The organism is Streptomyces sp. NPDC001634 (genome assembly GCF_040298185.1).
Taxonomy (GTDB): Bacteria; Actinomycetota; Actinomycetes; order Streptomycetales; family Streptomycetaceae; genus Streptomyces.
The window spans coordinates 188171-245841 of the sequence record NZ_JBEOZU010000001.1 but is presented as its reverse complement, the minus strand read 5'-3'; the positions used below and the strand labels follow the sequence as shown (position 1 = coordinate 245841).

The following is a 57671-nucleotide window of genomic DNA, read 5'->3' as shown; positions in this document are numbered from 1 at the left end:
CGGTCCGCAGGCGCCGCCGTCTCTGGTCCGCGATGGCGCTGCTCGGACTGCTGATCGGCGCGGCGGTGGCGGTCCTGATGCCGCCGGCGCCGGCCGCGGTGACCAAGGTGCTGGTCGCGCATCAGGAGGACCAGCCGAACGACACCGGAACGCTGATCCGTACCGACGTCCAGCTGCTGGGGACCACGCGGATCGCCGACCAGGCCCTGCGGTCCCTCAAGTCCCCGGAAAAAGCGGAAGACTTCATGAAGGACTACCGGGGCACGGGACTGTCGAACAACGTGCTCCAGATCGATGTGACAGGTGCCACCGACGCGGAAGCGGTGGCCCGGGCCAAGGCACTGGCCGATGCGTTCGTCGCGGACCATGCGAAGCGGATACGGGACATCGCGGACGCCGAGGCCAAGGGCCTGATCGCCCAGCGTGATCGCATGCAGAACGAGCTCGCCGACGTCAACAAGGAGATCGGCGGCCGATCGCCGGACAGCAACCCGAAAGCGTCGGCGAGCACCGAGTCGCTCTTCGCCCGCCGGGCCGAACTCACTTCGCGGATCGCCGACTTCGCCCAGCGCGCCGAGGAGGCGCGCATCGGCACGCCCCAGCTCATCGCCGGCACGCAGATCGTGGACGCCCCGCGCGCGGTGCGGCACTCCCTGCCCAAGGCCGCCGTCACCAACGCCGTGATCGGACTCGTCCTAGGGCTCTTCCTCGGGCTCGCGCTGGCCGCGGTCGGCGTGGTGGTGGCGGACCGCCCCGTGCTGCGCCGGGACATCGCGGCGAACCTCGGCGCCTCGGTCATCACAGAGCTGCCCCGCCGGTCGGGGAGGCCGTGGCAGCGCCGACGAACCCGGGTGAAACGCGAACGGCTCACCACGACGCTGGCCCGCACCGTGCGCGGCTCCGCGGAGCCGCTGTCGCTGCTGGAACTGGGCTGCGCGCGCAGCACGAGCGGGATCGCCCTGAGCCTCGCCCGGGCACTGGCGGAGGAGGGGCCAGTGGTCGTCATCGATGGCCTGCCCGGCCCGCAGCTCGCCAAGCGCCGCCCGAAGCCGGGAGACCCGACCGTGGTCAGCGGCGAGCGTGCCGAGACCGTGTCGCCTCAGGGACGCCGGATCGGCGTCGGCACGGTGGCGCCCGGCACGGCATGGACCGACCTCCGGTATCTCGGTACCCAGACAGTGCTCGTCGTGCGTGCCGGGCACGGCAGCGCCGCATGGCTGCACACCGTGGCGCGGCAGCTCGCGGACCAGCGCATACCCGTGATCGGTGTGGTGCTGATCGACCCCGATCCGCGTGACCGGACCGACGGCACGCTGTGGGACGGGCTGCACACCGCGCTGCGCGGCCGCAGCGAGATACCGGCCCGGCAGAACGGGATGAGCGGGCGGCGGACGGAACGGCTGCCGGTGTGGGCCGCACAGGGTCCGGACAACGACCAGGAGGTGCGGTAGGACATGTGTGGCATCGCAGGTACTTACCGATGGCCGGACGGAAAGGTCGTGACCGACCGGCTCACCGACACCCTCGCCCACCGCGGCCCGGACGGGGCGGGCCGCTACGGCCACCCCGTCGGTGGCGGCGAAGTGCAGCTCGGGCACCGTCGGCTGGCCATCATCGACCTGTCCGAGACCGGCGCCCAGCCCATGGTCTCGGACGGCCTCGCCCTGACGTACAACGGCGAGCTGTACAACGCGCCCGAGCTGCGGGCCGAGCTGGCAGCCGCCGGGGTACGCTTCCGGGGTACCTCCGACACCGAGGTGCTCCTTGAGGCCTGGCGGCGCTGGGGCACGGACTGCCTGCCCCGGCTGCGCGGCATGTTCGCGTTCGGCATCTTCGACGAGCGCACCGGTGAACTGGTGCTCGCCCGCGACCAGTTGGGCATCAAGCCGCTGTTCCTGCTCCGGCGCGGCGAGGGCCTGGTGTTCGCCTCCGAACTCAAGGCGCTCGCCGCCGCGACCGGCGGATCGCTGGAGGTGGACCATGCGGCGCTGGTGGCCTCGCTCCTTTACTACTGGGTGCCGGACTCGCGCTGCGCGTTCCGCGAGGCGGAGAAGCTGCCGCCGGGCAGCTGGCTGCGGATCCGGCCCGACGGCCGGGTGGAGCACGGCAGTTACTGGAACCTGAAGGACGTCGCCGCCGAGGGTCGGGAGCGAGCCCGCAGCGGTGAACAGCCGGACCTGGCCGCCATCGTCGAGGAGTCGACCCGGCGCCACCTGCTCTCCGACGTACCCGTGGCGACCTTCCTCTCCGGCGGCCTCGACTCCAGCTACCTGACCGCCCTTGCGGCCCGCCACCAACCCGGGATCTCCGCCTACACGATCGGATTCCGCGCCGAGGACGCCAAGTTCGAGGCGATGCCGGACGACCTGCGCTATGCCCGGCAGGTCGCCGAGCGGTTCGGCGTCGACCTGCACGAGATCGAGATCGCCCCGAACGTGCTCGACCTGCTGCCGCAGATGACGTACCACCTGGACGAGCCGATCGGCGACCCCGCCGCGATCAACACGTACCTGATCTGCTCGGCCGCCCGGGAGGCCGGGGTCAAGGTGATGCTCTCGGGGATGGGGGCCGACGAGCTGTTCGCCGGGTACCGCAAGCACCTGGCCAACCTGATCGCGCTGCGCTACCAGCGCGTCCCGCGGCCACTGCGCCGCGGGGTGTCCGGGGTCGTGGACCGGCTGCCGGTCGCCACGTCCCGCCGGGGGTACCGGTCGGTGCGCTTCGCGAAGAGGTTCCTCTCCTTCGCCGATCTGCCGGAGGAGACCGCGTTCCGGCGCAGCTACACCATGTACGACCAGGACGAGCTGCTCGCCCTGCTCGGTCCGGACCTGGCCGGGACGGCCGAGGACGTGCTGAGCGAACATGCGGACGTCTACCAGGACAACGACCTCGACGACTTCGTCAACCGCATGTGCCTGACCGACGCCCGGATGTTCCTGCCGGGCCTGAACCTCACGTACACGGACCGCTCCAGCATGGCCGCGTCGACCGAGGTACGGGTGCCGTATGTGGACGTCGAGGTGGTCAAGGCGGCGTTCGCCGTGCCCGGCAATCGCAAGATCGCCGGACGACAGGGCAAGGCCGTCCTCAAGGAGGCGGCCACCTCGGTCCTGCCCCGGGAGATCGTCTACCGACCCAAGGGCCTGTTCAGCGCCCCGCTGCGCGCCTGGATGAGCCGGGACCTGGCACCGCTGGTGCGCGAGGTGGTCAACGACGGCGAGCTGGTGCGCTCCGGGTTCCTGCGCCGCGACGCGCTGGCGCGGATGGTCGCCGAGGACGCCGCGGGGCAGCAGGACTTCTCCAAGCATCTGTGGCATGTGCTGACCCTCGAGTACTGGTACCGCGACGCGACCTCCGGGTCCGGCCAGGGCGCTCGCTCGGCGGCGTAGAAAACGGCTTAGAAATAGGGGACTTCGGGTGAAACAGGTTGTGCAGAACTACAAGAGCGGCGAGCTGGCGGTGCTCGACGTTCCGGTGCCGGGGTGCAAGCCGGGCGGTGTGCTCGTCCGCAGTGCCTTCTCGCTGATCTCCACCGGGACCGAGCTCATGAAGGTGTCCGAGGCCGGCATGTCGATGCTGGGCAAGGCCCGCTCACGGCCGGACCAGGTGGCCAAGGTCATGCAGAGCGTGGCCACCAACGGGCTGCCCGCCACCTACCGCAAGGTGATGGGCAAGCTGGACTCCTACACACCCCTTGGCTACTCGCTGTGCGGGGTGGTCGAGCAGGTCGGCACCGGAATCGACGATGTGAAGGTCGGCGACCTCGTGGCCTGCGCCGGCAACGAGCACGCGCTGCACGCGGAGCTCAACTGGGTGCCGAAGAACCTCTACGCCCCGGTGCCGGACGGCCTCGCCCCGCAGCACGCGGCCTTCGGCACCGTCGGGTCGATCGCGATGCAGGGCGTCCGCCAGGGCGAGCCGCAGCTCGGCGAGGTGGCCCTTGTCATCGGCCTCGGCCTGATCGGGCAGCTGGTCGTGCAGCTCCTCGTCGCCTCGGGCGTCCGCGTCGTCGGGGCCGACCCCGACCCGACGCGCTGCGAGCTCGCCGAGCGCCTGGGCGCCGCGGCCTGCGGCGATCCCGCGTCCGCGGGCGTGGAAAACGCCGTCGCCGAACTCACCGACGGGCACGGCGTGGACCAGGTGTACCTGGCCGCCGGAGGCGGCAGCAACCAGCCCGTCGAGCTGGCCGCCCGGCTCTGCCGGGACCGCGGCCGCGTCGTCGACATCGGCAAGTGCCGCCTGGACCTGCCGTGGAACGCGTACTACGAGAAGGAGCTCGACGTCCGCTTCTCGCGCTCGTACGGCCCAGGGCGCTACGACCCGGAGTACGAGCTGGAAGGCCGGGACTACCCGATCGGCTATGTGCGCTGGACCGAGCGCCGCAACCTGGCGTGCTTCCTCGACCTCGTCGCCCGCGGCGGCGTCGACGTGGAGTCTCTGGTCTCCCACATCGCCGACTTCGATGACGCGGTCGAGACGTACCAGCGCCTGAAGGACGGCGACCTGAAGGCCGTGGCCGTGCTGTTCCGGTACCCCGAGCACACGGGGGACGCGGAGGAAGCGAAGGCTCCGGCGGTGGCCGTGCCCACGGTGGCTGTGTCCACTAAAAGCATGAAGCCGAGTCCGGCCCGGGCCGCCAAGACGCCGGTGCGCCTCGCGTTCGTCGGCGCGGGAAACTACGCGACGTCGATGCTGCTGCCGCACCTGGCTCAGCGCGAGGGCGTCGAGCTGTCGACCGTCGTCACCACGACGGCGCTGTCCGCGGCCAACGCGCAGCGGAAGTTCGGCTTCGCCGAGGCGACCACCGATCTCGACGCGGTGCTCGGCGACAAGTCCATCGACGCGGTGTTCGTGGTCACCCGGCACAGCTCGCACGCCGAACTGACCCGCAAGGCACTGCTGGCGGGCAAGACGGTGTTCGTGGAGAAGCCGTTGGCGCTCACCGAGGACGAGCTGGCCGGCGTACTCGCAACGGTGGAGGAGTCCGGCAACGACCGGCTCCAGGTGGGCTTCAACCGCCGGTTCGCGCCGCTGCTGCAGGAGGCCAGGAAGCGGTTCGGCGCCCGGACCGGTCCGGCGAGCCTGCGTTACCTGGTCAACGCGGGCCGGCTGCAGCACGGCAGCTGGTATCTCCAACAGGGCACCGAGGGCTCGCGGTTCGCCGGCGAGGGCGGACACTTCATCGACACCGCGAGCTGGCTGCTGGAGGCCGACCCGGTCTCGGTGTACGCGGTCGCCGCGTCCGGCAACGAGGACCTGCAGGTCGTGCTGCGCTACCCGGACGGGTCCACCGCCACCATCAGCTACGTCACCACCGGCGCGCCCGGCTTCCCCAAGGAGACGCTGGACCTGGTCGCGGACGGCAAGGTGCTGCGGCTCGACGACTTCGTCCGCGCCTCGGTCTACGGCCGCAAGAAGTGGGTCAGTTCGCGGCTGCCCAAGGCCCGGGACAAGGGCCAGAACGCCGAGTTGGCCGCGTTCATCAAGGCCGTGCGGACCGGCGGGCCGATGCCGGTGCCGCTGGAGTCGCTGGTCGCCACCACGGCGGCCACCCTCGCCGTGCAGGCCGGTCTGGCCGGCGGTGCGCCGGTGACGTTGGAGCGGGCGCGATGACCATGAGCGCGGGCTGGTACCTGCGGCGGCTGTCCCGGATGGGACCGCAGGAGGTCGCGGGCCGGGTGGGCGACGCGGTGCGCAGGCGGCGCTGGCGGTCGGCGCGGCCGGACTGCCCGAGCGTGACCGGCGCCCGGTTCACCGCGGTCCTGCCCGCCGGGACGATCGCCTCAGTACCTCCGGACGCCGCGAAACGGCTCATCGCCGAGGCGGACCGGCTGATGTACGGGCACGCCGAGTTCTTCGGGGTGGTCCGCGACGACCTGGACGACCCGGACTGGTGGTGCGACCCGAAGACCGGGCGCCGGGCTCCGTGGGGCTACGCCTTCGACGTGCCGTACCGGAGCGAGGACGCGGTCGGGGACATCAAGCAGATCTGGGAGCTGTCCCGGCACCAGTACCTCACCGTGCTTGCCGCCGCCTACGCGATCACCGGGGACGAGCGGTACGCCGAGCGCGTGGCCGAGCATCTGCGGTCGTGGTGGGCGGCCAACCCACCGCTGCGCGGCGTGCACTGGATCAGCGGCATCGAGCTGGGCATCCGGCTGCTGTCCTGGGTGTGGATCCGCCGGCTGCTCGACGACTGGCCGGGCGCGGCCGACCTGTTCGAGGGCAACCAGGTGGCGCTGAACCAGATCTGGCACCACCAGCGCTGGCTGGCCGCCTTCCCCAGCCGGGGGTCTTCGGCGAACAACCACGTCATCGCCGAGGCCGCCGGGCAGTTCGCCGCGGCCTGCGCGTTCAACTGGTTCCCCTCCTCGGTGCGTTGGCGAGCCGATGCGCTGCGGTCGCTGGAGCGGCACCTGCGCAGCAACACCTTCACCTCCGGCCTCAACCGCGAGCTGGCCACCGAGTATCACGGACTTGTGCTGGAACTCGGCCTGGCCGCGGTGGCCGAGGCGGATGCTGCCGACGTGCCGGTCCCCGCGTCGATCCGGCTGGTGCTGCTGCGGATGACCGACACGCTCGCGGCCGTCGTGGACAACCGGCTGCGGCCGCCGCGCCAGGGGGACGCGGACGACGGGCACGGTCTGGTCGTGGACGGAGCGGGCACCGACCGCTGGGCCTCGCTGCTGGCCACCGGCGACGCCGTGTTCGGCCGACTCGACTGGTGGCCGGCGGTGACCGGCACCGATGTGCGCACCCCGCTGCTGGCCGCGCTCATCCAGCCGTACGCGAAAAGTGGAACCAGACCGGCCGTGTCCCGCCCGGCAGACCGACCGGCCCACTTCGCCGACGCGGGCATGACCATCCTGCGAGGCCCGGAGGAGATCTGGTGCCGCTGCGACGGCGGCCCGCACGGCTTCCTGTCCATCGCCGCGCACGCCCACGCGGACGCGCTGTCCGTCGAGGTCCGGCACGACGGGGTCGACGTGCTCGCCGACCCGGGGACGTACTGCTACCACGGGCAGCCCGAGTGGCGGCAGTACTTCCGGTCGACCCTCGGCCACAACACCCTGCAGTTGGACGGCAGTGACCAGTCAGTCTCCGGCGGCCCGTTCCTGTGGACCCGGCATGCCGAGACCCGCGTCCTGGCCGCCGACACATCCGGCGAGGGCGTGGCCCGCTGGTGTGCCGAGCACGACGGCTACCAGGGCTCCGTGCACCGCCGCCGCGTGGAATTGACGGCCGCGAGACAGGAGTTGCGGGTGGTCGACGAGGTGCGCGGCCCGCGGCGGGCCGTGCAGTTGGCGTTCCACCTCGGCCCGGCGATCGCCGCGGACCTGGTGGGGAACCGGGCACAGCTCACCTGGATCCGGGACGGCGAGGGGCGTTCCGCGGTGCTCGACCTGCCCGGGCAGCTGTCCTGGCGGGCGCATCGCGGCGAGACAGACCCGCCGCTGGGCTGGTACTCCGCCGGATTCGGGCGCAAGGAACCCACCACAACGCTGGTCGGCAACGGCTTCGCCGACGGCGCGGAGGGGTTCACCACCGTGCTCAGGTTCCGCGGCTAGGGGGGCGCGTGGGGATCAAGAGGCGGCACTGGGCGTTGGCGGCGGCACCTCTGGCGCTGGCCCTGCTGGCGACCGGCTGTGAGAGCGTGTCGGGCGCCGGGGCGGAGCCGAAGGCCGCGGGCACCACGTCCGCCACGTCCGCGCACCCATCCGTGGCCCGGGTGTGCGCCAAGCCCGCGGCCGGGCCGGCGAAGGCACCGGCGGGTGCGGTGACGGTCGACCCCGCGAAGGTCGGTGACCTGGCGGCGAAGACCAAGAGCAGCCCCCCGAACACCACGTTCTGGCTTCGACCCGGCATGCACAGGCTCGACCCGGACCGCTACGCCCAGGTCATCCCCAAGGAAGGGGACCGCTACCTCGGTGCGCCGGGCGCGGCGCTCGACGGCCGGAAGAAGAACCAGTACGCGTTCGCCGGTACCGCCCGCAACGTCACCATCCGCTACCTGACCGTGCAGGATTTCGTGGCGCCGCCGGACGAGGGCGTGGTCAACCACGACTCGGCCGACGGATGGGTGATCGAGCACGCGACGATCCAGAACAACTCCGGCGCCGGGCTGATGGCAGGTGCCCGCCAGCAGGTCCGCGCCAACTGCCTCCGCGACAACGGCCAGTACGGCATGAACGCCTACAAGGCCAGCGGCCGTATCAGCGGCCTGGTGGTCGAGGGCAACGAGATCGTGGGCAACAACACCGGCGACTGGGAGCGGAAGCGGAAGGGCTGCGGCTGCACCGGAGGCATCAAGTTCTGGGACGTCAACGGCGCCGACGTGCGCGGCAACTGGGTGCACGACAACCGCGGAACCGGGTTGTGGGCGGACACCAACAACAACGACTTCGTCATAGAGAACAACGTGATCGAGGCCAACGACGGTGCCGCGCTGATCTACGAGATCAGCTACAACGCGATCATCCGGAACAACACGATCCGGCGGAACAACTGGGTCGAGGGCCGCAAGGCAGCCGAGAGCGGCGACAGCTTCCCGTTCGCGACCATCTACGTGTCCGAGTCCGGCGGCGAACCACGGATCCGAGCGCGCACCGACAAGATCGAGATCTACGGGAACGTGCTGCAGAACAACTGGTCCGGGATCACCCTGTGGGAGAACGCCGACCGGTTCTGCAACAGCCCGGCCAACACCTCGTCCGGTGACTGCACTTTGCTGGTGGGGAACACCCACCGCTGCGCGAAGCCGGCGATCGCCAAGGCACCGCTCTACTCCGACTGCCGGTGGAAGACCCAGCGGGTGGACATCCACGACAACCGCTTCGTGCTCGACAAGTCCGTCCTCAAGTGCACGGAGAAGTGCGACCGAATGGCGCTCCTCGCCAACTACGGGACCTATCCGGACTGGTCGCCGTACAAGGGCGAACAGGTGGCTGACGCGATCACCACCAACCAGCACAACCGCTGGCACGACAACGTCTACATCGGACCATGGAAGTTCGTGGCCCAGGACACGAGCCGGGTGCTCGACTTCGGGCAGTGGCAGACCACGCCGTACCAGCAGGACGCGGGCAGCACCCTCGACCTCCGGGCCGGTGGGTGAGATGGGCGTGAACCTGACGCGCGGCGGGCTGTCGGGCCGACCGGACACTGCGGGAACGCGGCCCGGCGCCGAACCGCACCCTGCCGGCACACCGAGGCTCGTAGGGATCGTCTGGGGGCTGCTGGTCCTCAACACGCTGGGCTCCGCCGGGGCAAAGACCATCGTCCCGCTGCCTCGCTCCCTCATCCAGATGGTCACCATGGGCGCGCTGGTCAGTGCGTTCGCGCTGGCGCTCACGATCAATCTCCGACTGCGCATCCGAGCCAGCGCCTACGTGTTCCTGCTCACCCTGCTGCTGGTGACGAGCGTGATCTCCAGCGCGAACCTGGAGTCCGGGTTCGGCGCGCTGTTCCGCTGCTTCCGGCTGACGCTCTTCGTCTGCACGCTGTGGCTGCTCAGCCGCTGGTGGGACGGCAGCCTGACGTTCGTTCGCTACCACATCCGGGCGTACTTCGCGGTGCTCGGATCGGTGGCCGTCGGCCTGGTCGTCTCACCGGGTGCGGCCCTGCCCGACCTCTACGGTGGACGCCTGGTCGGCGCGTTGTGGCCGCTCACCCCGCCGCAGATCGGACAGTACGCCGCGGTGATCATCGGGCTCACCGTGCTGCTCCTACAGGGGCGCCGGACCGACAGGGCGAGCGCGGCGGTGGTCATCGTGCCGTCACTCGTGCTGCTCGCGCTGACCCATACCCGGACGGCCACGCTCGGCCTGCTCCTCGGGCTGGCGTTGGCGATCTGCTCACTCATCCTGACCAGCGCCGCCGCCCGCCGATTCTTCACCTGGACGGTGGTGTGCGTCGTGGTGGCCGCGGTGGGGTTCGCCTCCGCACTGCAGTCGTGGTTCCTGCGCGGGCAGAGCCAGGAGAACTTCTCCAGTCTCACCGGTCGGGCCAAGGTCTGGGACGCCCTGCTGTCCGCGCCTCGATCGACCTCGGAGCAGCTGTTCGGCGTGGGCCTGGGCGACAAGTCGTTCGGCGGGCTGCCGATCGACAACAGCTGGCTGGCCGTCTACAACGAGCAGGGTCTGATCGGCGTCACCCTCGTCGCGGCGATCATCATCGTGCTGGGCGGCGTCGCGTTGCTGCGGCCACCGTCGCTGCAGCGGGCCTGCGCGATCTTCCTGATCAGCTACTGCGCGATCGCGTCGTACACCGAGGCCGGTCTTGGCGACGCCTCGCCGTATCTGCTGCATCTGGCCCTGGCCGCCTCGCTGTTGGCGACATCGGCCGAGGCCGCTCCGCTCTCGACGCCCGACGTCCCTCGACGGCACATGCCGCGCTGGGCCCGTAGATCGGAGGTGATCTGAGCATGCACGTCCTCGTGGTGCACAACCGCTACGCCTCGGCGCAGCCGAGCGGGGAGAACAAGGTCGTCGACCAGGAGGTGGAGCTGCTGCGCGCGGCCGGCCACCGGGTCGAGTTGTTCGAGCGGCGTAGCGACTCCATCGCCGACCGGTCCCTGCTGGGCAAGGTCGCGGTACCGCTGCTTGTGCCGTGGAACCCGGCGGTCCGTACGGAGCTCGCCGCCCGGCTGCGCACCGAGCGGCCGGACGTGGTGCACGTCCACAACGTCTTCCCGCTCCTGTCACCGGCGGTGCTGGCCGCCTGTGCCGACGCCGGCGTGCCCGCCGTCGCCACGCTGCACAACTACACCCAGGTCTGCCCGCCCGGCACGCTGCAGCGGAATGGCCGGCCGTGCACCGAGTGCGTCGGCTCCGCACCACTGCCCGCCGTCCGGCACGGCTGCTACCGCAGTTCCCGCCTTGCGACGGTGCCGCTCGCGGTCAGCCTGTCGGTCAACCGGCGGCGGTGGTGGTCCGGCGTGGAGCGGTTCTTCTGCATCTCCGCGGCGCAGCGCGACGTCCTGGTGCGGTCCGGCATGCCGGCCGAACGGCTGGCGGTGAAGCACAACTTCGTGCCGGAGCCGGGCACTCGCCGTGCGGGTGACGGCGAGCATGTGCTCTATCTCGGCCGGCTCGCGGAGGCCAAGGGCGTGCGGCTGCTCATGGCCGCGTGGGACGAGATCGCAGCGAGTGGCGGTGTGGGCGTGCCGCTCGTGATCGCCGGCACGGGGCCGCTGGAGCGGGACGTGACCGCCTGGGCGGCGGGCCGGGACGACGTGCGGTACGTCGGCCTGTACGACCCGGCGCAGTGCCGGCATGCCGTTGCGCGGTCGGTCGCCGTGGTGGCTCCCTCGACGTGGCTGGAGGCGTTCGGCCTGGTCGTCGTGGAGGCGATGGCGGCGGGGGTCCCGGTCGTCGCCGCCGGTCACGGCGCCTTCGTCGAACTCGTCGAGGACGGCGTCACCGGGCTGCTGCACCGGCCGGGCGAGCCCGCCTCGCTCGCGTCCTGCCTGCGCCGGATCACGGCCGAGCCGGCCCGCAACCGGGAGATGGGCCAGGCGGCCCGGCGCCGTTACGAGCAGGGTTTCAGCCCGGCCGTCGGCCTCGAGCGCCTGGTGGAGGGGTACCGCACCGCGATCGCGGGTCGGACGGAATCAATGGGGGACCGAATCAATGGGGGGCAGTAAATGACAAGTTGCCGACTCTGCGGCTCGGCGACGCTGGCGAGCGTCGTCGATCTGGGGGCGACACCACCCTGCGAGAGCTTTCTCGCCGCGGACCAACTGGACCAGCCGGAGCCCGCGTACCCGCTGCACCTGCGGGTCTGCACCGACTGCTGGCTGGCGCAGATCCCGCCGCTGATCACGCCGGAGGAGACGTTCAAGGAGTACGCGTACTTCTCCTCGTACTCGACCTCCTGGGTGGAGCACGCGCGTACCTTCGTCGCCGACGCCGTGGAGCGTCTTGCTCTCAGCCCCGACGCCTTCGTGGTCGAGGTCGCGAGCAACGACGGGTACCTGCTGAAGCATGTGGTGGACCGGGGGATCCGCTGCCTCGGCATCGAGCCGTCGGTGAATGTCGGCGCCGCGGCGCGCGACGCGGGTGTGCCCACGCTCACGGAGTTCCTGAGCCCGGAGACCGGCGCCGCCGTCCGCGAAGAGCACGGCCCGGCGGACCTGGTCGTGGCCAACAACGTGTACGCACACATCCCCGACGTGGTCGGGTTCACCCAGGGGCTGCGCGCCCTGGTCGCCGATGACGGCTGGGTCTCCATCGAGGTGCAGCACCTGCTGACCCTGATCGAGGAGAACCAGTACGACACGATCTACCACGAGCACTTCCAGTACTACACGGTCGCGTCCGCGATCCGGGCCCTTGCGAGCGGCGGACTCGCGCTCGTGGACGTCGAGTTGCTGCCCACGCACGGCGGCTCCATCCGGCTGTGGGCCCGTCCCGTCGAGGTGGCCGGTGAGCCGTCCCAGCGGGTGGCGGACGTGCTGGCCCGCGAGAAGGCCGCAGGGCTCCAAGAGCTTTCCGGGTACGCCGAGTTCGCGGCCCGGGTGGCCAAGGTGCGCCGGGACTTGCTGAAATTCCTCATCGAGGCGGCCGAGCAGGGGAAGACGGTCGTCGGCTACGGCGCCCCCGGCAAGGGCAACACCCTGCTCAACCACTGCGGCATCCGCCCCGACCTGCTCGCGTACACGGTCGACCGCAACCCGTACAAGCACGGCAGGTTCACCCCGGGCACCCGCATCCCGATCCTGCCGCCCGAGCAGATAGCCGCCGACAAGCCGGACTACATCCTCGTCCTCCCGTGGAACCTGCGGGCCGAGCTGGTCGAGCAGCTGTCCTACGTGCACGACTGGGGCGGCCGCCTCGTCTTTCCCATCCCGGAACTGAGCATTGTCGAGGTCAAGCGATGAAGGTCGTCCTGTTCTGCGGCGGTTACGGGATGCGGATGCGCAGCGGCGCCGCAGACGACGTGCCCAAGCCGATGGCGATGGTCGGCCCGCGCCCGCTGATCTGGCACGTCATGCGCTACTACGCGCACTTCGGGCACAAGGAGTTCATCCTGTGCCTCGGCTACGGGGCTCACCACATCAAGAACTTCTTCCTCAACTACGAGGAGACGACGTCCAACGACTTCGTGCTGCGGGGCGGGCGGACCGAGCTGCTGTCCACCGACATAGCCGACTGGACGATCACGTTCGCGCAGACCGGCATGGAGTCACCGATCGGGGAGCGGCTGCGCCGGGTGCGGCACCACCTGGACGGCGACGAGATGTTCCTCGCCAACTACGCCGACGTGCTCACCGACGCCCCGCTGCCGGAGATGATCGAGAACTTCGCCCGGCGCGACGCCGGTGCGTCGATGATGGTGGTGCCGCCGCAGTCCTCGTTCCACTGCGTGGACCTGGGCGAGGACGGCCTGGTGGGGGGCATCACCGCGGTGAGCGAACTGCCGCTGTGGGAGAACGGCGGCTACTTCGTGCTCCGCCAGGAGGTCTTCGACCACATACCGGAGAACGGGGACCTGGTCGCCGACGGATGCGCCCAACTGGCCAAGCGCGGACGGCTGGTGGCGCATCAGCACCGCGGCTTCTGGAAGCCGACCGACACCGTGAAGGAGCGGGCCGCGCTCGACGAGGCCTACGCCAGGGGCGACCGTCCGTGGGCCGTGTGGGAGCGGGACACGGCTGGAGCGAGAGCATGATCCGCCTCGGGGCCGGACCCCTGGACCGGATCGTCGCGGTGGGCGCGCACTGCGACGACATCGCCATCGGCGCCGGCGGCACGCTGCTGACGCTGTGCCTCGCGCGACCGGGTATCCGCGTCGACGCGCTGGTGCTCTCCGGCGGCGGCACCGACCGGGAGCAGGAGGAGAAGGCCGCGCTCGCCGCCTTCTGCCCGGGCGCCGACCTGCGGCTGACCGTGCTCAAGCTGCCGGACGGGCGGATGCCGGCGCACTGGGAGGAGGCCAAGGCCGCGGTCGAGGAGCTGCGCGAGCAGACCGAGCCGGACCTGATCCTCGCCCCGCGTACCGATGACGCGCACCAGGATCACCGCGGCCTGGCGCAGCTGCTGCCCACCGCGTTCCGCGACCACCTCGTGCTCGGCTACGAGATCGTCAAATGGGACGGCGATCTCGGCCGTCCGTCGGCGTACCAGCCGCTGTCGCCGGAGGTCGCCGAACAGAAGGTGCAACTGCTGCAGGAGCACTACCCCTCGCAGCGGCACCGGCCCTGGTACGACCGGGAGGCCTTCCTCGGCCTTGCCCGGATCCGCGGCATCGAATGCCACGCCCGCTACGCCGAGGCGTTCGCCGTCACCAAACTCATGCTCAACCTGGGGAACTGAACTATGCGCGTACTGCTGACCGGACACCAGGGCTACCTGGGCACCGTGATGGCCCCGGTCCTCAAGGCCGCCGGGCACGAGGTCGTCGGCCTCGACGCCGGCCTGTTCGCCGACTGCGTGCTGGGCGAGCCGCCCGCCGACCCGTCCGGGCACCGGGTGGACCTGCGCGACGTCACGGCCGAGCACGTGGCCGGTGTGGACGCCGTGATCCACCTGGCCGCCCTGTCCAACGACCCGCTGGGATCGCTGGCGCCGGACCTCACCTACGACATCAACCACCACGCGTCCGTACTGCTGGCCCGGCTGGCCCGCGACGCCGGAGTGCGGCGCTTCCTGTACGCGTCCACCTGCTCGGTCTACGGCGCCGCAGGCGGTGACGACCTGGTGACCGAGGACGCCCCGCTGCGCCCGGTGACGCCGTACGCGGAGTCCAAGGTGCGGGTGGAGGACGACCTGCACGCGCTGGCCGACGACGACTTCACCCCGGTGTTCATGCGCAACGCCACCGCCTTCGGCTACTCACCCCGGCTGCGCGCCGACATCGTGCTGAACAACCTGGTGGGCCACGCGCTCCTGTCCGGCGAGGTGCTGGTGCTCTCCGACGGCACCCCCTGGCGCCCGCTGGTGCACGCCGCCGACATCGCACGGGCCTTCGCGGCCGCGCTGGTCGCGCCGCGGGAAGCGGTGCACGACCGGGCGTTCAACATCGGCAGCGAGATCAACAACGTCACGGTCGCCGAGATCGCCGAGCAGGTCGCCGAGGCGGTGTCCGGGGCGAAGGTGGTGATCACCGGGGAGACCGGTGCCGATCCGCGCTCGTACCGGGTGGACTTCTCCCGGTTCCGCGCCGCGATACCCGGCTTCGACTGCGAGTGGACGGTGAAGCAGGGCGCGCTCGAACTCGCCGACGCCTACCGGAAGTACGGGCTGACCCGGGAGGACTTCGAGCGACGCTTCACCCGCCTTGCCGTGCTGCGCGCGGCGTCCGACGCCGGCACGGTCGACGACACCCTGCGGTGGCGCCGATGACCGCGGCCGATCTCGGCGAAGAGATGTACGCGCTGGTGGAGCGGCTGTACCCGCTCTGCCGGAGCATCACCGGCGACGGGGTGCGCGCCACCCTGGAGATCGTCGGCGAGTACATCCCGCTGCAGGTGCACGAGGTGCCGACCGGGACGCAGGTGCTCGACTGGACGGTGCCGCAGGAGTGGAACATCCGGGACGCGTACATCGCCGACACCGCCGGCAACCGGGTCGTCGACTTCGCCGCGTCCAGCCTGCACGTACTCGGCTACAGCGTGCCGGTGTCGGCGACCATGCCGCTGGCCGAGCTGCGTGGACACCTGCACACCCTGCCGGACCACCCGTCCTGGGTGCCGTACCGCACCAGCTACTACAAGCCGGAATGGGGGTTCTGCCTGGCCCAGGAGACCTTGGACGCGCTGCCGGACGGCGACTACGAGGTGCGCATCGACTCCACCCTCGCGGACGGCCACCTCACCTACGCCGAGCACGTGGTCCCCGGGCAGGTCCCCGACGAGGTGATCGTCTCCTGCCACGTCTGCCACCCGTCGCTGGCCAACGACAACCTGGCCGGTATCGCGGTGGCGACGTTCCTGGCCCGGGCGCTGGCACAGCAGACGCCGTACTACACCTACCGGTTCCTGTTCGCGCCCGGCACCATCGGGGCGATCACCTGGCTGGCCCGGAACGCGGAGCGGGTGAATGGGGTACCCCCTGCTCTGGGGGCCCCTCCCGGCCGAAGGCTGGGGGAGGAGCCGAGAGCTGGGGGAAGGGTCAAGCACGGCCTCGTGCTGGCGTGCGCAGGGGACCCGGGCCAGTTGACGTACAAGCAGAGCAGGCGCGGCGACGCGGAGATCGACCGGGTGATGCGGCACGTGCTGGCCGCATCCGAACGCCCGCACCGCGTCACCGAGTTCACTCCGTACGGATACGACGAGCGGCAGTTCTGCTCACCCGGCTTCAATCTGGGCGTGGGCTCGCTCACTCGGAACCCGTACGCCGGCTACCCCGAGTACCACACCTCGGCGGACAACCTGGACTTCGTCTCCCCTCAGGCGATGGCGGACACGCTCGCCGTCTGCCGCGAGGCGTTCGCCGTCCTCGACCGCAACCGGCGGTACCTCAACCTCAGCCCCTACGGCGAACCGCAGTTGGGCCGACGTGGGTTGTACGACGCGCTCGGCGGCCGCAGCGACACCAAGCAGGCCCAGATGGCCATGCTCTGGGTGCTCAACCTCTCCGACGGCGAGCACAGTCTGCTGGACGTCGCCGAGCGGTCCGGGCTGCCGTTCGACACCGTCGCCGCCGCGGCCGACGCTCTGCACGGCGCCGGGCTGATCAAAGCATGACGCCGATGACCACCCAGGGGAAGAAGACGACGACACCTGCCGGATCCGCCAAGCGGGCCCTCGTCGGCCGGCTGTCCTGGGGACTGGCCGACCAGGCGGCCTCCAGCATCAGCAACTTCGCTGTGGGGATCTACGTGGCCCGCTCCCTGGGGGTGACCGCGTTCGGCGTGTTCAGCCTGGCCTGGGTGACCTACGGCGTGGTGCTCAACGTCTCCCGCGGCCTTGCCACCGACCCGCTCGTGGTGCGCTTCAGTGGCGTGCCGGACGCGTCCTGGCGCGGGGCGGTGGCCCGGTCCACCGGTACCGCGCTCGGCGTCGGTGCCGCCCTCGGCGCGGTGTCTCTGGTGGCCGGGCTCGGCCTCGGCGGTCGCGTGGGGCCCGCGTTCGCCGCCCTCGGCGTCATGCTGCCGGGGCTGCTGCTGCAGGACGCCTGGCGGTTCTCGTTCTTCGCCGCCGGCGCAGGGCGGAAGGCGTTCGTCAACGACGTCGTGTGGGGCATTGCGCTCGTCCCGGCCATGGTGGCGGCCGCCCGCGTGGGCAGCGTGGCCGCTTTCGTGCTCGCCTGGGGCGCGTCCGCCACGGTGGCCGCTGCGTACGGCTACCTCCAGTCCGGAATCCGGCCCCGGATGACGCAGGCGCGCGGGTGGCTGCGCGAACAGCGCGATCTCGGCTACCGCTACCTGGTCGAGAACGTCAGCCTGAGCGGCGCGAGCCAGCTGCGGGCGTACGGGCTCGGCGCGATCGTCGGGCTCGGCGCGGTGGGTGCGGTGCGGGGCGCCGAGCTCCTGCTCGGCCCGTTCCTCGCCGTGCTGATGGGTCTTTCGCTGGTCACCGTCCCGGAGGCTGCACGCGTGCTGCGGCAGGCCCCGCACCGCCTCGGCAGGTTCTGCCTCCTCCTCGGTGGCGGGCAGGCCGGTGGCGCGCTGCTGTGGGGCGCGGCGCTGCTGCTGATGCCGGACCGGCTCGGCGAACTCGTCCTCGGCGACGTCTGGCACTCCTCCGCACAGCTCATCGTGCCGATCACCCTCGGTGTTGCGGGTGCAGGGCTCGGCACCGGCGCGGCGGCCGGGCTGCGCGCGCTCGGCGCGGCCCGGCGCAGCCTGCGCTGCCAGCTGTTCGCCTCCGCCTGTTACGTCGGCGGCGGGCTCGGCGGGGCGGCCGTCGCCGGCACGGTCGGCTCGGCCTGGGGCGTCGCCGCCGCGACCGTCAGCGGATCGGCCGTGTGGTGGCTGCAGCTGCGGTCCGCCCTGCGCGAGCACCACCCCAACTCCGTTCCCGAAGTGAGGACTTCATGACCGCGCAACCCAGGCTGAGTATCGGCCTGCCCGTCTACAACGGCGAGGAGTACCTGGCCGAGTCGCTCGACGCCCTGCTCGGCCAGACCTACGAGGACTTCGAGCTGGTCATCTCCGACAACGCCTCGACCGACGGGACCCAGGACATCTGCCGCAAGTACGCCGCGCAGGACTCGCGCATCCGGTACTTCCGCCTGCCCCGGAACATCGGCGCCACGCCGAACCACAACCGTGTGTTCGCCGAGTCCCGCGGCGAGCTGTTCAAATGGGCCTCGCACGACGACCTTTACGGCCGCGACCTGCTGCGGCGCTGCGTGGAGGCGCTCGACGAGCGGCCGGACGTGATCCTCGCGCACACCGACCAGGCCGTCATCGACGGCGACGGCCAGGTGAAGGTCCCCTACGAGTACACACTCGCCACCGACTCGCCGCACGCGCCGGAGCGCTTTCGCAGCCTGCTGTTCGAGCCGGGGGGCGACGACTTCTACGGGGTGATGCGGGCCGACATGCTGCGCCGGGTGAAGCCGATGGACAGCTACCACCACGCGGACCGCACGTTCGTAGCCGAGATCACCCTGCACGGGCCCTTCCACCAGGTGCCGGAGCTGATGTACTTCCGCCGCGACCACCCCACCCGCGCCGAGCGGGCGAACCCTTCCAAGCGCTCCCGGTGCGTCAACCTGGACCCGCGCCGGGCGGGCCTGCTGCACCCGACGCCCCGGCTGCTCGCCGAGTACATCTGGGGCTTCGCCTCGGCGATCCGGCGGGCGCCGTTGTCCCCGGCCGACCGGCGCGCGTGCTACGGCCACCTGGCCGCGTGGATGACCAGCCGGGTCCGGCCGGGCGCCGGCGAGCGGGTCGAGGACCGCGCCCCGGTCGACCCGGCCCTGCTCACGGTCTCCGTCGACGCCCTCGTCGCCGGGCGTGAAGGGAGGCGGGCATGACGTCCGCGTACGAAACTCCGGTGCGCGTCGGGGTGTTCGGCCTGCTCGGCTCCGGCAACCTCGGCAACGACGGGTCGCTGGAGGCCGTGCTCGGGTACCTCCGCGACCAGCACCCGGAGGCGGTCGTGGACGCGCTGTGCGGCGGACCCGAGGCCGTGACGACCCGGTTCGGGATCCCCGCGACGCGGCTGCACTGGAACCGCGCGGAGTACCGGACCGCGTCACGTGCGGGCGCGATCGCGGCGAAGGGTCTGGGCAAACTCGTCGACGTCTTCCGCACCGCCGCCTGGGTGCGCCGGCACGACGTGGTGATCGTGCCGGGCATGGGCGTCCTGGAGGCCACACTGCCGCTGCGGCCGTGGGGCTTCCCGTACTCGCTGTTCCTGCTCTGCGCGAGCGGCCGGCTGTTCGGAACCCGGGTCGCGCTGGTCAGCGTCGGCGCCGCGGCGATCGGCAACCGGCCGACCCGGGCCCTGGTGCGCTGGTCGGCGCGGCTGGCCGCGTACCGGTCGTACCGGGACGCCCAGTCCCGCGACGCGATGCGGGCGATGGGCGTGGACACCGCGCGCGACGAGGTCTACCCGGACCTCGCGTTCGCCCTGCCGACGCCGCCGGCGAGCGCGCCCTCGGGCTCGACCGGCCCGGTCTGCGTCGGTGTCATGGACTTCCACGGCGGCAACGACGACCGCGCCCGGGCCGAGGAGATATACCGGCGCTACCTCGACGGGACGATCCGGTTCGTCCGCGCGCTGGTCGAGGAGGGAAGGCCGGTCCGGCTGCTCACCGGCGACACGTGCGACGCGTCGGTGGTCGCCGCGATCCTCGACGCGGTGGACTCGCCGCTGGTCACCGCTGCCGAACCGGCCTCGCTGGCCGACCTGATGAAGGAGATGGCGGCTGCCGACACCGTGGTGGCGGTCCGCTACCACAACCTGATCTGCGCGCTGAAGACCGGCACCCCGGTGCTCGCGCTCAGCTATGCGGCGAAGAGCGACGCGCTCATGGACCGGATGGGCCTCGGCGCGTTCTGCCAACCGGCGCGCGAGGTCGACGCCGACCGGCTGCTCGCGCAGTTCCGGGCGCTGGAGAAGCGATCGGCCGAGCTGCGGCAGACCCTCACCGAGCGGAACCTGGCCGCCGCCCGGCAACTCGAGCACCAGTTCACCGCCCTGACCGCGGCCCTGTTCCCTGCGGCCGACCACGCCCACACCTTGCGGAAGGCTCCATGAAGGCGACCCAAGTCCCGGCGATCGCCGGCGCGTACCTGTTCGAGCCGACGCCGTACGCCGACGAGCGCGGTTTCTTCTGCCGCACCTTCGACGCCGACGTGGTCCGCTCGGTGGGCCTCGACCCGGACGCCTTCGTCCAGGACAGTGTGTCCCGCTCGGTCCGGGGGGTGCTGCGCGGCCTGCACCTGCGCTCCGGCGCCGGCGAGGCCAAGCTGGTGCGGTGCTCGTACGGAAGGATCTTCGACGTCGTCGTGGACCTGCGGACGGGCTCGCCGACCTACCGCAACGTGGCCTTCTTCGAGCTGTCCGGCGACACGCAGGCGACCCTGTACATCCCGGCGGGGTGCGCGCACGGCTTCCAGGCGCTGACCGAAACCGCCGACACCTCGTACCGGATCGACCGCCCGCACGATCCGGCCGAGGACGTGACGATCGCCTTCGACGACCCTGAGCTCGCCATTCCCTGGCCTCTGCCGGTCACATCGATGTCCCAGCGGGACCGGGAGGCGCCGAGCCTCGCCGAGGTCCTGAAGCACAAGGAAGGGTGAAGTCGGCTTGGACACCGAACAGTTCCTCCTGCCCCGGTCGCGGACGGCGAACGAGCGGCTGCACGCCATGATCCCCGGAGGCGCGCACACCTACGCCAAGGGCGACGACCAGTACCCCGAGAACCTGGCCCCGGTCATCAGCCACGGCCGCGGTGCCCACGTGTGGGACATCGACGGCAACCGGTACGTCGAGTACGGCTCCGGCCTGCGGTCGGTCAGCCTCGGCCACGCCCACCCACGCGTGATCGAGGCGGTGCGGCGGGAACTCGACCGCGGCAGCAACTTCGTCCGGCCGTCCATCGTGGAGGTCGAAGCCGCGGAACGCTTCCTGGCCACGGTGCCGACCGCCGAGATGGTGAAGTTCGCGAAGAACGGCTCCGACGCCACCACCGCCGCGGTGCGCCTCGCCCGCGCCGCCACCGGGCGCCCGCGGGTGGCCCTCTGCGCCGACCATCCGTTCTTCTCCGTCGACGACTGGTTCATCGGCACCACGCCGATGTCCGCCGGTGTTCCGGCGGCGACCAACGAGCTCACCGTGGCGTTCCCTTACGGGGACCTGGCCGCCACGGAGGAGCTGCTCACCCGGTACCAGGACGAGGTCGCCTGCCTGATCCTCGAACCCGCCACCCACACCGAGCCGCCGCCCGGGTACCTCGCCGGCCTGCGCGAGCTGGCCGACCGGCACGGCTGCGTCCTGATCTTCGATGAGATGATCACCGGCTTCCGCTGGTCCGAGGCGGGCGCCCAGGGCCTGTACGGCGTCGTCCCCGACCTCTCCACGTTCGGCAAGGCGCTGGGCAACGGGTTCGCCGTCTCCGCGCTGGCCGGGCGCCGCGAGCTGATGGAGCGGGGCGGGCTGCGTCACTCCGGCGACCGGGTGTTCCTGCTGTCCACCACACACGGTGCGGAGACGCACTCCCTGGCAGCCGCGATGGCCGTGCAGACCATCTACGCCGAAGAGGGGGTCACCGCGCGGCTGCACGCGCTCGGCGAGCGGTTGGCCGCCGGTGTCCGCGACGCCGCGGCCGGCATGGGCGTCGGCGAGCACATCGTCGTCCGGGGCCGGGCCAGCAACCTGGTCTTCGCCACCCTCGACGAGAACCGGCAGCCGTCGCAGCAGTACCGCACCCTGTTCCTGCGCCGACTCCTCGCGGGCGGGGTGCTGGCCCCGTCATTCGTGGTGAGCAGCGCGCTCGGCGACGCCGACATCGATCACACCGTCGACGTGGTGGCCCAGGCATGTGCGGTGTACCGGAAGGCACTGGACGCCGCCGACCCCACCCCCTGGCTGGCCGGACGACCGGTGAAGCCCGTGTTCCGCCGCTTGGCGTGACGTGACGTCAGCGGCGCTCCCGCTGACCGGCGTCGGCCGTCCGATCGACCAGCCGGTCAGCCATCCGGTCGACCAGCCACGCGGTCGCCGGTATCACCGCCAGCGCGGTGCACCAGCCGCCGAGGACGTCGGTCGGGTAGTGCGCGCCCAGGGCGACCTGCGCCCAGCCCATGGCTGCGCCGCCAACCAGCGCCGCGGCAAGCACGAGTGACGTGCCGGCCGTCCTGCCGAGGCCGAGCCGGCCGCTCGCGAGCAGTGCCGCCATGAGGGCGAGCGCGGTGAAGAAGGCGGTGTGCCCGCTCGGATAGGACAGGTTGCCGTCGCCGTGGATGGTGCGCCCCACCAGGTGCTTGAGCAGCGTCGCCGTACCCACGGTCATGCCGACGCCGACAACGACGAGCACCGCTGCGCGAGGACGCCGAAGCAGCAGGCAGCCCGCCACGGCGGCGACGATCACCATCGCCGATCCGGCGGGCTCCCCCAAGAAGTCCAGGGCCAGGGCGACGTGTCGCCACGGCGGCCGCACACTGTCCGCCGTCGGCTGGATGATCCACCGGTCCACCCTGCCGGGCTCGCTGTGGCCGGCGTACAGGACCCCGAGCGCGACGACCACCAGCGCGGCGAGGGCCCCGATCGGCCCGAGCCACGGGCGCAGCGACGGGGGCAGCACCGCGGGCGCCGACCGGCCGGTCACACGCCCACCGCGTCCGGTCGACCTGGGGTGCTTTGCCGTGACCGGTAGATGGTGTTCCGGATCTTGACTTCCTGAGGCAGGGTGAGGGTGCGGCCGGGCAGCAGTGGTTCATGTCCCAGTCCCCGTGGGACCACGAGGCGGTCAACGACCGGCGGATCGACCTGCTGATGCCCACGCCGGCGACCGCGCCCCACGGCGGCGGGGCGTTGTTTCCGGACGACTCCGGTGACCGTAAGTCCGGGCACGCCACGGCCTATGTGTCCCGTCAATACCTGGTGGTCCGGGCCCGCGCCGCGCGCATCGCGTTTCGGGCTCTGGTCGCCGGCTGCCGCTAAAACCCCGGCGGAAGCCCGCACTTCATCGCCGAACTCGACCGCGCCGCGACCCCCTACTTGGTGGCGGTCGAGCCGAACACCCCGCTCATGACCGAGACGGGGAAAAGCCCGCACACCGTCGCAGACCAACCGGCAGATGCGATGCACCTCCCCCTCCCGTCGCGGCCGACGCCATGTCACCCGCCGCTACCGCGATGCCGCGCACCCCGAGAACTGCCCGTTGCCGCACGCCGACATCCCCACCAACAAGCCCCCGTCGTGTCTGACTTGGCCCGCGCGGGAGCCAACAGTCTGTGCAGCCCCGAACTCGCCAGCCTGTCCATCACCCTGGCCAAGGGCATCGGAATCAGTCCCTGCTTCCCACCCTAACCAACAATGCGGTCGCGGCAAACCGCCGTCGGAAAGTCCGCGTGACAACACTCCGCGATTATTGGTTCTGGATGGCTTTTCCGTGCCGGAGCCACGGAGTGTCACCGAAGCCGCGATCCTGATGCGTCGTGGATGACGCCCTCGACGGATCCCACACAGCTGGGCTCGCCCGCGCTCGCACACCCGCCTCCCTGCAACTGACGGCTGCTCAGACCTCCGTCGCTTCCCGCACCGAGCGCGGCAGAGGAACCTCCCGGAACTCCCCGCCTTGCGGTTGTTCAGCTTCGCCGGCTTGTGCGTGTTGGAGTGGATCTGCTCGTGTACCCGGTAGACGTCGTCCGCCACGACGTTGTCGACTCGAGGGTGGAACCACGGAGGCGGAAGCTCTGGCGATCAGTGCCGGCCGTTGCCGGGCCTGTGCCGCCTCGGCAGCGGCTCAATGACGATCGGTGACGGACTGACCGGTGATGCGTTCGACAGCAGGATTCACGGCCAGGTACCGGAGGTCCGGTTCCAGAATGGCCGGCCCGACCGGGGACTGTGCACCAGACGCATGGCCAGCGCGGCATCTCACTCGACCCGCTCCACAGCGGCCTGGTCCGCGGCAAGGCCCAGGGAGTAGACGTCACCGAGGTCGTCCGGCAGCCGCATGTTGCGGAACTCCACCAGGCGGGTGCTGCCGTCCTTGTGCCGGATCGGGATCACCCCTGCCCAGTCGGTGCCGGATTCCATGACCTCGGCGAACTGCTTGATCACCGCGTCCCGGTGCTCCTCGTGGACCATCTGCCGCACCGCGTGCTGACCCAGCGCTTCCCCGCGGTGCAGCCGAACAGTTCCTCGGCCTTCGGGCTCCAGAAGACCACCTGGCCCTGCGCATTCAGCACCACCTCAGCGACGTTGAGCAGATCGAGCAGGCCACTGGGCGGCGCGGCAGGACCCGCCACCGACCGGCCGTGGCCTGCTCGGGAGGAGTCCGTCCTGCCCATGCATCGTTTTCCTTCCCGCTCGGCGCCTCGGCTCTTGCCGTACCGGCGGGTGTTCTGCCTTCATCCATGGTCGGCCCGGACCCAGGTGGCACACACCTGGACGGACTGCCGACACACCGGCCTGCGATGCCGGCGGCAGTACCCGCAGCTGCACGGGGGCTATGCCAGCAGTCGCCTTTTGTGTGGTTCGGCGGTGTCCGCCATCGGTACCGGGATCGCCTGCTCAGCCCAGATGATCTTGCCGGTGGACAGGTACCGGGTGCCCCACCGGGCCGCGAGCTGGGCGACGAGGAAGAGCCCTCGGCCGCCCTCGTCGGTAGCGGCCGCGTAGCGCAGGTGAGGCGAGGTGCTGCTGGTGTCCGAGACCTCACAGGTCAGGCTGCGGTCGTACAGCAGGCGCACCCGGATCGGCCCCGTTGCGTGGCGGATGGCGTTGGTGACCAATTCGCTGAGGATGAGTTCGGTGGTGAACACCAACTCCTCCAACATCCACCGTGACAGCAGGTGGTTGACTGTGGTCCGCACATCGGCCACCGCGGCGGGATCGGAGGGCACCTCCCAGGCGGCGATCCGGTCGTCTGCCAGGGCGCGGGTCCGGGCGACGAGCAAGGCGACGTCGTCGCTGGGACGTGCGGGCAGCATCGCGTCCAGCACCGCGGTACAGGTCTGCTCCGGAGTGCGGCTCGCGTTGCCGAGGACGGCGCTCAGCCGCGCCAGGCTCTCGTCGATGTCGCGCGCGCGGGCCTCGATCAGCCCGTCGGTGTACAGCACGATCTGGCTGCCTTCGGGCAGCCGCAGCTGCGTGGTTTCGAAGGGCAGCGCTGCCAGGCCCAGGGGCGGCCCGGCCGGCACGTCCGGGAACTCCACGGTGCCGTCGGGGACCACTACTGCGGGCGGCGGGTGCGCGGCGCGTGCCATCGTGCAGGTGCGTGTGGTCGGGTCGTAGATCACGTACACGCAGGATGCGCCGGTGATTGCCGTCATGCCGTCGTCGGTCGCGTCCTCCTCGTCGATCCGTGCGACAAGCTCGTCCAGATGCCAGAGCAGCTCATCAGGGGGAATGTCGAGTGCGGAGAAGTTGCGCACGGCCGTTCGCAGCCGCCCCATGGTGGCCGCCGCGTGCAGGCCGTGACCGACGACGTCGCCCACCGCCAGTGCGACCCGCCCGCCAGGGAGCGGGATGACGTCGAACCAGTCGCCGCCCACGGACTGGGCCGGCAGATACCGGTGGGCGAGGTCGACGGCGTTCTGGTCGGGCATGCCGCGCGGCAGCAGGCTGCGTTGCAAAGTAACGGCCATCGTGTGCTCGTGGGTGTACCGGCGGGCGTTGTCGACGGACACCGCCGCGCGGGCCACCAGCTCCTCGGCCAGCGACAGATCGTCCTCGTCGAACGGCTCACGCTCCCGCATGCGCCAGAAGTAGGCCATGCCGAGCAGCACACCCCGTGCACGCAGCGGGGCCACGATGCGCGAGCGGAGGCCGGCTGCGATGATGGCCTGCGCTCGCGCCAAGTCCTGTGCATGCCGCGCCTGCGTGGTACTGAGATCGCGCTCGAGCACCGCCTGCTGGTGGCCGAACGCCCAGGCCTGCGGTGTGGCGGGATCCAGCTCGAAGACCTCGTCGAGCGGGAGGAAGGGGTGCTCGTCGCGAATGCCGTGAACAGCCACCCGGTGCATCCGCACGCCGCCGTCCGACGCCGGTTCCTCGCCGCGCAGGACGCCCTCCACGAGATCGACCACGGCGAAGTCGGCGAAATGCGGTATCCCGACCCTGGCCAGTGCCCCGGCGGTACGTTTCACGTCGAGTGAGGTCCCCATGGACCCGCTGGCGTCATACAGCAGCTGCAGGCGCCTACGAGCCGCTTCGGCCTTCTGCGAGAGCAGCCGGAGTTCAGTGGAGTCCCGCAGCGTGGCCACCCTCCCCGGAGGGCCGCCATCGCGCCCCGTCGGCCAGCAGTTGACCACCAGCAACCGCTCCCCGACGGTGAGCACCTCGTCGCTGACAACGCATCCCGGAGCCAGCAGCTCGGCCGCCGCTCGCTCAAGCCCGAGTTCGTCCAAGAGGCGTCCCTCGACATCCCCCGTGAGACCGAGCAGCCGCCGCGCCTCGTCGTTGACCACGGTGATCCGGCCTTGCGGGTCGAGGCCGACCACGCCCTCCCGGATACCGTGCAGCGTGGCCTCCCGGTCCTGGAGCAAACCCGCGATCTCCTCCAGTTCCAGTCCGAACGTGCTCCGCTTGAGTCGGGCGGCCAGCAGGAAGGCGGCGGCTGCTCCGACCGCCAGGGCAGTCCCGGCATAGATGCCGAAGGCGGGCAGCTCACGCACCAGCTCGCCGGCCGCCTGCGCCTCAGGAATGCCGGTCGAGACCTCTCCCACCAGGCGGTGCCCGGTACCCGGCGCATACAGCGGCACTATGCCATTGGCCGAGCGGCCTGTCGCGCCCACGTTGATCCTCGTGTGCGACTTTCCGTCCCGGACCACGATCGCATCGGAAACCCTCTGGCCGATCAAAGCGGGAATGGGATGCGAATGACGGACACGGTGCAGGTCGATCACCACGACGTAGGAGGCACCGGAGTCAGCGGCTATACGCTGGGCCACGCTTTGTACGACGCCATTGCGCGTCGGCGGCGCTCCGGCAGCCATCGCGCTGCGAATCTGCGGATTGCCCGCCGCGATGCGCGCGATCGACACCGCCCGCTGCTCGTACAGAGCGTCCAGCCGGGCGCGCTGGGTGGTTGCGAACAATGCGAAACCGATAGCGCACGTCACCGCGAGGATCAGCAGCAGGGCGAGGAGAATCCGCTGCGAGAGCTTGCGTCTGCGGCCACCCGGCCGCAGTCCCCGCCCGGGCCACCAGATCACCAACGCCCACATCCCTCCGGCGACGGAGAAGAGATATAGACAATTGTCGCGCTTTCCATTGGCAAGACCAGACTTGTCCAGGGAAAGGCATGCGATGGAGCACGTGACGTGGTTCGTCATCACCGGCTGCGGACCTGCCGAGTACGAGGCGCCCTGGTCGCGGCGCGGCTCGGAGCAAAAGTGACTGCCATCGGCGGCGACGGCCTGGGCGGCGTGTCGGCCTGGGCGGCGTGTCGGCACGGGCGGCGTGTCGGCACGGGCGGACTGCATACCGTCAAGGACTTTCTCTCGCACCGTCGCCGACGACGCCTCGCCGCCGGAGCCGGCTGCTCGATCGGTCGAGGTCACCCGGAGGGAATTGCCGGGCGAAACGGCTGACACTCGACCCATCGCGCGCCAATGCAGACTCGGTGATGTGGGTCGACGCCCGGGTACTGCGTGGCCACGGCCGGTTTGGTCCAGGGCGCCGACGGCGGGGCCGCACATCTCCCTGCCCCGGCTCGTCTGGCGGGTGGCCGCCCTCATGCGCACGGCGACCGGCTCCGTCAGGGTGGCCACGGTGACGGCGGCCGACATCATCGACCCGCCGACACAGGGCCTCGACTCCACGCACGCGGCCCTGCTCGCCCCGGCGCTCGGCTCCGGGGCGGCCTGCCACCCGCGTCTGCGCAGCGGGCGGAGACGGGGTTCCGACACATGCTGACCTCTTGCATCAGGCCACTGTTGTGGCGTGCTCACAGTCGTTGCCGGCCCCTGCGCTGCCCCACCACGAACGACCGACGCCGGCCTACGCAACCGGCTTTGAAGACGTTCGTGACGATCGCCACAGCGAGGCGCTCGACTGTCTCGGCAAGAGCCGAACAGCAACGCCGAACAGGAGCGATCCGCGGGGTGGGCTCATCGGCCCGATACAGGAGTCGCCTGGGGCCGGAGCAGGAGAAGGGCAATGTCGTCGCTGCGGCGGGTGGCGGCAGCGTCCTGGATGAGGGTGGCGGCGAGGCCGTCCAGGCCGGCGTCGTCGGCTTCGGCAAGCTGCGCGGCGAGATGTGCGGTGGATTCGCCGATGTCGGTTCCAGGTGATTCGACGAGTCCGTCGGTGCAGAGGACAAGTACGGTGTGTCAAGATCGGTCAGAAGTCGGTTGGTGCGCGCGAGCAGCTCGCCGGGAGGCGCGCCGGCGCTTGCGTGAGCATGAACTGCGGTGCGCACCTGGCCCATGAGGGCCGCGGCGGCGGTGCTGCGACCTTGGACGTCACCGATGGCGGCGGCAGCCACGGCTGGGGCACAGCGTATGAGGTCGTAGAAGTCGCTGCCGACGTCGATACCGTGCCCGGCCGGAAGGTACCGGGCCGCGACCTCCAGGCCGAGGATGCGGGGCAGGGTCTGGGGCAGCAGGCCGGCTTGGAGGCTGTGGGCGAGGGTGTGCTTGGCGTCGTAGAGGCGCGCGCGGTCCAGGGACTGGGCGATCAGCCCGGCCAGCGAGGTGAGCATGGCGCGCTCCGCCGGAGGGATAGCGCATTGCCATCTGTTCCTGACTGGCCACCCACACCAGGCGCTGTTCCCGGATCGCATCCGTCACCGGAACCGCGGCATCGACCTGGACCCGTGCCCACGGTGCCGCAATCTGAGGGGAAACCCCGGACACCACCGCAAGCTGCACTACGCGCTCACCCGGCGGCACATACAGCATGCCCACCGAGGCCCCGGTGTCCCGCACGATGTCCGCCAGGACGCTGTCCAGCTGCTCTTCACGGGCCCCCGCAGGAGTAGGGCTAGGCCGCATATCGCCCATATGGGGACCATGCGCCCAATACCCATCCAGGCCCGGCAGGCACTGTCCGTGACGGCGGGCGGCGCGTGTGGTGGGCGCGGGGGACACACCGGAACGGGTGCGGTCGCGAAAGATGGTTGTCTGACGGAAACTGTCTGCGTGCAGTCCGGAGGTGGCCGAACATTCTCCTCTGCACCTTCGACCGGGTGGTTTCATGGCGTTCTTTGCGATCTCCAGGCGCAAGCCGCTGGAATTGCTGTCCGCCACCGAGCTCGCGATCGAACGCGAGCGGCTTCAGGCGGAGAACGAGCAACTCCAGCGTGCGGTGACCTCGCATGCCATCGTCGACCAGGCCATGGGTGCCCTGGTGGTTCTCGGGCAGATACCACCCGAAGAAGCATGGCGCGCCCTGCGGGACGTCTCGCAGCGCACCAACACGAAGCTGCGCACCGTCGCCGAAGACGTGCTGAGGTTTGCACAGGGCGGCACCCTGCCGGACGCCGAACTGGGCGAACTCAAGCAAGCGCTGGCCCGGTACAAGGCCTGCCCTCCCCCACGCCGGCGGCCGCCTGCCCCTCAAGCCGACTTTGCGGGCGCAGCGCCAGCCGAGGGGCGGCCAGGCTCACGGCTGGGCAGCGCCAGTCGCCGCTCTGCCCATCGGCGGCGCAGCACTCCGCAGTAGGTGTTGGTGAGCCCACGAGGTCGCGCCAGAGCGGTTTGGGGCCCGCCCCCGGGCGCTCTCGTTCGCGATCTGCTGGTGGTGCGAAGTGTCCGCACAAGAGGGTGCCGGTCTTTGCGTGACTGAGGTCTACGAGCCCGTCCGGTGCGCGATGGGGTAGAGCCCTGACGGCAGGAAATCCGGCGGTCAACAGTGAGTCAACCGCCTTCCACCGCGGAGCCACCCGGGTTGTCCTCCCGTGAGGTCACTGCAGGTGTTCACGGGACCGACTCGACCCCTCCGGCGTGGGCGCGCACTATGGAAGTTGACCCGAATGCCGCACCAGGCCCAGGCCATCGAGCCGCTGCATATCGAAATCACCGGGTCCTGACGGGCCCGGTCCGGTGCGATGCCGTCGCACGGCGGTCGATCTGCTCTGTTCTCCTGGCCGCCGTGCGACGGCCGATCGGCCGGCTCCGGGAGAACGGAAACGAACATGCTGATGCCCCACGTCAGGACCGTCGCGGCGGCGCTGCGCGCCTACCGGTACGCACAGGCCGGTCTGCTGCGCGATCCGGCGAACCCTCTCCGCCGTCGCCGACTCGACGACACCGCCTACACCCTCTGCGTGCTCATGGACCAACGCAACGCCGCCGACGCCGCGGCAAAGGCAGAGCGTCTGCTCGCGACGTCTTCGGGCCGCAGGGCAGCGGATCAGGCCGGACAGACACAGACCGTCTTCCTCTGACCTCGGTGCCGGATCGCCGGTGGCACTCCTGTCGAGAGTCCTCTCAGGAGCGGAGCAGCATGAGACTTTCTTTCCTCGAACCCCTGTACAAGCAGCCGGGCCCCTTCGCATCGGTCTATCTGGACACCTCCCGCGACAGCGTCATCGAGGATCCCGACGCCGCCATAGGACTGCGCTGGCGGCACCTTCGGGACGCCCTGACCTCCGAGGGAGCCGATCAGGACTCCCTCACCGCGGCAGCGGAGGCCGTGGGCAGCGACACCGACATCCCCGGCTCCCACGGGCAGGCCGTGTTCACCGCTCATGGCCGACTGGCCCTGCTGGACGAACTGCCCGACCCGCCCGCACGGGACACCGCGCACTTCGGAACACTGCCTGACACTCTGCCGCTGATCGTCCAGCACTCCCCCGAGATCCCTTACCTGGCGGTGTACGTCCACTACAGGGGCCGTCACTCCACGGACGCCCCCGGCACCGTGCGGATCGAGGCCGAGATCGGTGTATGGCCCCTGACCAAGGTCACGCCGGGGCACCAGGTCCACGAGGAGATCCCGGTGGCCGACTGGCTGAACGCTGCCGAAGTCATGGGCCGGGAGCTGGAGGGTCACGCACGGCGCATCGACGCCGAGGCAGTGGTTGTCGCGGGAGATGTGTGGGCCCGCGGTATTCTCGTCCGCCGACTCCCGCGTGCCCTGCGCGGACGCGTCATCACCGTCGAGGGTGCAGGTGAGTCCCGGCCGCGACGGGCGCTGCTCGAGCACCGCCTCGAAAGCCTCTTCAGCGGACGCATGGCCACGCACGACCGGTCCCTGCTGGCGGCCTTCCTCGCCCAGCGCGCACACAACGGAGCGTCGGCCGAAGGCCTTGCCCCAGCCGTATCGGCCCTGCAACGCGGTCAGGTCAAAGCCCTCTTCCTCAACAACCATCCCGAGTCGCCGCTGCGCCTGTGGGCCGGCCCGGAACCCAGCCAACTCGCCCTCACCGAGCAGGAACTGCGCTCCTACGGAATCCAGGACGTCCGCGAGGAGCGGACCGACGCGGTACTCACCCGCGCCCTGGTCGGCACCCGGGCCGAGCTCGTCCTCGTGCCCGAGCAGCAGGTGAGGTTGCACGAGGGCGTGGGCGTACTGCTCCGCTACGCCGAACCGGGAACCCGCGTGTGACCACGGCACATCCGAAAGCACCAACGCTCACGTTCCGGCCGTCCCGTCGCACACCGCACCCCTCACACGTCGTCATTGTCACCAGCGCGAGCGGGGTCCACGCCCCGGTCCCGGCCGCCTTGCACCTTGGTGTTGCCGACGGCCTGGTTCCCGGTCTCCACCGGATGGGCGCCTGCGCTTGCGCGTGAGTGACGGATCTCACACCACAGGAGTCACAGAAAGCCGATTCAATCACCCGAACGGGGGAACCTGGACAAAAGGAACATAACTCTCCTCACGGAGAGGAGACGACAGCAATGTCGTATCCGCAGCACTCCCCTGGTATGGCCACGCATCCCGAGGTGGCGGAGATGCGGGAACGGTTCGAACGCACGGCTTCCAGTGGTCGGGCGGTCGCCGTCGAGGGGTTGATCCTCCTCGCAGGCGTGTATGCCGCGATCTCGCCGTGGGTCGTACATTTCGCGAGCCAACCCAACATCGCCGTCAACAACCTGATCATCGGCATAAGCGTCGGCCTGATCGGACTGGGCCTGACCCTCGCCCCCGACCGCATGTTCCGCCTGGCTTGGACGCTCACGCCCCTCGGGGTCTGGCTTGTGATCTCCCCATGGGTGGTCACCCCCACCCACGGCGCACGGGCCGGCATCATCTGGAGCAACTGCTGGATCGGTGGGGTCACAGCTGTGCTGGGACTGATCGCCATGGGCCTCACCATCGCCGTGACCCGAAAGGCACTTCGCTAGGACGAGGAGCGTGTCGCATCCGTGCCGCTCGGCGGGTCGGCACGCTCTTCACTGCCCTGCCCGGGGCTGCAGGGGAACGTGTGTACGCCGATGCGTACACAGGCAGCGTGGGCGCGGGTCAGTCGGTCGTCCGGCGCGGGGACAGCCGTACTTCCTCGATGTCCAGCTGCCATTCTGCGGGGCAGCAGGCTGGTGGCCGCGGTCGCGAGCACCAGGAGCGCGGCGCTGAGCAGGCTGGTGCGCAGGCCGTGGTAGAGGCCGCGTGCTGGGCGACCAGGGCGCCGAAGACGGCGACGGCGAGGGCCCCGCCGACCTGACGGGTTGAGGACGCCGCTCACGGTTCCGGCCCGTTCGGCCGGGACGCGGTCCGGGCGATGCCCGCCGGGCCCGCGATGGCCCGGCCGGGCTCGATGATCAGGCGGGGCACGGCAAGTCCGGCCGCCGCACACGCCTCCCTCAGCTTTGTACGGACCTTGCGGGCGAGCGCAGTCAGGTCCAGGGCCTGCTCGCCGGGCCGGTAGGCGACGCCGTGGCCGCCGCCCAGGTCGAGTTCGGGCAGGACCAGCCCGTGCTGCTCATGCAGCCGGGCGATCAGCCCGACCATGCGGCGTACGGCGGCCAGGTACGGCTTGACGCTGGTGATCTGCGAGCCCGGATGACAGTGAAGGCCGGTCAGTTCCAGCTGCGGCTGGTCCAGAATCCGGGCTATCGCGTGCTGGGCGTAGTCGTCGGAGATCGACAGGCCGAACTTCTGGTCGTCGGTGCCGGTGCGGATCTTCTCGTGGCCGCCGGCACTGATGCCCGGCACCACACGGACCATCACCTTCTGGTGTCCGCCGGGTCCGACCGCGGCGGCAAGCCGGGCGATCTCCTACGGGCTGTCGATGACGATACGGCCGACACCCAGGCGCAGTGCGGTCTCCAGGTCGCGCGGGGACTTCGCGTTGCCGTGCGGCACGATCTTCTCCGGCGGGAAGCCGGTGGTGACGGCCGGCTCCAGCTCGCCCGCCGAGCAGACGTCCAGGCCCAGGCCTTCCTCACCGACCCAGTGGACCATGGCCCGGCACACGAACGCCTTGGCCGCATACAGGACTTCGGCGTCCAGGAAGGCCTGCCGGTAGGTACGGCAGCGCTCGCGTACCTCGCTCTCGTCGAGCACGCAGGCAGGCGTGCCGAAGCGGTCGGCGACCTCGGCGAGCGGCACACCGCCCACGGCGAGGTCGCCCCGGCGGTGCTCGGTCGTCGAGGCGGGCCAATCCGACAGCTCGGCGGTGGTGGAGGCGTCGGATTCGTGAAGAGTGGTCATCGTGTACTCCCCTCCGGGACGATCCGCGGCGCGGGCACGGCCGTGATCGGGCCGAGGGGCTTGGCGGCGGGTGCCGAGAACCGGGGGTCCACCGTGACGGTGGTGATGCCGAGCGGTGCGGTCAGTGCGCGCAGCGCGGGCTCGGCCAGCCGGATCCACGCCTGCTCGGTGCCGAGCGTCGCGGTCAGGCGTCGCTCGGAGGTGAAGGCGACGGCCGTACGGTCGCCGAGAGGCGTACGGAAGAGCCGGGCCGCACACCCTGCGGTTCCCGGCCGGACCGGAACGAACAGCGGTCCGGCCGGGAACCGATCAGAAGGCTCCGGGTCTTCACCGCACAGGAGTCGCGCCCCTCCGGCTCCGGGTGCCCGGCCACGTCCACGCAGGTGAACAGAAGTGAGCCGCACTCCACCGGCATCACACCGAGCACATGACGGCCCATCATTGCCTGGGGCCCCCGGTTCGACAGAGCACGCCCTGCTCGAAGCCGCAGGCGCGCGGGCCGAGCAGGTCGGTCCGCTCGCCACGGACGTGGCCGACCACGGAGTCCGCGGAGTTGGCGGAGTTGGCGGAGTTGGCGGAGTTGGCGGACTGGACGAGATCGGCCGTACGGTGGGGTGGCCGCACTACGATCGGTCCCGTGTCCGATGCCACCGCCATGAGCGGGAGTTGTCTGCCCGTCACGATCGTGAACGCGTGCCTTCGTGAAGGCCACGGTGGCAGCCCAACCGCAGTGCTGGACGAGACGACTCTGAGCGACGATGAACGCCGCACCGTGCCTGTTCTGATGGGAACCTCGCATGCCGTCTTCGTCTCGGTCGAGGACAGCGGGCACGACGTTCGCGATGTGTCGTTGCGTTTCTTCACCGCCACGGGGGAACTGCCCGCGTGCGGCCATGGAACTGTCGCAGCTCTGGCATTCCTGGCCGAGCGCGCCGGGGGCAGGGAGTTCCAGGCCACCGTCCGCACGCAGCGACGCGTCTTCACCGGCCGCGCCGCACGGGTCAACGGCCGGCTGACGGCCTCCTTCGACCCGGGGGCTGCCGACGTGCGCGAGCCCGCAGCCGGCGAACACGATCCCGTCCTCCACGCCTTGGGCATCACCCCCGGCACCCTCGCTCCCGGCACCCGCGTCGCCTCACTGGGGCGGCCGCGGCTACTCGTACCCGTGCGCACGCGATCCGTTCTCGCCGCCCTGGCCCCGGACTTCGACCGGCTCCGTGACGCCTGCGACCAGCTCGGACTGCTGGGCTGCTACGTGTACTGCGTACCGACGGCCGAAGGCCACGTCACGGCCCGCATGTTCGCCCCCTCGATCGGGGTCCCGGAAGACATTGCCAACGTCAACAGCACCGCCTGCCTCGCTGCCCACCTGGCCCGTGAGGGCATGACCGACATCACCGTCGACATGGGTGACGCCCTCGGCAAGCCTTCCACCATCACCGCTGCCGCACGGCGGAGCACGCCCGGTCCACTGGTCCACGTCGGTGGCGCCGCAACGATTGCGCGAGTCGTCCGCCTCGAGCGTTAGCGGAAGAGCGGGTCACAGCCACTCGTCCCCGGCCACCGGCAGTCGCTCGTCCGGCTGGCACAGCGCCAGATGCCTGGGGCGTGGCCGGGGGTACGGACGACCTCCCAGTCCGCGTCCCCGGGCCGGAGGACGGTTCCGTCGTCGAGTGGCACGTCGACCGGGTATGGAGCGACCGCCACCCCGACCCGGTACCCAACGGCCTGCGCCACCTCGGCCACCCCGACACCCGGGTCCGCCGGGAGGTGCCGTACCTGCTGGCCGGCGATGGCAGGCCCGCAACCCTACAAGCGCAGGACGCCCTGCTCACCCTCACACGCGCCCCCGACTCCGAGGTCCGCGCCACCGCGTGCAACACGCTCGGCAGCCCACGCGATCTAACAACCGCCGTCCGCCGGGCGCTGATCACCGCCAGTCAGGACTCGCACCACGACGTACGGGCCGCGGCAGCGGCCGCCCTGGCCGGCTCGGGGGACCGCACGGCGGCCGCCGGCGACGCCCTGCCGGCCCTGACGGGAGACGACGACATCACGGTGCGTCTCGAGGCCGCGTACGGGCTGGCTCGCCGTGACCGTACCCGCACGCAGGAGGCGCTCGAACGCGTGGGACCACTCGGCCCCGACATCGATACCCGCCACGATCACCGGGTCAGCGTGCTGTCGAGCTGGGAATGGCGCACCGCGCGGAGGGCCGACGGCGGAACCGGACCGGGCTGAGATGCAGGTGCGGACACATCAATGCAGGACCACGGCCATGTTCCCGTAGGTGGCGTACGCAGCGGCGAACGAGCTCAGGGGGATGGAGAGTTTGCCCCGGGCCGGGTCGTTGACCGTCACATTGTTGCCGGAGAACCCGGTGACGACGACGGTGTGTTCCGCGGGTCCGGCGTACGGGACGCGGGCTCCGTCATAGGCCGTGTACGACGTGGTCGCCGCCCGGCGCCAGAGGTAGTCGACCCAGGCGATCGCAGGATGTCCTTGGGCGACCTGGGCCTGGAGTTGTCCGAGTGAGACGCCTTGTCCCGCCGCGCGCACGCCCAGTCCGTAGGACCGGGCCGCAGCCGCCACGGGCGGGTAGTAGGCGCCGAAACCAGTACCGGACTTCTCCGAACCGTTCGGATCCCCGACGAAGGTGCGGAAGGGGTTCCCGGACATGGATCCGGAGCGACCGAACTGGTAGTGGGTCTGGTCGAGTCCCATCCGGTTCAGAATCGCCTGGTCCCCGGTTTGAATGCCTCGCGAGGCAAGGACCATCCGGAGGGCTGCCGCCTCGCAGTCATTGCTCAACTGCATTCCGTACAGGGGAACTTCGCTCGTTGACCTGGTCGTGTACGAGGGCTGTGACGATGTCGACGGCGGCCGAGCGACCTGCTGCCGAGAGGGCGTGGGCCCAGGTGTCACGGCTGGAGCGGAAGTGCCTGACGTGAGGACCATGGTGCCTGTGGCCACGGTGCCGGCCATCGTCAGGGCGATACGTCGGGCCGGGCGTATTCGGGGTCTCAGTTTCCGCGACGGGTTCGCTCGCATCACTCAACCTCCTCGGGTTGGCCACGTTCAGCCACTTACCGTGACTCTATGTGACCCGGATGGAGGAAGCCTTTTGTGCTGCGCCGTACGGGCGAAGTTTGAGTAGTGGCTTGCGTACTTTCCCGGCTGCCGGGGCAGAGCGGTGCCCGCCAACATGAGGGCGCGAGACCACCAGCGGCGGACGACAGAAAGGGACGCCGTGGACGGCGCATCGCCTCATCCGAAGCGCGCCTGGCTGCAGGCACATGAGGTCAGCGCCCTCTGGCGGGTCCTGCGGAAGTACGTCAACGCGGTCGCCGCCGCCAACGGCGTACTCATCGAGAAGCGGGTCGGTTTCGGCACCTCCGGCGAGAGCTCCTTCCAGGTGTACGAGGCGGAGGACGCGGCGCGTGTGGCGGCGGCCCTCGACGACGGAACGATCGAACTCGACCCGGGCTGGCGTACGGACACCCCATAGGGGCAGGCAGGCATGCTCTTCCAGACGCTCGGAGGCTGCGGCTGTGTCGTGCTTTTCCTCGCCGCGATCATCGTGCTCGCTCTGTGCCCCCCTCGGCCACGCTACCCGGACGCGCCCGCCCGGAACGTCGCTCCCGGGGCGCCGCCACTTGTTCGATGAGGGTCGTACCATGGTCGGATCTCACCGAAGTCACCCCGAGGAGTCACCGTGACCCGCCCCCGCACCTCTTCACGGACGGTGGAGCACCCCGCCATGACGGAGGTCTCGCTGCAGCAGGTACTGGAGGCACTGGCGGATCCGGTACGGCGCACCGTGGTGTCCCAGCTGGCCGGGGCAGGCAAGGACATCAGCTGTGGGACGTTCGATGTGGAGGTGTCACGGTCGACGCTGACGCACCACTTCAACGTACTGCGGGAGGCGGGAGTGATCCGGCAGTACTACGTCGGGACGACGAAGATGAACTCGCTCCGCACGGACGACATGGAAGACCGCTTCCCGGGCCTGCTGTCGGCGCTGGTCACCGCGTCCATCCGGGAAGCGGACACAGCCGCACCCTGAGGCACCCCGCCCATGGGCCCCCGCAGAGCAATGTTCGACGAGCGTCAACATTTGACGTCCATCGAAGTTAGGGGCAGGGTGGTCTCAGCGTCGGTTCGGTTCGACGCGACTTCCCCATTCCTCGTCGAAGGACAGATGAACCATGGCAAGGCTCGTACAGTTCGACCGGCTCGGCGGCCCCGACGTCCTGACCGTGCGCGATGTAGAGGTAGGCGCCCCCGGCGCCGGTGAGCTGCGGATTCGTGTGGACGCGATCGGTCTGAACCGGGCCGAGGTCATGTTCCGCGAGGGCGGTTACTTCTACGAACCGGCCTTCCCGTCCGCGCTGGGATACGAGGCCGCGGGCGTGGTCCAGGCAATCGGCGAGGGGGTGGACGGCTTCACCGAAGGTGACCTGGTCGGCGTCGTACCCGCCTTCCTGCAGACCGACTACGGCACCTACGGCGACCACGTCATCGTCCCGGCTTCCGCCGTCGTTCCGCGCCCCGCCGGCATCGACGCCGTCACGGCGGCGGGCGTGTGGATGGCCTACATCACCGCGTACGGGGCCCTCGCCGAGAGGGGCCAGGTACGTCCGGGCGACCACGTTCTGATCACCGCGGCCTCCAGCAGTGTCGGGCTGGCCGCCATCCAGATGGCCCACCACGTCGGCGCGATCCCGATCGCCACCACCCGCGGCGCCGGCAAGAAGCAGGCCCTGCTGGAAGCCGGCGCGGCCCACGTCATCGTCACCGACGACGAGGATCTCCCCTCCCGTATCAAGGAGATCACCGGCGGGGAGGGTGTCCGTCTGGCCTTCGACCCGATCGCCGGGCCCGGCGTCGAGACCATCGCCCAGGGCATCGCCCCCGGCGGCAGCCTGGTCGTCTACGGCGCCCTCGACCCCCGCCCCACTCCCCTGCCCAACGCACAGTCCTTCCCGGCCCTGAGCACGAGCACCTACACGCTCTTCGAACTCACCACGGATCCCGATCGTCTGCGTCGCGCGGTCGCATTCGTCAACGCGGGTCTGAGCACAGGATCCTTCGCACCGGTCATCGACCGCACCTTCGACCTCGAAGACATCGTGGAAGCCCACCGTTACCTGGAGTCCAACGCCCAGGTCGGCAAGATCGTCGTCACTGTCACCCACAAGGACGGCGCGTCGTGAAGTTCGGCTTCATCATGTTCCCGACGCGGGAAGCCATTCCACCCGGTGACTTCGGCGCCCTCCTCGAGGACCGCGGCTTCGAGTCCCTGTTCATGCCCGACCACACCCACATTCCGGCCGTCACGCCCGAGCGCTACGACGTCATGAACCTCGCGCCGGAGTTCAAGAACGGCATGGACGCCTTCGTCGCCCTGGGTGCCATCGCGCAGGCCACCACAACTCTCCGGATCGGCACGGCCGTTCTGCTGGTCCCGGAACGCGACCCCATCATCACCGCAAAGGAGGTCGCCTCCGTCGACGTCCTCTCCGGTGGCCGGATGAACTTCGGTGTGGGGCCGGGCTGGATCAACCAGGAGATGCGCAACCACGGCACCAACCCCGATGACCGCTGGCGCGTCATGCGCGAGCGCGTCGAGGCCATGCAGCAGATCTGGACCCACGACGTAGCCTCCTACCACGGCGACTTCGTCGACTTCGACCACGTCACCTCCTGGCCCAAGCCGGTCCAGAAGCCTCACCCGCCGATCCTGGTGGCCGGCAACGGCCCCCGTCTCGCCGAACGCGTGGTGGCCTACGGCGACGAGTGGATCCCCATGCTCCGCCCCGGCGTCCTCGACCACATCGCACAGTTCAAGCAGAGCGTCCGCAAGCCCGGCAGCGACGAGCCCATCCCCGTCACCCTCTTCGGCGGGGACCTCGAGGACACCGACGCCTACGCGGCCGCCGGAGTGGATCGCGTGCTGTTCTGGGTCCGGCCCGCGGACACCGCCCGGATGACCAAGACCGTCGACCAGCTCGCCCTCACCCTCGGCAACCGCCTCCGCTGAGCTGCCCCTTGTTGTCCGCAGCATCTCCCGGCACCGCAACGGGCGCTCCGGGTACGGCGTCGGACGTGGGGCCACGTCGGATCACTCGGCCGAGCAGCAGGAGCGCAACCACCGAGCCGACGCCGACCGGGAGGAGGGGCCGGCCGGCGGCGCGGAGAAGACGGTCCTCGAGTCGCCGGTCTGTACTCCGCCACTGGAGGCGGAATGCTGCCAGGCCGATACGGACCCGCGTCGGCCGGCCCACGCGTTCGTCGGACATGCTCACGTTCTGTCACACAGAGGAGCCCGTGGCCGAGGAAGGGGCGAAGACCGGTTCCAGCGCCCGTGCCAACCGGCCGAGCCACTCCCGGTCACTCCCCCGCACCCACGGATGCTCGGCAAGAAATCCCGCCCAGTCCACCTCCCAGCAGGTCACCGTGTCCGGGCGGAGACCTTCCGCCGCGATGTCCGCGCTGCGGCGCAGCACCTTCCGCAACAGCTGCGGCGAGAGTCCTGTGCCCCCTTGCACCTCGGCGAGCAGCACCGCGTCGTACAGGTCCTTGCCCTGTGCCCGGCCACCACTCATGCAGTCCGTGTGCAGCCACAGCAGCTTCCAGGCCAGCGACAGCTCACGGCTCGCGGTCCGTACCGCCGTGGGTCCGCGACCGTCGCCGCGGGGTATCGCCGTCCACACCGGGGCCTCGGGCAGCGTTTCGTCGCGCGCGAAGTCCAGCCGCAGCTCTCCCGGCGGCAGTCCTTCCGCCCGCCACGGGATCACCAGGCGCACACCGGGTGTGTCGTACTCGGCATACGTCCAGGTGCCGTTCTCGTCCGCGCGGTCGGCGTCGAGCAGCACGCCCGCGGCCGCCTCCGGGCACGTGCGCACCCGGTCGAGCAGGTCCATGTACGGTGGGCTCGGCTCCGCCGTATCCGGGCCTGCGAGTGCCCAGTTGAGGCCCTCCGGAGGCAGAACGGGCCGCTGTCCGTCGGCGTCGAACTCCTCGTACGTCCACATCTCGTACCGCGCCGCGCCGTCGGCGGCCTCCGGCCACTGCTGCACCACGTCGAGCCCGTCCACGTACGGGTAGGGGTCCAACGGGTCCACCGCCACCGTGTCCTCGAGGACGACCCAGTCGAGGTCGACCGGTTCGCGTGCCGCCTCCCCCACCCACGCGGGAATGACCATGCTGCCGCGCAGCACCAGGCTTGAACTCCAGGGGGCGTCGGCGACCAGGGCCAGTACATGGTCGAGAACTGCGCGATGAACCGAACGCCGGTCGAGGCTCATCCGGGACCCTCTCCCCCAACTTCCACGGCCGCATGCACTGCATGTCCGGCCAAGTACGTAACTGGTTCGGTAGTTTCCCCGATGGCCCGGTCTCCTCGGCGCGGCAGGCTCTGATCACAGATCGCGACCGTCGGGAGGACGAGAGTGCGCAACGCTTGGATATGGGTCGCCCTACTGCTGGGCATCCTCCAGATTCTGTACTTCACCCACAACGGCTTCCCCTGACAGGAGTTCGGGGTCGGTCGTGGCCGGTCTCGCGCGGACCACGGCATGGTCGCCTCGTGGCCCGAACAGGTGCAGGATCTCCACGGCGCTCGTGTTCGCGGGCCCGAACCAGTGCGGTTCTCTGGTGTCGAACTCGGCCACCTCGCCGGGACGGAGTGTGCATTCGCGCTCTCCGAGGATGAGTCGAAGTTCGCCTGCGAGCACGTAGAGCCACTCGTACCCGTCGTGGGTCACCAGTTTCGGCTCGCGGGGGGCCAGTACCTGTTTGAACACCTGCACCCGGCCCGGGTACTGCGTCAGAGGCACGAGGACGCTGCCATGACCTTTGTGCAGGGGCTTGAGATGCACCCGGGGGTCACCGCTGGCCGGTGCGGCGACCAGTTGGTCGAGTGCGACGCGGTGCACACGCGCGAGGGGGATGAGCAGTTCCAGGGTCGGGCGCCGCTTGCCCGACTCAAGACGGGACAGCGTGCTCACGGAGATCCCGGTCGCAGCCGCGAGCGCCTCCAGGGTGAGTCCACGGTCCCGGCGCAGCGTGCGCAGCCGGGGCCCGATGCCGTCGATCAGCTGCTCCAGTTCCACGTCCACGGAGCCCATTTTTGCAGTCTCCGCAAAATTGCTGGGTGACGGGCGTCGTCCGGGCCGAGCATGGCCGGGCAGTTGCTCCCGGATGTGAGAGGCAGGGCCGTGACCGCGACGACTCACCCTGTTCAGCCCGTTCTCAGCGCCCGCAGGCGCTGGACGGTGCTGGCCGTCTGCTGTCTGAGCATGTTCCTGGTGGGCCTGGACACCACCATCGTCAATGTGGGTCTGCCGGCGATCGGGCGCGGCCTGGGTGTCGGGACCCGCAGTCTCGAATGGACCGTGGACGCGTACACCCTCGTCCTGGCCGGCCTCCTGATCTCCTCCGGTGCGCTGGCGGACCGATGGGGACGCCGACGGGTCTTCCAGCTCGGGCTGGTCTTGTTCGGTGCGGCCTCGCTGCTGTGCGCGATCGCCCCTTCGGTGGGCGCGCTCGTCGCGGCCCGTGCCGTCCAGGGAATCGGCGCCTCGATGCTCAGTCCCGTGGCTCTCTCGATCGTGGTGAATGTGATGCCCGACCCGAGGGAGCGAGCGCAGGCGATCGGTGTCTGGGCGTCGGTCTTCGGGCTCAGCATGGCCGCCGGCCCCGTCACGGGCGGTGCTCTCATCGCGGGCTTCGGCTGGCGGTCGGTGTTCTGGATCAATGCTCCGGTCGTCGTGGCGGCCCTGGTGCTCAGTGCGGTGTTCGTGCCGAAGTCCCGTGCGCAGCGGGCACAGCGACCCGACCTGCCGGGTCAGGCCCTGCTGACCGTGGTCATAGGGGTCTCGGTCGGCATCCTCATCGAAGGGCCACGGATCGGCTGGACGTCGCTCGGGGCGCTGACCGCGTACGCGTTCGCCGCCCTCGCGACGGTCGCATTCGTATGGGTGGAGTCCTGCGTGCGCGAGCCGCTGATGGATCTGCGGCTCTTCCGGCGTCCGGTCTTCACCAGTGCGGTCCTGGGCGCGGTGGCGGTCTTCGTCGCCCTGAACATGACGCTGCTGCTCAACACCCTCTACCTGCAGCACACCCGGGGATGGACGCCACTGGCCGCGGGGGTGGCGACCTTGCCCATGGCTGTCGGAGCGACTGTCTGCGCACCCTTGTCCGGCCATCTGGTCGGTCGTGTCGGACCGCGGCTGCCGCTCGTCCTGGCAGGCGGCTTCATCACGGCCGGCGGACTCTGCCTGGTCGGGCTCGACCCGCACACCAGCCTGCTTCTGCTCCTGCCGGCCTACCTGCTCATCGGCATCGGCTTCGGCTTCGCCAACGCCCCGATCACCAACACCGCGGTGAGCGGACTGCCTCCCGCCCGTGCCGGCGTGGCCGGAGCGATCACCTCCACCGCACGCCAGTTCGGCTCCGCGCTCGGCATCGCCATCGCCGGTGCCCTGGTCGCGGGTTCGGCGCCGTCGGGGCTCGCACATGCGTCCCGTCCGGGCTGGTTGCTGGTCGCCATGTGCGGACTGTTCCTGTTCCTCGTGGCCCATGCATCGCGGCCGATGAACGACACCGGGGCCCCCTGAGACCGCCGCTCACGGCGTGCGGTCAGCGCCAGACAGTGTTCGGGTCCAGTCCGCTGCCCCCACCTGTGTTCATGTCCAGGTTGGCCAGGACGACGATCAGGAGCAGCACGATCACGGCCAGTACGACAAGCGCGAGGACCAGACGATCGGTCTCGGCGGGCGGTATCAGCCGGTCGCGGTCGGGGCCTCCGCTTCGGAGTACGTCCGGGGCGCCCGCCTCATCCTCATACGGTTCCATGCCCCCGCCGGAGGCCTCGGCCCTGTCGGCGTCCCGCCCTGTCGATTCGTCCACGCTGCTGCCCCTTCCCGCCCTCGTGACATGGCCGTCGGGAAGAGTGGCCGGGTCTTCTCACGGCGCGGCAGGACGGCGACTGTAGCCCCGCTCAGCGACAACGGCGAGCCTTGCCGGGCCAAATCCGCGAGGTTGCGTCATCAGTTGCGTAGTTCTACGGATCCCGGCAATGACCGGGCCCCGCCCAGGAGTTGCGCCAGTGGTCGTTCTGGAGGACACGGAAACCGCAGGACATCTCGTGGAAATGCGCTGTCAACCACATCGCGCGGGTCGGCAACTCTTGCACAGACGGAAAGCACAGCGGAGAGGAGAGGGCGCCATGGCCCGCCCCGGTCACCCCGGCTGAGGCGTGTCACGGCGGCCGTATCACTCCACGCGCCCGCAGTCGGCCGACTGCGGGTTCGGTACTCCGCCGGTGCACACCTTGATGTGCCGGCGTGCTGTTCATCCACGGCGTCCCCGGTCCAGGGCCTGACCCGGACGCCGTACCACCCCGTTGTCGTTCACCCGTTGTCGTTCACCCGCTGTCGTGTGAGGAGCCGCCATGCCCGAAACCGCCGTGCCCGGAACCGGCCTGCCCGCGCCGTCCGGGCCCCGCCCGCCGTCCCCTCGGGCCCGTGTCACTCCGCGTTCGATCCTGATCTGGGCCGCGGTCTCCCTGGTGGGCGCGGCCGGCTGGGCCGTACTCGCCCTGTCCCGGGGCGAGAAGATCTCGGCCGTCTGGCTGGTGATGGCGGCACTCGGCTCGTATGCCATCGCCTACCGCTTCTATTCACGGTTCATCGCCCGCCGGGTCCTCGAGGTGGACGACACCCGCGCCACCCCTGCCGAGCGCCTTGAGGACGGCGTCGACTACCACCCCACCGACCGGCGAGTCCTCTTCGGCCACCACTTCGCCGCCATCGCCGGCGCCGGCCCGCTCGTCGGCCCGGTCCTGGCCGCCCAGATGGGCTACCTGCCAGGCACGGTCTGGATCATCGCGGGCGTCATCTTCGGCGGTGCGGTCCAGGACATGGTGGTCCTGTTCCTCTCCATGCGCCGGGACGGCAAGAGCCTGGGCCAGATGGCCCGTGACGAGATCGGCAGGGTGGGCGGCGCCGCCGCACTCATCGGCGTCTTCGCCATCATGATCATCCTGCTCGCGGTCCTCGCGATGGTCGTCGTCAACGCGCTCGCGGAGTCCGCCTGGGGCACCTTCTCGGTCTCCATGACCATCCCCATCGCCCTCTTCATGGGCTTCTACCTGCGCTACCTCCGGCCGGGCCGGGTCGTGGAGACCAGCGTCATCGGCGTCGCGCTGCTGCTGCTCGCCATCCTCGGCGGCGGCTGGATCCAGAACTCCCAACTGGCCCACTACTTCGTCGGGAGCCCCACCACCCTGGTCTTCTGCCTGGTCGCCTACGGCTTCATCGCGTCCGTGCTCCCGGTGTGGATGCTGCTGGCACCCCGCGACTACCTCTCCACCTTCATGAAGGTCGGCACCATCGCCCTGATGGCCATCGGCGTCGTGATCGCGACGCCCACGCTCAAGGCCGCCGACGTCACCAAGTTCGCCCACACCGGAACCGGCCCCGTATTCACCGGAGGACTGTTCCCCTTCCTTTTCATCACCATCGCCTGCGGCGCCCTGTCCGGCTTCCACGCACTGGTCTCCTCCGGCACCACACCAAAGCTGATCCAGAAGGAGTCCCAGGTCCGGCTGATCGGCTACGGCTCCATGCTCACGGAATCGTTCGTCGCCATCATGGCGCTCATCGCCGCCTGCGTCCTCGAACCAGGCCTGTACTACGCAATGAACTCCCCCGCCGCACTCCTGGGGACGAGCGTGGAAAGCGCCTCCCACGCGGTCAACAGCCTCGGCTTCACCATCACGCCGAACCAACTGGCCGCAGCAGCCAAGGCCGTCGACGAACAGACACTCATCGGCCGCTCCGGCGGCGCACCCACCCTGGCCGTGGGCATGTCGGAGATCTTCTCCGGGATCTTCGGCAGCGGAATGAAGGCATTCTGGTACCACTTCGCCATCATGTTCGAAGCCCTGTTCATCCTCACCACGGTCGACGCGGGCACCCGGGTGGGCCGCTTCATGCTCCAGGACATGCTGGGCAACGTATGGAAGCCGATCGGCCGGGTCACCTGGAAGCCGGGCATCTGGGTCACCAGCGCCCTGGTCGTGGGCGCCTGGGGCTACTTCCTCTACGCCGGTGTCACCGACCCCCTGGGCGGTATCAAGCAGCTGTTCCCGCTGTTCGGCATCGCCAACCAGCTCCTGGCCGCAGTGGCCCTCGCCGTCACCACGACCATGCTGATCAGGACCGGCAAGCTGCGCTGGGCCTGGGTCACCGGGATCCCCCTGGCCTGGGACGTGGCCGTCACCTTCACCGCCGGATGGCAGAAGATCTTCTCAGACAACCCGAAGATCGGCTTCTTCGCCCAGGGCGACGCCTACGCCAAGGCCATCGACACCGACAAGCTCCTGCCCGGCGCCAAGAACATGCACGACATGCACACCATCGTGCTCAACAACACCGTCGACGGTGTACTCATGGCCGTGTTCCTCGTCCTCGTCCTGACGGTCCTGGTCAACTGCGCAGTGGTGTGCCTCCGCGCCCTCCGGGCCACCGAGCCGCTGCCGTCGACCGAGGCGCCGTACGTCGAGTCCCGTATCGAGGCGGCGGAGCCCCGCCGCAGCGAGCCGCTGGTGGGGGCGGACTCATGAGCCCCGTCAGTAAGGTGCTGGGGGCCGTGCGCTGGTACGCGCGGGAACTGACCGGCGAGGCGGAGTACGACCGCTACTGCGACCGGCACCGCCGCCACCACCCGCTCGCCCCGGTTCCCACCCGACGGGAGTACGAGCGCATACGCACCGCACAACGCGAGTCGGACACACCCGCCCGCTGCTGCTGAGCCATCCGCTGGTGCCAGGGCCTGTCTTTCGGATCAGGTCGGTCGGCGGGGACGGTGCCTTGCGGCCCAGCCGAGCGGGGTCACGGGGAGCCCCTGTTCGAGCGAAGCCGAGCGTGGGGGAGTCGGCAACCGACGACCACGCCGCTGGGGGTCGAGTTCGTGCCAGGGCCCGCGACGCCGAGCCGATCCGAAGGACAGGTCCCACGGCCCGGCAGGGCATGCCGGGCCGCCGTGCCGTGGCAGCCGTCCCCGCTCCCCCGGGGACGGCTCGCCGCCGGCTTCAGCCCGACGCACTTCCTCCTCACCGCCGACCACCCATCGGCCCTCCCCCCGGAATGCCCATGCTGCGACGCCGAAAGCCCTCGGTCACCGGCCCCGAGCTCGACGACCGCCAACTGAGCCGGACCCTGAAGGAGTTGCGCCCCTCCCAGCAGTTGCACGGCCTCGGGGCGGGATCCAGCCGCCCGCTGTGGGCCCCCGTCGCCGAACTGCTGCGCGCCACGGGCCGGGACTGGGACCGGCGGGTGCACCGTATCTCGGTGCTGGCCCGCGCCCTGCCCCCGGTGGTCACGGAGCGGTGGATCAAGGACCGTCCACGGGACCCGGATGCCCTGGTCGTACGGGCCTGTGCGCGGGTCGCCCAGGTCAAGGGTGCCCAGGGGGAGGCTGCCTGGGATGTGTACGGCGACTGCCGACGCGCGACGGAGGCCGCCCCGGAGGACCCCACCCCGTGGCTGGCCATGCTCTGGCTGATGTACTCCTGCGGATCCCCCGTCCACGCGGCCGTACCGGTGTGGACCGAGGCGGTCACCCGCGACCCGTGGAACCGCGCCGCCTACCACCAGATGCTGCGCCACCTGTCCCCACGCGGACACGGAACACTCATGGAGATGATCGATTTCGCGGCGCGATGCGCGAACCAGGCACCTCAGGGATCGCCCGTCGCCCTCCTGCCCCTCGCGGCGCGGGTGGAGCTGGTCGCCCACCGGATGACCAAGGGCTCCGTCGACGCCTTCGCGGCGGACGGGCACTGGTACGAGCCCGGGGCGGCCGCGGAGGCGGACACCGCGCTGGCCAGGTGGTTTCGCACCGAGACCCGGCCGCACGCCGAGGCGCTCGCGGATCTGAACCTGCTCGCCTTCGTCCTGACCCGTCTGAAGCGGACGGAAGACGCCGTCGCCGTCTTCCGCCGCATCGGCCCACACATGACCCTCCATCCCTGGGACCTCGTCCCCGACCCGGTCGGCACCTTTCAGTTCTGGCGGGCCCGGGCCTGAACCCGGCCCGGCCTCTGCTTCACGGCCTCCCCGGCCAACGCCCCCCGGTCCCATGGATATTGCGTGGATCCGCCTGCCTCCGGGTCCCTACAGTGACCGGGCACGACATCACCACGGGGGGCTTCGAACCATGCGGACGCACTATCCACGCACGCCGCACCTGCCCTGGTCCCCGGGTGCGACACCGGACGATGTGCGGGCCGGTGACCTGGCGGGGCTCAGGGGGCGGGAGGTCGTGGTCACCGAGAAGCTCGACGGGGAGAACACCACCCTCTACCCGGACGGGCTGCATGCGCGGTCACTGGATTCGGCCCACCATCCGTCGAGGGCCTGGGTCAAGGCCCTTCAGGGGCGGATCGGACCGGGGATCCCGGCGGGGTGGCGGGTGTGCGGGGAGAACGTCTACGCCCGGCACTCGATTGCCTACGAGGACCTGGAGAGCTGGTTCTACGGCTTCTCGGTCTGGGACGGCGAGCGGTGCCTGGGCTGGGACGACACCGTGCGTTTTCTGCGACGGCTGGGGGTGCCCGTCCCGCGGGTGCTGTGGCGCGGCACGTTCGACGAACGGGCGCTGCGGGCGCTGCGAGTGGACACCGCGCGGCAGGAGGGGTACGTCGTGCGGGCCGTCGGGGAGTTCGAGCGGGCGGAGTTCGGGAGCCGGGTGGCCAAGTGGGTGCGTCCGGGACACGTACGGACCAGTACGCACTGGATGCATGCCTCCGTGGTGGAGAACGGACTGGGTCCGGCGGCGGCGCTGTGGGCGGTGCGTTCCGGCGCCGCCGCCGATGTGCCGTCGCTGCTGGCGGCCGTCGGCATGGCCGAGGACGGCCCGGTCTCCGGCACCGAGCCGGTGGCCCTCGATGAGGTCGTGGCCGAGGCGACCGTACGGCTCGATCTGCTGGGGCGGTTGGGGGAGGCACGGCTGGCCGGTGTGCTGGCCGCACTGCTGCACCGTGTTCCACGGGCGCGACTCGCGGCGCGGCTCACGGCACCGCTGGGTATGCCACTGGCGCGCCGTGTCGCCGACCTGGTCGGTCTGCACTGCACCCTGCACCGCCCCTTCCCGGATCAGGAGCGCCGTGGCGGGCTGATACGGATGGCCGCCATGGCCGATCTGGGGGTGTTGCACACGGTGGCGGGCGCAGTCCTGACCGGGAACAGGGATGGGGAGGCCGCCGACGCACGCGAGCAGGTGGAGTGGTCCGCGCTCCATGCGGAGGATGCCGGGCTGCTCGGCCGGGCACCGCTGGAGCCACTGCGAAAAGGCCTGTGCGACGCGTTGTCGGGACTCGGCGCCGACGCTGCCGACCGGTGCTGGGCGGCGGCACGGGAGACCTGCGCCAAGGGGCGGATCGTCACCGTCGAGGAGGCGCTGGCGGCGAGTTGGCGGTGGAGGTCCGGGGCGTTCCCCCGGCTGATCCACCTGGTCGGACCGTCGGGCAGCGGCAAGAGCACGTTCGCCGCGGGCCTCCCCGCCGTCGATACCTTCGTGTCGCTCGACGACCTGCGCCAGGGGCGCGGCTCGCGGGCGGACCAGAGCGCCAACGCGGATGTGCTGCGGGAGGGGCTGGGCAGGCTGGATGCCGCGCTGGCCGAGGGCGGCACCACGGTGTGGGACGCCACCTCTCTGAGCCGGCAGCAGCGTTCCCTGGTCCAAACGGTGGCCCGGCGCCGTGATGCCCTGGTCACCCACGCGGTCGTGCTCGTCGACGAGGACGAGATGGCCCGGCGCAACGCCGCACGGGAGCACCCGGTGCCGACGGAGGTGCTCACCGCTCAGCTGCGCCGGTTCGACCCGCCGTACCCGGGTCAGGCGCACCGCACCTGGTACGTCGGCGCGGGCGGAGCCGTCGACGACATCGCGGGCGCTCTGCGGAGCACCATGGACGGGGAGGATGCATGATGCGCACCAGCGAGGAGATCTACCACAAGGTTCGCTGGGACCCCCGATTCGACCCGGCCCGGTTCGTTCTGGGCATTCATCAGCGCGGGGCCGGCGCCGAGCGCATCCCGCTGCCCGCCTTCACCCCCGGCGGCGACATCCCCTGGCACCGGGTGCTGTTCGTCGAGGCGGACGGCGAGCTGGTGTGGGACCGCGCCACGGGCATGGACCGCCTCGACACCTGCGGCGCGGGCCGGGCACGGCAGCCTCGCCTGCTGAGGGCTCCGTTCTTCACTGCCGGCACGCCGTACGCCTGGGAGGCGGCTGCCGGGTGGCGCCCCGTGACCGACGCCCCCGCCGGGGATGCGCCGGCCACGGGGGGCACGGTGCGCGTACTGACCTGGAACACCCTGTGGGACCGCTACGACAGCGACCTGATCGACACGGCCCGGCGCCGCCCCCTGCTGATCGCGGCTCTGGAGGACGCCGACGCCGACGTCATCGCACTGCAGGAGGTCGAGGCCGGGCTGCTCGACATGCTGCTCGGGGCCCCGTGGGTGCGTGCCCGCTACACCCTGGACACCGATCCGGCGGGCAAGGACATCGACGACAGCGGGCTGCTGCTGCTCAGCCGACTTCCCGTACGGGAGGCAGGGCGGCACGTTCTCGGCCCGCACAAGGCGGTCACCGCTCTGGTCGTGGACACCGCGTCCGGCCCTCTGGTGGTGGCCGCCACCCACCTCAGCAGCGACCACTCCGACGACGGCGCGGCCCGGCGGGGGGCCGAACTGGCCCGGCTGGCCGAAGGCCTCTCGGGCGTGGAGGGCGACCTGGTCCTGGCGGGCGACTTCAACGACGGCGACGACGGCCCTCAAGGACCGGCCGCCGTACTCGGGATGCGCGACACCTGGACCGATGTGCACGGACCCGGGGACCGCACCCCGACCTTCGACCCCGGCGTCAACCCGCTGGCCGCGGTCTCCTCGCTGTCCGGCCGGGCCTCCCGGCTGGACCGGGTACTGGTGCGCGGGGGCGGAGTGCACACGGCCGGGGCAACCCTGCGGGGTGACTCACCCACCCCGGAAGGCCTGTACCTGTCGGACCACTACGGGGTGGAGGTCGAACTGGGCTTCGGCGGTCCGTTGGAGCCGGAACCGGGGGCCCAGCCCGATGGGGTCGATGGTGTCAATGGTTCCGATGTCCTTGATGTGGCGCCGACCGCCCGGACGGCGGTGGCGTGGATACCTCCCCGGGAGCTGTGGCCGCCGATCCAGGAAGTGCGCCGGGAGCACGACCCGCAGATCCACCGCTGGCCGCCGCATGTCAATCTGCTCTTCGGCTTCGTACCGGAGTCGGACTTCGAGCGGGCCGCTGCGCTCCTGGCCACCGCGGCGGCGGACATACCGGCCTTCACCGCCCGGCTGGAGGGCGTGCACACCTTCGGGCACCGGGAGGACGCCACTGTCTGGCTCGACCCGGCAGCAGACGGCGACGAACCCTGGGCGGCACTTGTCCGCGCACTTCAGCGGCGCTTCCCCCGATGCCGGGGCCGCGCCGAGGGCTTCACCCCGCACCTGTCGCTGGGCCGCACCCGGCATCCGCAGCGGGTGGCCGCCCACTGTGCGGCCCGGCTCAAGGGCATGACCGCGCAGGTCGGTGAGCTGGTGCTGCTGTCGCGCCGGGGCGATGAGCCGATGCGGGCCCGGGCCACCATCGCCCTGGGCACGGGTGAGGTGCGCTGGCTGCCCGACACCGGCACCGAGTGGGGCTCCGGGACCGGCGCCGGGGTCGCCGAGCCGGTCGCGGAGGATGCGGATCACGACGCCCGTGCCGCACGGACGGCGCGGTACATCGCTCGGGCGCTGGGCGAAGGAGCCGTGCACGTCGTCGGATCCCGGCGCATGGGCTGCCGGTCGGCCGGGGCGGACCTCGATCTGGTGGCGGCTGTGCCCGACACCCTCGGCATGGCGGAGGTGATGGCGCGGGTGACGGCCGCGCCGGACGCCACCCGGCTACGCCGAGTGACCGGCGCCAGGGTGCCGGGGCTGAGGCTCACCGTCGCCGGCTTGGACGTCGACGTGGTGGTGGTCGCCACCGGGCCGGTGCCCTGTGACGAGGCGGTGGCCCGCCGTACCGAGCTGGGCGAGGCGAGTGCGATCGCCCTGAGCGCGGTCAGCGACGCGGACGCCGTCCGTACGGCGGTCGGCGGCGCCCACCCGTCGTTCGCCCGGCTGGCCAGGCAGGTGAAGGCGTGGGCGAAGGCACGTGGCCTGGACTCGGCGCCGTTCGGCGGATTGCCCGGGCTGGCCTGGACGGTTCTGGCGGCGCGCACGGTACGCGAGGCCGGGCACCTTCCCGCCGCCGACCTGCTTCGCCGGTTCTTCGGCACCTGGGCCGCCTGGGACTGGCGGGAACCGGTCACTCTCTCGCCCGAAGCCGTCGTTGCCCCGGCGCCGCACGCCGCGGTGACGGTCATGACGCCGAGCGCTCCGGTCCGTTCGTGCACCGAACAGGTCGGCACCGCCACCCGGGACCTGCTGACCCAGGAGCTCTACCGGGCCTGGGAGACCCTGGAGACAGCGGCGAAGACGGGCACCGACCCCTGGCCCGAACTGCTGTCTCCCCCGCCGCTGCACCGCCGGCACGCGGCATGGGCGATCGTGACCGTACGCTCGTGTCAGGGCGAGGAGTTCGAGGAAACCCTGGGCCGCTTCCGTGGCCGCGTACGAGGTCTGCTGACCGCCCTCGAAGAGGACGGGACGACCGACGCGCATGCCTGGCCCCACCCCTACGCCACCGGCCCGCACATGGCCCGGTACGCGATCGGCCTCGGCCACAACCCGCCAGACGCGGCGCGGATCGCCCGGATCGCGGACAGGTGGAGCAGGACTCTGCCCGGCGTGGACGTCACCTGGGCGGAGTGCGGGGTCGTACCGACGCAGAGTGCCCCCTAGTGCCGCGACAGGCACTAGGTCCAGTCGGCAACTCGCCGGACTTATCCGCCTCCTGCCGGATCTCAGCCCTGTTCACCTGGCATCTGCGCGACCAGCCGCGACAGCGCCGCGCGGGAGGAGATGTCCAGCTTGCGATAGATCCGGCTGAGGTGGCTGTCCACCGTCCTCGCGCTGAGGAAGAGCTGGTCGGCGATCTCCCGCGAGCGCTTGCCGACCGCCGCCAGTTGGGCGATCTCGCGCTCCCGGTCGGTCAGGACGTCGAGGGAGGCCGGCGCGTACGGACCGGCGGGCCATCCGGCCGAGGAGCGGCGGGCAAGGATGTGGGCCCGGACCCGGGCGGCCTCCTCGCGTATGCGCAGTGCGCCACAGTCGCCGGAAACCTCGGTCGCCGTCTCCAGCCAGGTGAGCGCCGCCTCCTCGCTCCGTGCCACGTGGATCGAGGGAGCCCCGTTCACCAGGGTCAAGGCCTGCAGCATCGGCATGTTGCCCCGTCGGAAGGAGTCCGCCGCCCGGTCGAACAACTCGGCGGCCCGGTCGTGCCGTCCCTCGGCCGCGTCCAGCATGGCGCGGGCCCGGGTCGCGTGCTGGGTCTGCAGCGGGAGCTGCAACTGTTCGGCCGCGGCTTCGGCGGCGTCGGCCCAGCGGCGGGCGGCGGGCATGTCACCGCATTGCAGTGCGGCATGGGTCAAGATGGCGAGCAGGGAAGGGTGGAAGGGACGCTGCAGCCGTGGCACCCCTTCACCGCCGCCCTCCTCCAGCAGGGTGCGGATGCAGCCGGCCGCGTCCCCCGCGAACAGTTGCACCTGGGCGTGGAGTCCGACCGCCGTATTGCGCCACCATCCCCGTCCGCGGGAGGTTCTGTGCAGGCCCTTGCGGGCGAGTGCGCTCAGCCCGGTGCCGTCTCGCCGTGGCCTCGTCCACATCAGTGCCGCCGCCCGCATCACCATGGCCAGTCCCACGCCTTCGTCCACTCCGAGGGACCTGGCGAGCAGTTCGGCGTCCCGCGCCCGGCGCCGGGAGTCGGCCGGCCGCCCGGTCCACTGGTCCAGCACCGACAGCCCCAGGAGGAGATAGAGGACCATGGGCTTGCGGTTGCCCCCGCTCGAGGTCTCAAGTCCCCGGCCGAGATGCCGGTAGGCGTCGGTGAAGCGCTCCAGGTACATCTCGGCGCAGCCCAGCATCGCGAACACGTCGGGCATCGCCGCGGCTGTTGCGTCCGGCAGGCCGTCCACCAGCCGGGCGCACTCCGTCACCTTGTGGGCGGCCTCGGGCAGCAGGCCCAGCTGGGCGTCGCCGAACGCGGCCAGGACGTGCAGGTTGTACGCCGTTTCCCCGGCGGCCCGGTTCGCTTCCTGAACCAGGTCGCGTGCCCGTGGGTAGGTGCCCCAGAGCACTCCGGTCTTTCCATGCGTCATGACCAGTTCGTGAGCCTCCGCCGGCAGCGGATGCGGCAACGGCCTGGGGAGCAGGTCGAGCGCGGCGCGTACGACCGCGTCGGCCTCCTGGTAGCGGCCCAGCAGCCGCTCGATGTCGCCGCACACGGCGGAGGCCATCACGAAGACCTCGCCCGGGAGTTGCGGGCCGTGTCGCAGCACCTCGTGGGCCAGTGAGCGTGCCTCGTGTAGACGCCCGGCCCCGGCGAGCGCCCGGCAGCAGTCCAGCGCCAGGAGGGCGCGGGCCGGATCGACGCCTTCCCCCACGGGCAGGGCGTCCAGTACCAGGCGCAGCCAGCGGGCTGCGGCGGCCGGCATCTGCGCCATCACCTCCGCCGCCCCCTCGACCAGCGTCTGGAACGTCTCCTCTCCGCCCGAACCCAGTAGGTGCTCTGCCTGGCGAGCACGGGCGACAACCGAGGCCTGACGTTCCGTCAGCAAGCCCAGGGCGCGTCGGTGGGCGACGAGTCTCAGGGCCGGGGGCATGCCCTCCAGGACGATCTCCGCCAGCACCGGGTGGCGGAACGCGTACTGGCCGCCCCAGGCCGGCGGACGTATGAGGTCACTGCGGACCAGCTCGCCGAGCGCGCTCAGGGTCCGGTCCACGTCGAAGTCGCAGACGGTCGCGACGTCTTCGGGCACGAAGGAACCACCCAGCACCGCCGCTCCCCCGGCCACGACCGCCGCGTCCTCGGCCAGGGCCCGGACCTCCGCCGTGAGGGACGCCGCCTCGCGCAGCAGACCGTCCCGGTCCGGGCCCGCGGACAGCAGCGGCCGGCCGTCGGGGTCCCACCGCGAAGCGGCCAGGATCCTCATGATGCGGGGATTGCCTCCGGACGCGGCGTGCAACTGCTCGGCGTACACGTGGAAGTTGACGGCTTTCCGAGGCACGCTCCACGGAAGGTGGCCGGGCTCGTTCTCGGCGGTCTCCTCCTCGGCCCCGCCCTCGCCGCGCCACCCGTCCAGCACGGCGGCGACCGCACTCACTTTCAGGGGAGTGGGTTCCACACGTGTCACGGCACCGGTCTGCACCCCATAGGCCAATGCCTCCAGCAGGGCCGGACGGGTCTGCCGCGGGCGGTGTGCCAGCGCCAGGACGAACGGACCGGGCAGCGGGGTGCTCACCAGTCGTGCCACGAGCGCCGTGGACTGCTCGTCGCACAGATGCACGTTGTCCAGGAGCAACACACCGCCGCGGTCGGCTGCCCACCGCTTCAGGCGCGTTTGCGCTTCTGCCGCGAACCCGCAGTCATCAGAGGGTGTCCGCGGAATGGCCGGTACCTCCGGACCGTCCTCGTCTGCGGAGGACAGGACGGCGGAGCAGGACTGCAGCACGTCGACGAACAGCTGGTACGGAATCTTGGAGCCATGGAGAGCGTGGGCCCGGCCGACGCGCACGCCCATGGCTTCGGCTCGCGAGGCCAGAGCTCCCAGCAAGGCGGTCTTCCCGATGCCGGGCTCCCCGCTGATCTCCACAACAGCCCCGCGCCCCCGGCGAGAGCCTCCAGGACGCCGTCCAGACGCTTGATCTCCGCATCCCTGCCGACCAGTGAGGCGTCGTCGCCCTGTGGCGTCACCTGGAACACCGGCCCTCCCGTCTCATCCTTGCGCATCACCGGTCAGGTCTCCGAGTCGCGCAGGCCGACCGCGTCGTGCCGCCAGAACGGCTCCGAGTACACCAGCGTGCCCGTCATCCACGGCTCGTATGCCGGGAGCTTGAGAGCCTGGAAGGCTGCATCGGGGATGCGCAGGGAAGGCTTGCGGAAGCCCTGCTCCCCACCGGGCACGAATCCCAGGCGCGAGTAGTACGCCGGGTCGCCTTCGAGGAAGACGAGCGGCACCGCACCCCTGGCGAGGATCTCCAGCCCGCCCCGTACCAGGGCCGAGCCCACTCCCCGCCGTTGGTGACCAGGCGTCACGGCCACTGGACTGAGCACCTGCACATCGACCAGGCGCCGGGGGGCGTCGAGCAGGCTGCGGGTGAACATGACGTGTCCGACCACCTGCCCGCCGTGCTCGGCGACGAGCGACAGCCCGCTGTCAGGGGTGATGGTGTCGCGCAGGGTGTCTGCCAAGTCGGCCACGACAGCCCCGTGATCACCGAACGCCTCCAGCAGGAGACCCCGTACGGCTTCCCTGTCGTCGGGCAACTCTTCACGAAGATCCATGGCCCTCGAGAATAGGGAGGCGCCCCCCTCACCGGCGAATGGTCAGCCAGGCCCGACACCGGAACCCGCGCGCACACCCCGAGGTCCGGCCCGGGATGTGACGCGGGAGGAGTGGCGGACGGTCCGGGCCGACCGCGTGGTGCAGGCACGGCCGACCGGTCAGCGAGCGAACTGACCGACCCGCCGGACCCGGCGCTCCTCGTCTCCGGGGGTATCGCGAGCGTCGGGTACCCGCTGTACGCAAGGATCCGCCTCTCCCTGCCCCTGGACCGCGCCCTGCAGCTGGTCCCGCCCAGCCGACCCGGGGTGAACCTGCGCGCCGGCGCGCACTGTCAGCGGTCAGCGGTCAGCGGGACCGTCCGGGCACGGCCGTACGGCCCACCGCCGCCGCGAGCTTGCGCAGTCGGCGCCAGTCGAGGCGTGGTTGCACCTCGGGGACGCCGGGGCGGGTTCGGGGAACGCGCACCCGCAGCGCACGGCGCGCCACGCGGCAGCGGACAGGGGCGGGCAGCTTCAGGGCTTCACCGTCGAGACCGACCTCAAGATGTCCTTCGTCGGTGTCGACGACCACCTCATGGGCGGTCATCATGGTCAGCCCGGCCGGCTCCGGACCCAGCAGCAACTCGGCCGCTTCGATGGCGCTGTCCACTCTGACCGCGAGCACGCCGAGCTTTCCGGAGTTCAGCCGCTCGCGGCGGCCGAGGCCGAACGGGTCGTCCGTGCGGTAGGGGTTGTTGCTCACCAGTACGGCCTGTGGCTCGGTGAGCGTGATGCCGTCGGCCCGGGCCGTCAGCCGCGGGCCGCGCTGCCGGGAGAGCAGGCCGGGCAGGACGTCCAGGGCGGTGCCCACCTTGTCGTTGCGGTAGCCCGGGCTTTGGACGACTGCCCCGTACGCCCCGAAGGACGCGTTGTTCACGAAGGGGCGGTCGTCGGCGAAGCCGAGGTCCACCCGGATTTCGACGCCATCCGTGAGGGCGTCGAGGCAGGTGGAGGGGTCGTCACGGTCGAGGCCGAGATCCATGGCGAAGTGGTTGCGGGTACCGGCCGAGATCACGAGGAACGGCACGCCGTGCTCCGCGGCCACGGCGGCGACCAGGGCCTGGGTGCCGTCACCGCCTGCGACTCCGAGCAGGTCCGCTCCGTCCGCCACCGCGGACCGGGCCAGCGCGGTGACGTCCTGGTGCCGGTCCGGGTCGAGCAGGACGACACGAGCACCGAGACCCTCGGCCTTCTCCTGGAGGGAGAACTTCGCGACCTTGCCGCCGCCGGAGCGCGGATTGAGGATCAGGAAGGGGCGCTGCGGCGGTGGCGTCCGGTACTCCTTGACGCGTACCGGACCAAGGCCCGTGCTGCGCAGTGCGTACCGGCCGCACCAGACCGCCGAGCACCACAGAACGAAGGACAGCCCGATCACCCAGAGCAGGTGCGCCGTCACGAAAAGTTCGATGACCGCGGCAGG

At 70.8% G+C, this 57671-nt stretch carries 45 protein-coding genes and 4 pseudogenes (2 of these 49 running past the window's edge); 35 read left to right on the top strand and 14 right to left on the bottom strand.

Going from position 1 to position 57671, the window contains the following annotated elements:
- The 17 genes in view from ABT186_RS01240 to ABT186_RS01160 are tightly spaced (at most 28 nt apart) and all read left to right on the top strand, a layout consistent with a single transcriptional unit that may run on beyond the window.
- Positions 1-1451 carry the 3' portion of a Wzz/FepE/Etk N-terminal domain-containing protein gene (locus tag ABT186_RS01240; protein ID WP_351922856.1) on the top strand. The gene continues 70 nt to the left of window position 1, outside the view, so the window shows 1451 of its 1521 coding nt (coding positions 71-1521); its start codon lies beyond the left edge, outside the window; it ends in the stop codon at positions 1449-1451.
- Between the two features lie 3 nt (positions 1452-1454).
- Positions 1455-3389: an asparagine synthase (glutamine-hydrolyzing) gene (gene asnB / locus ABT186_RS01235; RefSeq protein ID WP_351228385.1), complete on the top strand. Its 1935-nt coding sequence runs from the start codon at positions 1455-1457 to the stop codon at positions 3387-3389.
- 28 nt (positions 3390-3417) lie between these two features.
- On the top strand, positions 3418-5613 hold the full coding sequence (locus tag ABT186_RS01230) for a bi-domain-containing oxidoreductase (protein ID WP_351228383.1): 2196 nt from the start codon (positions 3418-3420) through the stop codon (positions 5611-5613).
- Complete coding sequence (locus ABT186_RS01225) at positions 5610-7568, top strand: alginate lyase family protein (protein WP_351922854.1); 1959 nt, start codon at positions 5610-5612, stop codon at positions 7566-7568. The genes ABT186_RS01230 and ABT186_RS01225 overlap by 4 nt, the downstream gene beginning before the upstream one ends.
- A gap of 8 nt (positions 7569-7576) precedes the next feature.
- Positions 7577-9115 carry a right-handed parallel beta-helix repeat-containing protein gene (locus ABT186_RS01220; protein ID WP_351922852.1) on the top strand — a complete coding sequence of 513 codons (1539 nt, stop codon included), beginning with the start codon at positions 7577-7579 and terminating at the stop codon, positions 9113-9115.
- 1 nt (position 9116) lies between these two features.
- Entirely contained in the window at positions 9117-10421 is a 1305-nt protein-coding gene (locus ABT186_RS01215) for an O-antigen ligase domain-containing protein (RefSeq protein WP_351922850.1), read from the top strand.
- A 2-nt stretch (positions 10422-10423) separates the two neighbouring features.
- Complete coding sequence (locus ABT186_RS01210; protein ID WP_351228375.1) at positions 10424-11644, top strand: glycosyltransferase; 1221 nt, start codon at positions 10424-10426, stop codon at positions 11642-11644.
- Positions 11645-12880 carry a class I SAM-dependent methyltransferase gene (locus ABT186_RS01205; RefSeq protein WP_351922848.1) on the top strand — a complete coding sequence of 412 codons (1236 nt, stop codon included), beginning with the start codon at positions 11645-11647 and terminating at the stop codon, positions 12878-12880.
- Positions 12877-13671: a sugar phosphate nucleotidyltransferase gene (locus tag ABT186_RS01200; RefSeq protein WP_351228371.1), complete on the top strand. Its 795-nt coding sequence runs from the start codon at positions 12877-12879 to the stop codon at positions 13669-13671. Before ABT186_RS01205 ends, ABT186_RS01200 begins: the two co-directional genes overlap by 4 nt.
- The gene (locus ABT186_RS01195; RefSeq protein ID WP_351922846.1) at positions 13668-14315 is read left to right on the top strand and encodes a PIG-L deacetylase family protein; all 648 of its coding nucleotides are present in this window, start codon (positions 13668-13670) and stop codon (positions 14313-14315) included. Before ABT186_RS01200 ends, ABT186_RS01195 begins: the two co-directional genes overlap by 4 nt.
- Positions 14316-14318: 3 nt before the next feature.
- A complete protein-coding gene (locus ABT186_RS01190) occupies positions 14319-15344 on the top strand; it encodes an NAD-dependent epimerase/dehydratase family protein (protein ID WP_351228367.1) in 1026 nt (341 codons plus the stop codon).
- A complete protein-coding gene (locus ABT186_RS01185) occupies positions 15332-16687 on the top strand; it encodes a DUF4910 domain-containing protein (protein WP_502973123.1) in 1356 nt (451 codons plus the stop codon). Before ABT186_RS01190 ends, ABT186_RS01185 begins: the two co-directional genes overlap by 13 nt.
- Positions 16684-17982: a hypothetical protein gene (locus tag ABT186_RS01180; RefSeq protein WP_502973122.1), complete on the top strand. Its 1299-nt coding sequence runs from the start codon at positions 16684-16686 to the stop codon at positions 17980-17982. Before ABT186_RS01185 ends, ABT186_RS01180 begins: the two co-directional genes overlap by 4 nt.
- Entirely contained in the window at positions 17979-18926 is a 948-nt protein-coding gene (locus ABT186_RS01175; RefSeq protein WP_351922840.1) for a glycosyltransferase family 2 protein, read from the top strand. The genes ABT186_RS01180 and ABT186_RS01175 overlap by 4 nt, the downstream gene beginning before the upstream one ends.
- The gene (locus tag ABT186_RS01170) at positions 18923-20155 is read left to right on the top strand and encodes a polysaccharide pyruvyl transferase family protein (protein ID WP_351922838.1); all 1233 of its coding nucleotides are present in this window, start codon (positions 18923-18925) and stop codon (positions 20153-20155) included. Before ABT186_RS01175 ends, ABT186_RS01170 begins: the two co-directional genes overlap by 4 nt.
- Entirely contained in the window at positions 20152-20703 is a 552-nt protein-coding gene (gene rfbC / locus ABT186_RS01165) for a dTDP-4-dehydrorhamnose 3,5-epimerase (RefSeq protein WP_351228357.1), read from the top strand. The genes ABT186_RS01170 and rfbC overlap by 4 nt, the downstream gene beginning before the upstream one ends.
- A 7-nt stretch (positions 20704-20710) precedes the next feature.
- A complete protein-coding gene (locus ABT186_RS01160) occupies positions 20711-22036 on the top strand; it encodes a glutamate-1-semialdehyde 2,1-aminomutase (protein ID WP_351922836.1) in 1326 nt (441 codons plus the stop codon).
- 7 nt (positions 22037-22043) lie between these two features.
- Here the strand turns inward: ABT186_RS01160 and ABT186_RS01155 are convergent, their stop codons facing one another.
- On the bottom strand, positions 22044-22730 hold the full coding sequence (locus ABT186_RS01155) for a phosphatase PAP2 family protein (protein WP_351922834.1): 687 nt from the start codon (positions 22728-22730) through the stop codon (positions 22044-22046).
- A 101-nt stretch (positions 22731-22831) separates the two neighbouring features.
- On the opposite strand from ABT186_RS01155, the pseudogene ABT186_RS01150 reads away from it, so the two are divergent.
- Positions 22832-23005: pseudogene (locus ABT186_RS01150) on the top strand (IS701 family transposase); the annotation flags it as partial.
- 874 nt (positions 23006-23879) lie between these two features.
- Here ABT186_RS01150 and ABT186_RS01145 read toward each other — a convergent pair.
- A pseudogene (locus ABT186_RS01145) lies at positions 23880-24420 on the bottom strand (PAS domain-containing protein); the annotation flags it as partial.
- A 159-nt stretch (positions 24421-24579) separates the two neighbouring features.
- Positions 24580-27636 carry a SpoIIE family protein phosphatase gene (locus tag ABT186_RS01140; RefSeq protein ID WP_351922830.1) on the bottom strand — a complete coding sequence of 1019 codons (3057 nt, stop codon included), beginning with the start codon at positions 27634-27636 and terminating at the stop codon, positions 24580-24582.
- Between ABT186_RS01140 and ABT186_RS01135 the strand changes: the two genes are divergently transcribed.
- Positions 27536-27991 (top strand): GntT/GntP/DsdX family permease, encoded by a 456-nt coding sequence (locus ABT186_RS01135; protein ID WP_351922828.1) that lies wholly within the window; start codon positions 27536-27538, stop codon positions 27989-27991. The two genes, ABT186_RS01140 and ABT186_RS01135, sit on opposite strands and share 101 nt — an antisense overlap.
- A 194-nt stretch (positions 27992-28185) precedes the next feature.
- Here the strand turns inward: ABT186_RS01135 and ABT186_RS01130 are convergent.
- A pseudogene (locus ABT186_RS01130) lies at positions 28186-28796 on the bottom strand (PP2C family protein-serine/threonine phosphatase); the annotation flags it as partial.
- 476 nt (positions 28797-29272) lie between these two features.
- Between ABT186_RS01130 and ABT186_RS01125 the strand changes: the two are divergent.
- From ABT186_RS01125 to ABT186_RS01110, 4 genes are all read left to right on the top strand, one after another.
- Complete coding sequence (locus tag ABT186_RS01125; protein ID WP_351228347.1) at positions 29273-29740, top strand: ANTAR domain-containing protein; 468 nt, start codon at positions 29273-29275, stop codon at positions 29738-29740.
- A gap of 472 nt (positions 29741-30212) precedes the next feature.
- Complete coding sequence (locus ABT186_RS01120) at positions 30213-30464, top strand: DUF5133 domain-containing protein (protein WP_351228345.1); 252 nt, start codon at positions 30213-30215, stop codon at positions 30462-30464.
- Between the two features lie 59 nt (positions 30465-30523).
- A complete protein-coding gene (locus ABT186_RS01115; protein ID WP_351228343.1) occupies positions 30524-31627 on the top strand; it encodes a baeRF2 domain-containing protein in 1104 nt (367 codons plus the stop codon).
- Between the two features lie 296 nt (positions 31628-31923).
- Entirely contained in the window at positions 31924-32370 is a 447-nt protein-coding gene (locus ABT186_RS01110; RefSeq protein WP_351228341.1) for an SPW repeat protein, read from the top strand.
- 370 nt (positions 32371-32740) lie between these two features.
- On the opposite strand, the pseudogene ABT186_RS01105 reads toward ABT186_RS01110, so the two are convergent.
- The 3 genes and pseudogenes from ABT186_RS01105 to ABT186_RS01095 form a co-directional block, all read right to left on the bottom strand.
- Positions 32741-33676, bottom strand: a pseudogene (locus tag ABT186_RS01105) (diaminopimelate decarboxylase family protein); the annotation flags it as partial.
- Positions 33673-34059 (bottom strand): SAV_915 family protein, encoded by a 387-nt coding sequence (locus ABT186_RS01100; RefSeq protein WP_502973124.1) that lies wholly within the window; start codon positions 34057-34059, stop codon positions 33673-33675. The gene ABT186_RS01100 and the pseudogene ABT186_RS01105, both read right to left, overlap by 4 nt.
- Positions 34060-34114: 55 nt before the next feature.
- Positions 34115-34300 carry a hypothetical protein gene (locus ABT186_RS01095; RefSeq protein WP_351922826.1) on the bottom strand — a complete coding sequence of 62 codons (186 nt, stop codon included), beginning with the start codon at positions 34298-34300 and terminating at the stop codon, positions 34115-34117.
- Between the two features lie 13 nt (positions 34301-34313).
- Here ABT186_RS01095 and ABT186_RS01090 point away from each other — a divergent pair, with 13 nt between their 5' ends.
- Both ABT186_RS01090 and ABT186_RS01085 read left to right on the top strand, forming a co-directional pair.
- Positions 34314-35204, top strand: coding sequence for a PhzF family phenazine biosynthesis protein (locus ABT186_RS01090; RefSeq protein WP_351222172.1), 891 nt, complete (start codon positions 34314-34316; stop codon positions 35202-35204).
- Between the two features lie 80 nt (positions 35205-35284).
- Positions 35285-35917 carry a HEAT repeat domain-containing protein gene (locus ABT186_RS01085; RefSeq protein ID WP_351922824.1) on the top strand — a complete coding sequence of 211 codons (633 nt, stop codon included), beginning with the start codon at positions 35285-35287 and terminating at the stop codon, positions 35915-35917.
- Positions 35918-35935: 18 nt separating this feature from the next.
- On the opposite strand, the gene ABT186_RS01080 is transcribed toward ABT186_RS01085, so the two are convergent.
- Positions 35936-36493 (bottom strand): C39 family peptidase, encoded by a 558-nt coding sequence (locus ABT186_RS01080; protein ID WP_502973121.1) that lies wholly within the window; start codon positions 36491-36493, stop codon positions 35936-35938.
- 433 nt (positions 36494-36926) lie between these two features.
- On the opposite strand from ABT186_RS01080, the gene ABT186_RS01075 reads away from it, so the two are divergent.
- The 4 genes from ABT186_RS01075 to ABT186_RS01060 all read left to right on the top strand — a co-directional run bounded on the left by ABT186_RS01075 (position 36927) and on the right by ABT186_RS01060 (position 39719).
- The gene (locus ABT186_RS01075; protein WP_351922822.1) at positions 36927-37184 is read left to right on the top strand and encodes a hypothetical protein; all 258 of its coding nucleotides are present in this window, start codon (positions 36927-36929) and stop codon (positions 37182-37184) included.
- Between the two features lie 207 nt (positions 37185-37391).
- Positions 37392-37742, top strand: a complete 351-nt coding sequence (locus ABT186_RS01070) for an ArsR/SmtB family transcription factor (protein ID WP_502973120.1) — start codon at positions 37392-37394, stop codon at positions 37740-37742.
- Between the two features lie 142 nt (positions 37743-37884).
- The gene (locus ABT186_RS01065) at positions 37885-38892 is read left to right on the top strand and encodes a zinc-dependent alcohol dehydrogenase family protein (protein ID WP_351222180.1); all 1008 of its coding nucleotides are present in this window, start codon (positions 37885-37887) and stop codon (positions 38890-38892) included.
- Positions 38889-39719 carry an LLM class F420-dependent oxidoreductase gene (locus ABT186_RS01060; protein ID WP_351922820.1) on the top strand — a complete coding sequence of 277 codons (831 nt, stop codon included), beginning with the start codon at positions 38889-38891 and terminating at the stop codon, positions 39717-39719. The genes ABT186_RS01065 and ABT186_RS01060 overlap by 4 nt, the downstream gene beginning before the upstream one ends.
- 271 nt (positions 39720-39990) lie before the next feature.
- Here the strand turns inward: ABT186_RS01060 and ABT186_RS01055 are convergent, their stop codons facing one another.
- The gene (locus ABT186_RS01055) at positions 39991-40986 is read right to left on the bottom strand and encodes a nucleotidyl transferase AbiEii/AbiGii toxin family protein (protein ID WP_351922818.1); all 996 of its coding nucleotides are present in this window, start codon (positions 40984-40986) and stop codon (positions 39991-39993) included.
- A 171-nt stretch (positions 40987-41157) separates the two neighbouring features.
- Complete coding sequence (locus ABT186_RS01050; RefSeq protein WP_351922817.1) at positions 41158-41808, bottom strand: helix-turn-helix domain-containing protein; 651 nt, start codon at positions 41806-41808, stop codon at positions 41158-41160.
- Positions 41809-41898: 90 nt separating this feature from the next.
- Here ABT186_RS01050 and ABT186_RS01045 point away from each other — a divergent pair, with 90 nt between their 5' ends.
- Complete coding sequence (locus ABT186_RS01045) at positions 41899-43299, top strand: MFS transporter (RefSeq protein WP_351922815.1); 1401 nt, start codon at positions 41899-41901, stop codon at positions 43297-43299.
- Between the two features lie 22 nt (positions 43300-43321).
- On the opposite strand, the gene ABT186_RS01040 is transcribed toward ABT186_RS01045, so the two are convergent.
- Entirely contained in the window at positions 43322-43591 is a 270-nt protein-coding gene (locus ABT186_RS01040; protein WP_351922813.1) for a hypothetical protein, read from the bottom strand.
- Between the two features lie 544 nt (positions 43592-44135).
- Here ABT186_RS01040 and ABT186_RS01035 point away from each other — a divergent pair.
- The 5 genes from ABT186_RS01035 (at position 44136) to ABT186_RS01015 (ending at position 52611) form a co-directional block, all read left to right on the top strand.
- Positions 44136-46310, top strand: a complete 2175-nt coding sequence (locus ABT186_RS01035) for a carbon starvation CstA family protein (RefSeq protein WP_351222192.1) — start codon at positions 44136-44138, stop codon at positions 46308-46310.
- Positions 46307-46498: a YbdD/YjiX family protein gene (locus ABT186_RS01030; RefSeq protein ID WP_351222194.1), complete on the top strand. Its 192-nt coding sequence runs from the start codon at positions 46307-46309 to the stop codon at positions 46496-46498. Before ABT186_RS01035 ends, ABT186_RS01030 begins: the two co-directional genes overlap by 4 nt.
- Positions 46499-46839: 341 nt before the next feature.
- Positions 46840-47775, top strand: coding sequence for a hypothetical protein (locus ABT186_RS01025; protein WP_351922811.1), 936 nt, complete (start codon positions 46840-46842; stop codon positions 47773-47775).
- Between the two features lie 130 nt (positions 47776-47905).
- Positions 47906-49678, top strand: a complete 1773-nt coding sequence (locus ABT186_RS01020) for an RNA ligase family protein (protein WP_351222198.1) — start codon at positions 47906-47908, stop codon at positions 49676-49678.
- Positions 49678-52611, top strand: coding sequence for a poly(A) polymerase (locus tag ABT186_RS01015; RefSeq protein WP_351922886.1), 2934 nt, complete (start codon positions 49678-49680; stop codon positions 52609-52611). Before ABT186_RS01020 ends, ABT186_RS01015 begins: the two co-directional genes overlap by 1 nt.
- Before the next feature lie 62 nt (positions 52612-52673).
- Here ABT186_RS01015 and ABT186_RS01010 read toward each other — a convergent pair whose 3' ends face one another.
- The 3 genes from ABT186_RS01010 to ABT186_RS01000 all read right to left on the bottom strand — a co-directional run.
- Complete coding sequence (locus ABT186_RS01010) at positions 52674-55520, bottom strand: LuxR C-terminal-related transcriptional regulator (protein ID WP_351222200.1); 2847 nt, start codon at positions 55518-55520, stop codon at positions 52674-52676.
- Positions 55521-55663: 143 nt separating this feature from the next.
- A complete protein-coding gene (locus tag ABT186_RS01005) occupies positions 55664-56212 on the bottom strand; it encodes a GNAT family N-acetyltransferase (RefSeq protein ID WP_351922809.1) in 549 nt (182 codons plus the stop codon).
- A 346-nt stretch (positions 56213-56558) separates the two neighbouring features.
- Positions 56559-57671: the 3' portion of a diacylglycerol/lipid kinase family protein gene (locus tag ABT186_RS01000; RefSeq protein ID WP_351222204.1), read on the bottom strand. 234 nt of this gene lie beyond the right edge of the window; only the last 1113 of its 1347 coding nucleotides appear in the window; the start codon falls outside the window, past its right edge; the stop codon is at positions 56559-56561.

What these genes read in the sequence shown, in the direction of transcription:
- asnB (WP_351228385.1), top strand. Translation starts at nt 1,455, where the DNA reads ATGTGTGGCATCGCAGGTACTTACCGATGGCCGGACGGAAAGGTCGTG.
- ABT186_RS01225 (WP_351922854.1), top strand. Translation starts at nt 5,610, where the DNA reads ATGACCATGAGCGCGGGCTGGTACCTGCGGCGGCTGTCCCGGATGGGA.
- ABT186_RS01215 (WP_351922850.1), top strand. Translation starts at nt 9,117, where the DNA reads ATGGGCGTGAACCTGACGCGCGGCGGGCTGTCGGGCCGACCGGACACT.
- ABT186_RS01210 (WP_351228375.1), top strand. Translation starts at nt 10,424, where the DNA reads ATGCACGTCCTCGTGGTGCACAACCGCTACGCCTCGGCGCAGCCGAGC.
- ABT186_RS01205 (WP_351922848.1), top strand. Translation starts at nt 11,645, where the DNA reads ATGACAAGTTGCCGACTCTGCGGCTCGGCGACGCTGGCGAGCGTCGTC.
- ABT186_RS01200 (WP_351228371.1), top strand. Translation starts at nt 12,877, where the DNA reads ATGAAGGTCGTCCTGTTCTGCGGCGGTTACGGGATGCGGATGCGCAGC.
- ABT186_RS01195 (WP_351922846.1), top strand. Translation starts at nt 13,668, where the DNA reads ATGATCCGCCTCGGGGCCGGACCCCTGGACCGGATCGTCGCGGTGGGC.
- ABT186_RS01190 (WP_351228367.1), top strand. Translation starts at nt 14,319, where the DNA reads ATGCGCGTACTGCTGACCGGACACCAGGGCTACCTGGGCACCGTGATG.
- ABT186_RS01180 (WP_502973122.1), top strand. Translation starts at nt 16,684, where the DNA reads ATGACGCCGATGACCACCCAGGGGAAGAAGACGACGACACCTGCCGGA.
- ABT186_RS01175 (WP_351922840.1), top strand. Translation starts at nt 17,979, where the DNA reads ATGACCGCGCAACCCAGGCTGAGTATCGGCCTGCCCGTCTACAACGGC.
- ABT186_RS01170 (WP_351922838.1), top strand. Translation starts at nt 18,923, where the DNA reads ATGACGTCCGCGTACGAAACTCCGGTGCGCGTCGGGGTGTTCGGCCTG.
- rfbC (WP_351228357.1), top strand. Translation starts at nt 20,152, where the DNA reads ATGAAGGCGACCCAAGTCCCGGCGATCGCCGGCGCGTACCTGTTCGAG.
- ABT186_RS01125 (WP_351228347.1), top strand. Translation starts at nt 29,273, where the DNA reads ATGGCGTTCTTTGCGATCTCCAGGCGCAAGCCGCTGGAATTGCTGTCC.
- ABT186_RS01120 (WP_351228345.1), top strand. Translation starts at nt 30,213, where the DNA reads ATGCTGATGCCCCACGTCAGGACCGTCGCGGCGGCGCTGCGCGCCTAC.
- ABT186_RS01115 (WP_351228343.1), top strand. Translation starts at nt 30,524, where the DNA reads ATGAGACTTTCTTTCCTCGAACCCCTGTACAAGCAGCCGGGCCCCTTC.
- ABT186_RS01110 (WP_351228341.1), top strand. Translation starts at nt 31,924, where the DNA reads ATGTCGTATCCGCAGCACTCCCCTGGTATGGCCACGCATCCCGAGGTG.
- ABT186_RS01080 (WP_502973121.1), bottom strand. Translation starts at nt 36,493, where the DNA reads ATGCAGTTGAGCAATGACTGCGAGGCGGCAGCCCTCCGGATGGTCCTT.
- ABT186_RS01065 (WP_351222180.1), top strand. Translation starts at nt 37,885, where the DNA reads ATGGCAAGGCTCGTACAGTTCGACCGGCTCGGCGGCCCCGACGTCCTG.
- ABT186_RS01055 (WP_351922818.1), bottom strand. Translation starts at nt 40,986, where the DNA reads ATGAGCCTCGACCGGCGTTCGGTTCATCGCGCAGTTCTCGACCATGTA.
- ABT186_RS01050 (WP_351922817.1), bottom strand. Translation starts at nt 41,808, where the DNA reads ATGGGCTCCGTGGACGTGGAACTGGAGCAGCTGATCGACGGCATCGGG.
- ABT186_RS01035 (WP_351222192.1), top strand. Translation starts at nt 44,136, where the DNA reads ATGCCCGAAACCGCCGTGCCCGGAACCGGCCTGCCCGCGCCGTCCGGG.
- ABT186_RS01030 (WP_351222194.1), top strand. Translation starts at nt 46,307, where the DNA reads ATGAGCCCCGTCAGTAAGGTGCTGGGGGCCGTGCGCTGGTACGCGCGG.
- ABT186_RS01025 (WP_351922811.1), top strand. Translation starts at nt 46,840, where the DNA reads ATGCTGCGACGCCGAAAGCCCTCGGTCACCGGCCCCGAGCTCGACGAC.
- ABT186_RS01020 (WP_351222198.1), top strand. Translation starts at nt 47,906, where the DNA reads ATGCGGACGCACTATCCACGCACGCCGCACCTGCCCTGGTCCCCGGGT.
- ABT186_RS01015 (WP_351922886.1), top strand. Translation starts at nt 49,678, where the DNA reads ATGCGCACCAGCGAGGAGATCTACCACAAGGTTCGCTGGGACCCCCGA.
- ABT186_RS01005 (WP_351922809.1), bottom strand. Translation starts at nt 56,212, where the DNA reads ATGGATCTTCGTGAAGAGTTGCCCGACGACAGGGAAGCCGTACGGGGT.